We start from the raw sequence: 56,276 nt of genomic DNA on the forward strand, positions 1-56,276 counted from the left end.
TTGAACGACTGCCCGAACGCCTGAGCGGCGTCGTAAAAATTTTTTCAGTTTTTTCTTACTGACTTTCTCCGGCTTGTGCGTCCTTGTTGTTAGTGATTTTCATTACCAACAATAAGTATTTCGGAGTTCGTCGTGAGTCATCGCAGTTCTGCAGTACCTCCTGCTGCGCATCGTCATTCTTCCCTGCTGCTCAGCGGGGTTGCGCTGGGCGTGGCCCTGGCGCTGAGCAGCCATGTCGGCGCCGCCGAAACGGCGGGTACGGCATCGACCGCGCAACGTCAGGTGATGCCATTCAATATCGCCGCCCAGCCACTGGACCGCGCCGCCCTGGCGTTCGCCGAGCAGGCCGGCGTGCAGGTGTTCTTCGACAGTGCGCGTTTGCAGGGTTTCGACAGCATGGCGCTGAACGGACGCTACCCGCTCGACGAAGCGCTGCGCCGGCTGCTGGGCAATGCGCCGGTGGACTTCCGCTTCGACGGAGCGCAACGGGTCACCCTGACCCGGCGCGAGCTGGACGATGAGCAGGCGCTACAACTGCACTCCACCACCGTGCAGGGCCGACAGCTCAGCGAGCGCCAGGAAACCTATCTACAGCCGCGTTCGGTGGCGGTGATCGATCGGGAGCAGATCGACCGCACTCCGCCTCACCACGCCGCTGACATGCTTGAGCAGTCCGCTGGTGTTTACACCGCAGTCAGTCAGCAGGACCCGGGTCTGTCGGTGAACATTCGCGGTCTCCAGGACTACGGCCGGGTCAACATGAACATCGATGGCATGCGTCAGAACTACCAACAGAGCGGCCATCAGCAACGCAACGGCACCATGTACATCGATCCTGAGCTGTTGTCGGGGGTGGTGATCAGCAAGGGGGCCAGTTCCGGGCTGGGCGGCGCAGGGGTTATTGGTGGTGTTGCCGAGTTCCGCACTGTGGAAGCGAGCGACTTTCTGGGAGACGACAAGGAGATGGGTGGTCGGCTTCGTGCAACCAGCGGCCTCGGTGGTCTGGGTAACGGCACTCATTTCATCGGCAGCGGCGTATTCGCCTTCGGCAACGACACCTGGGATGTCCTGCTGGCTGGCAGCGAACGCAACCTGGGCAACTACGAGCCGGGCTCCAATGGACGTATCGGCGAAATCCGTACCCAGGCGGGGACGGCCAATGATGCAACCGAGCGCCTGAAGAACTCCACGGTCGACTATTCCGCCAACGAGATGCGCTCGTTCCTGACCAAGTTCGGCTTGAATCTCGACGAGACGCAGCGTTTGCAGATGAGCTATCTGCGCACGGAGGTCTCCTATGACGATGCCAACCTGATGAGCGTCAGCGGTGATCGGCTCTGGGAGAAGCTCGGCAGCAGCGAAGTGACCTCGCAGAACCTGGCCCTCGACTACAGCTACGATCCGGAAAATCCGCTGATCGATTTCACAGGCAAGCTGTACTTCGTCGACAACCGCAACGAGCAGAACAACCTGGCGCGTGGCACTTCGCCGGCCTATCAGATCGAATACCGTACGCGCACCGTCGGCCTACAGCTGGAGAACACGTCCAGCTTCACGCTCGGTCAGCTCAGCGGCCTGGATTTCAACTACGGTGCAGAGCTGTTTCAGGACAAAGTCAGGCCCAAATCGGATCAGCAGGCCGAGAGTGCGGCCGTTTCCTTTCCCTATGTTGAAGGCATGACGCCGTCTGGCAAGCGCGGTATGGCCAGCGTGTTCGGCGAGCTGCGGTTTCACTATGACGACTGGCTGACGGCTAGCGCCGGATTGCGCTATGACCGCTATCGGCTGGAGGGCGAAACCGGCATGACCATCCGCCGCTTTAGTCCCCCTGCGACTTTTACTCAGGAGGCGCTGACTTTCGACGTGGACCGCGAGGAGGGGCGTTTCTCGCCGACCTTCGGTCTGGCGATCAAGCCGGGGCTCGACTGGCTGCAGTTCTTCGCCAGCTATGGCAAGGGCTGGCGGCCGCCAGCGGTGACGGAAACGCTGATCTACGGGCGGCCGCATGGCGGTGGTGGTGAGTGGATGTATCCCAACCCGTATCTTGAACCTGAGCGTTCCAGCGCCTGGGAGGTCGGCTTCAACGTTTTCCGCCAGGGCTTGCTGCAAGCGGACGACAGCCTGGGTATCAAGGTCGCCTACTTCGATACGCGTGTGGATAACTTCACCTACATGGCCATCAACCGACAGATTCCAGGGTTCGGCACCGGCGCAACCCTGGGTACGGTGGCGCATGTCAACGACCTGACTTCGACACGCTTTCGCGGTGTCGAATACCAGGCCAATTACGACAACGGGCGCTTCTACGCCGACCTCACCTACACCCACATGATCGGCAAGAACGAGTACTGCTCGAAGAATGCCTATCTCGGCGGTGCCGAGCGCTACGGCTTCGTGCCGGGCGTCGGCATCATCTCGATCCCGGACGATGACGCCAACTCGTTGGTCAGTTGCGGCGGCCTGATGGGTAGCTCCGAGTACATGCCGATGGATCGCGGTGCGCTGGTGCTGGGTAGCCGCTGGCTGGATCGTAAGCTGGATCTGGGCGCACGTATCCGTTACAGCGAGGGTTACACCGAGGATTACTCCGAGCGCAATCTCGAGGCCATCTACCCGGCGGACTGGGCGTCCTATGTGGTGTACGACTTCTTCGCCGGCTACCAGGCCACTGCGCAGACTCGTGTGAGTCTGTCGCTGGAGAACGCCTTCGACCGCGCCTACTTGGTGCCGCTGGGCGACGTATATGCCTTCACCCTCAGCCGCGGCAGAACCCTGACCGGCAGTGTCGAGTATCAGTTCTGAGAATTTGCTCATCCCGAGCGAATCGCGGCCCGTTAGCGGGCCGTGAATGACACCGATAGGAGATCAACCCATGAGCCTTTCCATTTCCTACAGCGCCACCTATGCGAGCAGCTCGCTCAGCAGCTATTTCTCGGCCTGGGAGCTGACCTTCGCTGACAACAACCACACCAGTGGCAACGTCAACGAGGGCAGTAACACCGGTGGTTTCTATCCGGGTTACCTGAGCGGCACGCAATACGCCATCTCCGGGTACGAGAGCACCGGTGCGTTTGTTGCCGAAGGTACGCTGAACTATGACATTACCACCCACGTACTGTCCGGTGATCTGGATGGTGTCGATCTGGGTGGTTACCTCTATCGGGATAGCAGCACGGGTTACCACCTGCTCGATGAGCAGGCGAGCTTCGACGGTCTGGGCCTGAGCGGCAGCGACGTGCACGACACCATCTACGCCCTGATGAGCGGTGACACCAGCGAACTGGAAGCACAGCTGAACGACATCCTCGACGACTACGGCGTCTCCACCGACGACACCTTCGACGTGGTCGCCGCTGCCCTGGCAGCCGGCCCGCTGAGCACTGGCTCGGCTGAAACAGTTGGCGTACCGGAGCTGGTCGACGACCTGGCCCTGGCGGCCTGATCGCGCGGTGATGAAAAAGGCGGCGGGGAGATCGCTCTCCCGGCCGCCGGCAACGACCGCCGTGGTGCTGGCCTGAACAACTCGCGCCACGGTGGTCGCACGAATTCTCGACAAGCGTGGCCTGCTGCGTCAATCACGGCAGGCGGCGTTCCTGGGGCTCGAAGGCATGCAACCCTGCAATGAAATCCTCGCCGCGCTGGCGTCCTGCCGGCGTGGCTTCGTCAGCATCGGCGCGTTCAGCGCGGTGATCAACCTACTGATGCTGGCCCCGGCGTTGTACATGCTGCAGGTCTACGACCGCGTGCTGGCCTCGGGCAACCACATGACCCTGGCCATGCTGACGCTGATGGTGCTCGGCCTGTATGCCTTCACGGGCCTGCTGGAGTGGGTGCGTAGCCTGGTGGTGATCCGTCTCGGCGCGCAGGTCGACCAGCAGCTGGGCGGGCGGGTCTACGATGCCACCTTCGATGCCAGCCTGCGGGTCGCACGCGGCAGCAGCGCGCAGCCGCTGAACGATCTGACCAGCCTGCGCCAGTTCGCCACCGGCAATGCGCTGTTCGCCCTGTTCGATGCGCCCTGGTTCCCGCTCTATCTGGCGGTGCTGTTTCTCTTCCATCCCTGGCTTGGCTGGCTGGCGCTGGGCGGTGCCGCGCTGTTGCTGGTGCTGACCTGGGCCAACCAGTGGCTGACCCGCGCGCCCCTGGCCGAGGCCGGACAACTGGCGATCCACTCGACCCAGGCGGCCAGTGCCCAGCTGCGCAACGCCGAAGCCAGCGAAGCCATGGGCATGCTGGCACGCCTGCGCCAGCGCTGGCAGGCCGAGCACGGGCGCTTTCTGCAGTTGCAGAATCGCGCCAGCGAGCTGGGTTCGGTCTTTGCCGCGGCCTCGAAGGGCGTGCGTCTGGCCCTGCAATCGCTGATGCTCGGCCTGGGCGCGTTGCTCGCCGTGGATGGACAGATCACCCCGGGGATGATGATCGCCGGCTCCATCCTCACCGGCCGCGTGCTCGGTCCGCTGGACCAGCTGATCGGCGCCTGGAAGCAGTGGAGCGGTGCGCAGCAGGCCTACCAGCGCTTGCGTGACCTGCTCCAGGCGCAGCCGACGCGAACCAGCGGCATGAGCCTGCCGGCGCCGCGTGGCGAGCTGCGCGTGGAGCAGCTGTCGGCGTGTGCGCCGGGGGCGCGCGCGCCGGTGCTGGCGGGGGTCAGCTTCGCCCTGGAGCCGGGCCAGCGCCTGGTCGTGCTGGGGCCGTCCGGCTGCGGCAAGTCCAGCCTGGCGCGTCTGCTGGTGGCGGCGCAGGTGCCGCTGGCGGGCAAGGTGCGCCTGGACGGCGCCGACCTGCAGCAGTGGGACAAACAGGCGCTTGGCCCGCACCTCGGCTACCTGCCGCAGGACGTGCAGCTGTTCGCCGGCAGCATCGCCGAGAACATTGCCCGCTTCGCCGAGGTGGAGGCGGACAAGGTGATCGCCGCCGCGCAGATGGCCGGCGTGCACGAACTGATCCTGCGCCTGCCGCAGGGTTACGACACGCGCCTGGGCGAAGGTGGCGCCGGACTCTCCGGCGGGCAGAAGCAACGCATCGGTCTGGCCCGGGCGGTCTACGGCCTGCCGGCGCTGATCGTGCTCGACGAGCCCGACGCCAACCTCGACGAAGCCGGCGAGCAGTCGCTGTTGGCCGCGCTCGATCGCCTGCGTGAGCAGGGTCGCACGCTGGTACTGGTCAGCCATCGCCCGACGCTGCTCAAAGGTGCCGATCAATTGCTGGTGCTGCGCGCCGGCCAGATGCAGGCCTTCGGCCCGGCCGCGCGGGTTTTGCAGGATCTGCAGCAGAGCGCCCGTCCCGCAGCGCAAAGCGCGCCGGTGCGGCGTGTCGCGCCGACCCTGAGCATCAGCTATGGCGCCCAGCCGGGAGGCCAGCAATGAGTGCGCCGGCTCCTGTTCACGCACTGCATGCCGTCGATGCCGGGGCGCCGACGCGTCTGGGCTGGTGGTTGCTGTTGGTCGGTTTCGGCGGCTTTCTCGCCTGGGCCGCGCTGGCGCCGCTGGATCGCGGCGTGCCGGTCAGCGGTACGGTGATGGTCAGCGGCAATCGCCAGGCGGTACAGCATCCCGTTGGCGGCACTGTGCGGCGCATCCTGGCTCGCGATGGTGACTCGGTGCAGGCGGGCCAGGCGCTGCTGGAGCTGGACGACCAGACGTTGCGGGCGCAGACCGAGGCATTGCGCGCGCAGTTGATTGGCAGCCGCGCCAGTGCCGACCGCCTGGCCGCCGAGCGTGATGCGGCCGAGCACATCGACTTCGATCCCTGGCTGCTGGCGCGCGCTGATGATGCGCTGGTCAGTGCCAGTCTGGAATTACAGCGACAGCTGTTCGCCAGCCGCCAGCAGGCGCTGCGCTTGGAGCTTGATGGGCTGACGCAGAACCTCGCCGGTAGCGAAGCGCAGCTGGGTGGCCTGCGAGCGCTACGCAGCAGCAAGCAGGCGCAGTTGCAGGTGCTCGACGAGCAACTGGTGGGCCTGCGCGAGCTGGCCGCCGAGCAGTACATCCCGCGCAATCGCCTGCTCGATGTCGAGCGCCAGCGTGCCGAGCTGCTCGGGCTGGTGGCGGACGACAGTGGTCGTATCGGCCAGTTGCAGCGGCAGATCGCCGAGTTGCGCCTGCGCGCCGGGCAGCGCCGAGAGCAATTTCAGGAGCAGGTGCGCAGCCAGTTGGCCGAGGCGCAGATTCGCAGTGAAGAACTGCGTCATCGTCTGGCGGGCCTGGATGTCGAACTGCAGCAGCTGGTGCTGCGTGCGCCAGCGGCGGGCCAGGTGGTGGGCCTCAGCGTGTTCACCGAGGGCGGCGTGGTGGCGCCCGGGCAGGCGCTGATGGAGATCGTCCCTGAGCACCAGCCGCTGTTGGTCGAGGGCCGGCTGAGTCCGGCGCTGGTGGACAAGGTGCACGCCGGCCTGCCGGTAGAACTGCTGTTCAGCGCCTTCGAACAGAGCACCACGCCACGGGTGCCGGGCACGGTGCAACTGGTCTCGGCTGATCGCCTGGAGGACGAGCGCAGCGGCGAAGCCTACTACGCCGTGCGCATCCGCGTGGATGACGCAGGCATGCAGCAGCTCGGCGGCCTGCGCATCCGTCCCGGCATGCCGGTGGAAGCCTTCGTGCGCACCGGAGAGCGCTCGTTGCTCAACTACCTGTTCAAACCGCTGCTCGACCGCACTCACCTGGCCCTGGCGGAAGACTGAGCATGCGTGCGATCTGTTTCCTGCTGCTGTCCTGCCTGGCGCTGCCGGCGCAGGCCCTGGCGCTGCTCGATGCCTACGCCCTGGCGCTGCGCAACGACCCGAGCTTCCAGGCGGCCATCGCCGAGCGTGACGCCGGCCTGGAGGAGCGCGCGGTCGGTCGTGCCGGGCTGCTGCCCAGGTTGTCGTGGAGCTACAGCAACCAGCGCAACGAATCGGAGGTGAGTGCGGGCGGGCAGCGCGTCGACCGCGATTATCGCAGCTACGCCTCGGTGCTCAGTCTGCAGCAGCCGTTGTTCGATTACGCCGCCTGGGCCGACTATCGCCAGGGCGTGGCGCGTGCCCTGCTGGCCGATGAGCGCTTCCGTGCACGCAGCCAGGAGCTGGCGGTGCGCCTGTTCGAAGCCTACAGCCAGGCGCAGCTCAGCGACGAGCGCATCCAGCTGGCGCGCGCCCAGCGTCGGGCGCTGGGTGAACGTCTGCGCCTCAATCGGCGGCTGCTCCAGGCTGGTGAGGGCACCCGCACCGATGAGCTGGAGACCGAAGCGCGCCTGGCCCTGGCCGAGGCCGAACTGATCCAGGCGCGGGATGACCTTGATGTCGCCTTGCGCACGCTGGAGAGCATCGTCGGCGAGCCGCTGGATCGTGCCGATCTGTTGCCATTGGCCGACGATTTCAGCGTGCAACCGCTGCAACCGGCGCGCTTCGAGGCCTGGCGTGATCTGGCCATTGCCGCCAATGCCGAGCTGGCGGCGCAGCAACAAGCCGTCGAGGTGGCCGCGCGGGCGGTAGACAGGCAGCGTGCCGGGCATCTGCCGACCCTGAGCCTGGTGGCCAGCAGCCGCCTGACCAGCTCCGACTCGGAGAGCAGCTACAACCAGAAGTACGACACCGATAGCATCGGCATTCAGCTCAGCGTGCCGCTGTTCGCCGGTGGCGGCGTGTCGGCGGCGACCCGCCAGGCGACGGCGGCCCACGTTCAGGCCGGCTTCGAACTGGATGCGCAGCGCGCCGATGTGCTGACGCGCCTGCGTCAGCAATTCAATCAGTGCAGCAGCGCGCAGGCGCGGTTGCGCGCCTATCGGCTGGCCGTGGCGGCGGCACAGACTCTGGTAGAGGCAACGCGCAAGAGCGTGGCCGGTGGCGAACGGGTCAATCTCGATGTGCTGGACGCCGAGCAGCAGCTGTACGGTGCGCGGCGTGATCTGGCCGAGGCGCGGCATGGTTACCTGCGCGCCTGGTTGCAACTACGACAGCTCGGTGGTGTGCTGAACAGTGCCGACCTGGAGCGTCTGGCCGGTTATTTCGTCGACGCGGATTACTGAATGAAACCGACTGATTCGTCTTTACCTAACCGGACCATTCAGGGGGATTTGTCATGACCGCATCTTCGCAACTTTCGCATCCGCTGCGCTCGCAGCGTCTCAATGCCATCACTCACGAGCCACATAGTCGTCTCGACGAGCGGGTAAAGGGCTTCGAGCCGTTCGCCAGTGCCGAGCGCTTTGCCCGCTTCGTGGCGGCGCAGTACCTGTTTCAGCGCGATCTGCAGCCGCTGTACAACGATCCCGAACTGATCGGGCTGCTTGCTGATCTGCCGCAGCGTTGCCGTGTCGAACAGGCACGGCTGGACCTGGCCGATCTGCAACAGGCGCTACCTGCGAGCGCTGACAGTCTCGACCCTCAGGTCATGGGGCTGGGCGAGAAGCTGGCCTGGCTGTTCGTCTCCGAAGGTTCCAAGCTCGGTGCGGCCTTTCTGCTCAAACGCATGCCGGCGCTTGGCTTGAGCGAGACCTTTGGCGCCCGTCACCTGGCCGAGCCGGAAGGGGGGCGGGCGCAGGGCTGGAAGGCTTTCACTGCAGTGCTCGACAGCGTCGAGCTGGATGCCGAGCAGGAGCGCCTGGCCGAAGTGGCGGCGATTGCGGCTTTCCAGCGCTTCACCGTGCATCTGGAGCGCTGCTTTGCCTGACGCCACATTGGCGCGCTCGGCCTGGCAGCGTTGGCTGTGGTTGTTGTTGGCTTACCTGAGCATCGGTCTGGCCATGCTCGGCGTGGTGCTGCCCGGGCTACCGACCACCGAGTTCGTGTTGTTGGCAGCCTGGGCAGCCTCACGCAGTTCGCCGCGGCTGAGCGCCTGGCTGGAGAATCACCGGGTATTCGGGCCGCTGTTGCGCGACTGGAAAAACGGCGGCCGGATCGCCCGGCGCACCAAGTGGTTGGCCAGTTTGAGCATGCTGGTGGCACTGACGATCATGATCCTGACGGTCGAGCATCGCCCTTCGCTGCTGTTTGCTGCTGTCGGCATGGGCTGCGGGGCGCTGTTCATCTGGACGCGGCCGGAGCGGGCCAAGGACACGCCGGCCTCGTAACCTTCCGTGCTGTGCCATGGCTGGTGAAAGTCGTTCTCTGCTCGACCACCGCTGCATGTCGCTGACCTCAGCGCCAGGCCAGTCGGCCGTTGTTTGCCTTAAGCTGTGCATTCGACAGAGCGGAAGGGATGGCGATGAACAAGGATATCAGCGAGATCAACGGCGCATGCCATTGCGGTGGCGTGCGTTTTCATGTGGCCTTGAGTGATGGACTGCACAGCGCGAGGCGCTGTACATGCTCCTACTGCCGGATGCGGGGAGCGGTGGCGGTATCGGCCGAGCTCGCCGGTTTTCGCATTCTGCAGGGCGAAGCCCTGTTGACGACTTATCGCTTCAACACCAAGCGTGCGGCGCACTTCTTCTGCTCACGCTGCGGCATCTACACCCACCACCAGCGGCGCTCCAATCCCCATCAGTACGGCGTCAACGTCGCCTGCCTGGAGGGCATCAGCCCCTTCGACTTCGCCGAGGTGCCGGTCAGCGATGGTATCGCCCATCCCAATGATGATCCTGCTGGTGCAGGGCCGCGGCAAGCCGGTGTGATTCGCTTCATTGCGTCCTGAGCGCAGAAGTGAAAATGCCGCGCAGCTTTGCAGCGGCGCGGCATCGGGTGCAGCTCAGGGCGTCAGCGGCGATCAGAACGCCGGGACGACGGCGCCTTTGTACTTCTCTTCGATGAACTGCTTGACCTCGGCGCTGTGCAGGGCCTTGACCAGCTTCTGTACGGCTTCGCTGTCCTTGTTATCGGCGCGGGTCACCAGGATGTTGACGTACGGCGAGTCGCTGCCTTCGATGGCCAGGGCGTCCTGGGTCGGGTTCAGCTTGGCTTCCAGGGCGTAGTTGGTGTTGATCAGGGCGAGATCGACCTGGCTCAGCACGCGCGGCAGGGTGGCCGCTTCCAGTTCACGCACCTTGATCGCCTTCGGGTTCTCGACGATGTCCTTCGGGGTGGCGAGGATGCCCGCTTCCGGCTTGAGGGTGATCACGCCGGCTTTCTGCAGCAGCAGCAGGGCGCGGCCGCCGTTGGTGGCATCGTTGGGGATGGCCACGGTGGCGCCTTGCGGCAGCTCGTCGAGGCTCTTGATCTTGCTCGAGTAGGCGCCGAAGGGCTCGACGTGCACGCCGCCAACGCTGACCAGCTCGGTCTTGCGGCTGGCGTTGAACTCGTCCAGGTACGGCTGGTGCTGGAAGAAGTTGACGTCCAGGTTGCCCTGTTGCACTTGCAGGTTGGGCTGCACGTAGTCGGTGAACACACGTACTTTCAGCTCGACGCCTTCTTTGGCCAGCGCCGGTTTGACGAATTCGAGGATCTCCGCGTGCGGCACCGGGGTGGCGGCGACGTTGAGGGTTTCGGCCTGGGCCGAGAAGGCGGCGAAGGCCGCCAGGGCAGTCAGCAGTTTCTTCATTTCAAGGTTCCTTTTGGGAAGGTTGGCGCGGGTCTCGCGGGTGGCGAGTCGCCGCTTTTCATCATTACTTGCGCGAAAAATGGATGACCAGGCGATCACCGACCATCTGCAGCACCTGCACCAGAATCAGCAGCAGGACCACGGTCACGGCCATCACGTCCGGCTGATAACGCTGGTAACCGTAGCGCACGGCCAAGTCGCCCAGACCACCGCCGCCGACCAGGCCGCTCATCGCGGTATAGCCGACCAGAGTAATCGCGGTGACGGTGGTGGCGGCGAGCAGACCGGGCAGGGCCTCGGGCAGCAGCGCGCGGGTGATGATCTGCCAGGTGCTGGCGCCCATGGCCTGGGTCGCCTCGATGATGCCGCGCTCGACTTCACGCAGGGCGGTTTCCACCAGACGGGCGAAGAATGGCGTGGCGCCGACCACCAGTGGCGGGATGGCGCCGGCCACCCCCAGCGAGGTACCGACCACGACTTCGGTGACCGGCAGCATCAGGATCAGCAGGATGACGAAGGGCACCGAGCGCAGGATGTTCACCACCAGCGACAGCACGCCATACAGCGCCTTCTGTTCGAACAGCTGGCGCGGGCCGGTGAGGAACAGCAGCACGCCGAGCGGCAGGCCGAGCAGCACGGTGAATAGCATCGAGCCGAGCAGCATGTTCAGCGTGTCGATACTGGCCTGCCAGATTTCCGGCCAGAACACGTTGGGCAGCAGTTGTTCGAGCATCAGCGCAGTACCTCCAGATGCACGTCGGCGGCTGCGAAGCGCGCCAGCGCGGCATCGATGTCGCCACCGGTCAGGGCCAGGGTGAGCTGGCCGTAGGGGCTGTCCTTGATGCGGTCGATGCGCCCGGCGAGGATGCTGTAATCCACCCCGGTTTCACGGGCGACGGTACCCAGCAGCGGCGCATAAGTGGCCTCGCCCTGGAAGGTCAGGCGCAGAATGCGACCTTCGACATGGGCGAAGTCGTCGCGTTGCTCGCTTTCATCGACGTGTTCGGACTCCTGCACGAAGCGCCGCGTGGTCGCGTGCTGCGGGTGCAGAAACACCTCGGTCACCGGGCCTTCTTCGACGATGACACCGGCATCCATCACCGCCACGCGGTCGCAGACGCGGCGGATCACGTCCATCTCGTGAGTGATCAGCACGATGGTCAGGCCCAGTTCGCGGTTGATCTCGGCCAGCAGGCTGAGCACGGCGGTGGTGGTTTGCGGGTCGAGGGCACTGGTGGCTTCGTCGCACAGCAGAATCTTCGGTCGTGTGCTCAGCGCACGGGCGATGCCGACACGCTGCTTCTGCCCACCGGAGAGCTGCGCCGGGTACTTCTTCGCATGCTCCTGCAGGCCGACGCGGGCCAGCAGCTCGGCGACGCGGGCGTCGATCTCGGCACGGCTCAGCTCGCCGGCCAGGCGCAGCGGCATGGCGATGTTGTCGGCGACGGTCTTCGACGACAGCAGGTTGAAGTGTTGGAAGATCATCCCGACCTGCTGGCGGAAGCGGCGCAGGCCAGTCGCGTCGAGCGCGGTGACATCGACGCCGTCGATCTCGATGCGCCCGCTGGTGGGTTCTTCCAAGCGGTTGATCAAGCGCAGCAGAGTGCTCTTGCCGGCACCGGAGTGGCCGATGATGCCGAACACCTGGCCGCTGCCGACCTGCAGCGTGGTGGGCTGCAACGCCGGAATCTCGCGGCCCGCGACGTGGTAGGCCTTGTGGACGGATTGAAAGTGGATCACGCGAACGACCTTTTGGGTGTGTTCAGGGCCGGCTCAGGGGTTGGCGAGCCGGTCATCGGGCGCGGGGTGGGCGCAAAAGGGCGCTAGTTTACCCGGCGCTGTTTAGGCCGAGAAAATCTTTGTTGGCCTATGGTTATTACAAAACAGCATTACCGATAAGTGGTCGAGTGGCCGCCATCAATTGTGCTGGGGGCTCAACAGCAAACGCGGCACCTGTTGCGGCACGATCTTTTGGCTCAGCTGCGGGCGGAAGCCCGGCTCGAGCTTCTTGATCCGCGCCGAGAGCAACGCCGCGACCCAGGGATAATCCTTGGCCTCGCGCACTTCGATGCGCACCGCACAGCGAAAGGTCACGACATCGGCCGCCACGCTGTCGAGCAAACGACGCAGGTTCTCGTTGTCCTGATTGTCCAGCATAGGCAGGGCCACGCTGCTGGTGGCGAGGTTTGGGTCGATCAGGCGGGCTTTGGGCGCGACTGCGGCCACAGGCTGGGCCGGGCTCTGCTCGGCTGGAGCGACTACCGCCTTGGCCTCGGTCGCCTGGCGCTGCTGGCGCAGTTGTTCCTGACGCTGCGTCTCGAGCCTGGCTGCGGCTTCTCTTGCCTGCTGTTCGGCGGCGTTTTGCCGGGCTTCTCGCGCCCGGTCGATAGCCTGGTTGAGGTCGTGGCTCAGCGACGGTGCCTGTGGCAGCAGGCTACGCGCCTGCCCCAGTGCTTGCGCCGCGCGATCCAGATCACCCTGTTGCAGCGCCTCGCGGCCCTGTTCCATATAGGCATCGGCCAGTTGACGCTGGTACTGCTCCAGGCGCGTGTCGCCACTGGCGCGTTGCTGCAGGGCATCGAGCTGACCACGGGCGTCATCGAGCCGCTCTTCGGCCAGGCTCAGGTCGAGTTGGCGGAAGGCAGTGACCAGTTCATCGACTGGCGGCACGTTGTGCGACGGCGCGCTCTGGCAGCCAGCCAAGAGAACCAGAACGAGGGGAAGACCACGAAAAGCGAACGACTTCATAACTACGCGTCTCGAGTTGTGCAAAAAACGCGCAATCATACAGGTTCATGGCACTGATTTCATCTTGGGCCGCACTGGATAGCCCGGATTGCATCCGGGCTATCCAGTGCACGCCTTCATTAACTGCGCTTGGGCAGGGCGAAGCTGGCGAGGAACAACCCAGCGGCGCTGACCACGATGGATGGCCCGGCCGGGGTGTCCTGGTACCACGACAGGGTCAGGCCGCAGCACACCGCCAGCAGGCCGAGCAGGCTGGCGCCGATGGCCATCTGTTCCGGCGTGCGCGCATGGCGCTGGGCGGCGGCGGCGGGAATGATCAGCAGTGAGGTGATCAGCAGCACGCCGACCACCTTCATCGCCACGGCGATCACCACCGCGATCAGCAGCATCAGCGCCAGGCGAATCGCCGCCACCGGCAGGCCTTCGACCTTCGCCAGCTCTTCGTGCACGGTGATCGCCAGCAATGGCCGCCACAGCCAGGCCAGCAGCGCCAGTACCAGCGCACTGCCGCCGACGATCCAGGCCAGATCGGTGGTGCCGACGGCGAGTAGATCGCCGAACAGGTAGCTCATCAGGTCGATGCGCACGTCATGCATGAAGCTCAGCGCCACCAGGCCCAGGGACAGGGTGCTGTGGGCGAGGATGCCGAGCAGGGTGTCGCTGGCCAGCGGTTGGCGCTGTTGCAGGGTCACCAGCAGCACGGCGAGCAGCACGCAGCCGACGGTCACCGTCAGCGTCGGGCTGACATCGAGCATCAGGCCTAGGGCGACGCCGAGCAGGGCGGCGTGGGACAGGGTGTCGCCGAAGTAGGCCATGCGCCGCCAGACCACGAAGGAGCCGAGCGGGCCAGCCACCAGGGCCAGCGCCAGGCCGGCGAGCAGGGCGTTGAGAAGAAAGTCAGGCATCAGTGTTTACAGTTCGGGCCGTGGACGTGGGCCGGGCCATGAATGGTCAGGCCGGGTTTGACTACGCCGCCATGCAGGTCGTGATCGTGGTCGTGATGGTGGTGGTAGACGGCCAGGCTCTTGGCGTCCTGGCCGAACAGCTCGATGAAGGCTGGGTCGCCGCTGACCTGTTCCGGATGACCGGAGCAGCACACGTGGCGGTTGAGGCAGACCACCTGATCGGTAGCGCTCATCACCAGGTGCAGATCGTGCGAGACCATCAGCACGCCGCAGCCGTAGCGTTCGCGCAGCTGCGAAATCAGCCGGTACAGCTCGGCCTGGCCGGCGACATCGACGCCTTGTACCGGTTCGTCGAGCACCAGCAGCTGCGGTTCGCGCAGCAGGGCACGGGCCAGCAGCACGCGCTGCATCTCGCCGCCGGAAATATTCTGCAGCGGGCTGTCGATCACCTGTGCGGCGCCGACCTCGGTCAGTGCTGCCAGGGCGCGCTTGCGGTCCACGCCCGGTACCAGGCGCAGGAAGCGCAATACCGACAGCGGCAGGGTGGCATCGACATGCAGTTTCTGCGGCATGTAACCGATGCGCAGGCGCGGGGTGCGTCGTACCTGGCCCTGATCCGGCTGCAACAGGCCGAGCACGATACGCACCAGAGTGGTCTTGCCGGCGCCGTTGGGGCCGATCAGCGTGACGATCTCGCCGGGCTTGACGCTGAGCTGGACGTCTTCCAGCACGGCTTGGCCATTGAAGCCGACAGCCACGCCCTGCAGCTGGATCAGCGCGTCGTTCATTGCTTGTCCTTGCAGCCGGCGCACAGGCCAACGACTTCGACGGTCTGGCTTTCCACGGCGAAGCCGACACCCGCGGCGCCGTCGACGATGGCCTGGCTGATGGCCGACTGCTCCAGTTCGGTCGCAGCATGGCACGCCCGGCAAATCAGGAACTGGCCCTGGTGCGCGTGCTCGGGATGGCTGCAGCCGACGAAGGCGTTGAGTGACGCGATGCGATGCACCAGGCCGTTTTCCAGGAGGAAGTCCAGCGCCCGGTAAACGGTGGGTGGCGCGGCGCGGCGGCCGTCTTCATCGCTCAACACGCCAAGGATGTCGTAGGCGCCAAGCGGCTTGTGACTGGCCCAGACCAGCTCCAGCACGCGCTTGCGCAGGGCGGTCAGGCGCAGGCCCTGACGGGCGCAGATGGCTTCGGCTTCAGCCAGGGCATGGCTGACGCAGCGGGAATGATCATGTGGGCGCGAGGCCAAGGGCGTGTCGGTCATGGGCAAGGACGGCGCTGGGAAGAGACGTTATTATGTTACCCGTTCAATCCGTTCCGAGTATGCCCCGTGTCGCGTCTTTTCTGTCTTTTTGCCCTGCTTTTCGTCGCCAACGCCCAGGCTGAGGTGCGTGTTCTGACCAGTATCAAACCGCTGCAGTTGATCGCAGCGGCGGTGCAGGACGGCGTCGGGGAGCCCGAAGTGCTGCTGCCTCCCGGCGCGTCTCCACATCACTATGCGCTGCGGCCGTCCGATGTGCGCCGGGTGAACGATGCCGACCTGCTCTACTGGGTCGGCGCGGATCTGGAAAACTTTCTGCCGCGCGTGCTGAGCAATCGCCAGAAACCGCAGGTGGCGGTGCAGGATCTGCCGGGCATGGCCCTGCGTCATTTCGGCGACAGCCACGCAGAGCATGGCCACGACGATCACGACGATCACGAGCATGAGCACGCTGACGACGCTCTCGGCCACGATCACGACCACCGCCCAGGTAGCCTGGATGCGCACCTGTGGCTATCGCCGGTCAATGCCAAGGTGATCGCCAAGCGCATGGCGGCTGACCTGAGCAAGCTGGACGCGGCCAACGCGGTCCGTTACGCCGCCAACCTGGAGGCCTTCGAGCAGCGCCTGGATGCACTGGACGAGCGTATCCGTGCGCAACTGGCCGCGCTGCAGGGCAAACCGTATTTCGTTTTTCATGAGGCTTTCGATTACTTCGAGGCCGCCTACGAGCTCAAGCATGCTGGCGTCTTCAGCGTGCTGACTGAAGTTCAGCCGGGCGCGCGTCATGTCGCCGCGATGCGTGAGCGTCTGCAACAGGCCGGCCCCAGTTGCGTGTTCAGCGAGCCGCCGCTGCGCCCGCGTCTGGCGGAAACCCTGACCGCCGGCCTGCCGGTCAAGCTGGCCGAGCTGGATGCGCTGGGTGGCACCTTGCCGGTTGATGCCACGGGCTATGAGCAACTGCTGCAGAACCTGGCTGGCGGCCTGAGCGAGTGCCTGAACAGCCTGTAAGGGCTACGCTGGCAGGTCGCGCGATGTACTTGGCTGACTCACAAAGTCGCCGCTAAAGCGCCTCCCACGATGGGCGGGATCGGGTTTGTGGGAGGGGCTTCAGCCGCGACGAGCCCAGCTACGAACTGTAACCACCCTCACGTTGCCGCTCGCAGGCGCAAACCACTAGGCTTGCGCTTTTGCCGCGAGCGCCTGCCATGTCGCCATCCGCCTCTCGCCCCTCCAATGCCACGCTGGTGCTGCTGGCATCGCTGTATTGCGCGCAGGGCCTGCCTTCCGGACTGATTGCGCATGCCCTGCCGGTGCTGTTGCGTCAGCATGGTGTCGACCTGGCGCTGATCGGTCTGTTCAAGCTGCTGGCCTTGCCCTGGCTGCTCAAGGTGCTGTGGGCGCCCTGGGTCGACCGTTTGGCCTCACCCCGCCTCGGCCACCATCGTGGCTGGATCCTGCCGCTGCAGAGTGGTGTCGTGGTCTGTCTGGCGGCGCTGGCGGTGCTCGCCCCGCAGACGCTATTCGGCTCCGCTATCTGGTTGTTGCTCGGCCTGCTGTTGCTGATCAATCTGCTGGCCTCGACCCAGGACATCGCCACCGACGGCCTCACCGTGCGCCTGCTGCCGGAGCGCTGGCGTGGTTTGGGCAACAGCCTGCAGGTAGGCGGCTACAAGGTCGGCATGATCGTCAGCGGCAGCGGCCTGCTGCTGGTGATCGACCCGCTGGGCTGGAACCTGGCACTCGGTCTGCTGGCCGGGCTGGTTCTGCTGATGAGTGTGCCGGTCTGGCTGTTCCCCGAGCGCCGCGTGCTGCCCTTCCGGCCCGCCTTGGCGGAGAACGCCCTCGGCCCGCGTCTGCTGCTTGATCATTATCGCGGTCTGCTGGCACAGCCCGGCATGCTGCTGTGGCTGGCGGTGGTGCTGACCTTCAAGCTGGGCGACTCGCTCGGCTCGCCAATGATCAAACCGATGCTGGTGGATCAGGGCTGGAGCACTGGCGAGCTCGGTCAGCTGACCCTGATCAGCAGCCTGGCCGGCATTGGTGGCGCGTTGTTCGGTGGTCTGCTCTACGCCCGCATCGGCGTGCTGCGGGCATTGATCCTGTTCGGCGCCCTGCAGGCCAGCGGCATCGCCGCGCTGGCTTTGCTGGTCGGGCAGGGCGCCAATACCGGGTTGGTGTACGCCGTGACCCTGTTCGAGCAGGTGGCCGACGGCATGTCTACCGTCGCCCTGTTCGCCGCCATGATGCGCATGTGCCGCCCCGAACACGAAGGCGCCGACTTCACCCTGCAGGCTTCGGCGCAATTACTGCTGTCCGGCTTCGTCGGGGCCAGCAGTGGCGTGTTGGCCAAGACGCTGGGCTATGAGGGCTTGTTCCTCGGAGCGGGCGTGCTCGGCGCCCTGGTGCTGGGATTGGTGCTGCTGCAGAAAGGCCGATAACGACGCTCGAGGCGACGGCACGCTAGTGTCGCAGCACGTATCACATATCGGCATGTGCTCGGGTGCTTTGGGGTAGGGTGCGCTACGCGCACCGCGAAGACTGCAGTACTTGCCTGGTGCGCACGGCACCCCCTACGAAAAGCCGTCAGACCGACAGTTGATCTGTGGCGTAACACTAGTGCTGAGTCCCCGTGCCAGAGCGTTACGCCCAGTGCCGGCCATGGCGCTCCAGCAGGTGCTGCAGCTGTTCCGGGCCGTCGCTGCCGGCCGGGTAGGGGCGCGGGCTCTGGTAGTGCTGGTGCCAGCCCTGCAGGATCGGGTCGACCCACTGCCAGGCGGCTTCGACTTCGTCACGGCGCATGAACAGCGTGGAGTCGCCTTCGATCACGTCCAGCAGCAGGCGCTCGTAGGCTTCCCAGCGGCGTTGCTGGCTGAAGGCGTTGGCCAGGTTGAGGTCAAGCTCCACCGGTTTCAGGCGCATGCCCTTACCCGGGTTCTTGGCCATCAGCTGCAGGCTGATACGTTCTTCCGGTTGCAGGCGGATCAGCAGCTGGTTGGCTTCGCCGTCGTTGAACAGGCGATGTGGCACCGGTTTGAACTGGATGAGAATCTCCGAGGTTTTCTTCGCCAGGCGTTTGCCGGTGCGCAGGTAGAAAGGCACGCCGGCCCAGCGCCAGTTGTCGATCTCCGCCTGCACGGCGACGAAGGTTTCGGTGTCGCTGTCGTTGTCGACGTTCTTCTCGAAGTAATAGGCCTGCACGTCATGGCCGCCGATCTGCCCGGCGGTGTACTGGCCGCGCACGGTCTTGTCCTGTACGTCGAGGCCGCTGATGGGCTTGAGCGCTTCGAGGATCTTCACCTTCTCGTTGCGCACCGCCTCGGCGTCGAAACGCACCGGCGCCTCCATGGCCACCAGGCAGAGCAACTGCAGCAGGTGGTTCTGGATCATGTCGCGCATGGCCCCGGCCTTGTCGTAGTAGGCGCCGCGGTTTTCCACGCCAAGCGTCTCGCAGACGCTGATCTGCACGTGATCGATATGCCCGGCACGCCACACCGGCTCGAACAGCGCATTGGCGAAGCGCAGCGCCATGAGGTTCTGCACGGTCTCCTTACCCAAGTAGTGATCGATGCGAAACACCCGCGCTTCATCGAAAACCGCGCCGATGGCGGCGTTGATCGCGCGGGCCGACTCCAGCGAGTGGCCGATGGGCTTTTCCAGCACGATACGTGCTGCCGGGCCGGCCAGACCGGCGTTGGCCAGGTGCGCGGCGATGTCCTCGAAGAGGCTGGGTGCGGTGGCCAGGTAGTAGACCCGCACACGTGCGTCGTCGCGGCCCAGGCGTTTGGCCAGGCGACCGAAGTCGGCGCTCTGTGCAGCGTCCATGGCGAAGTAGTCGAGGCGCTCGGCGAAGCTGGCCCAGGTGTCGTTGGCGAAGTCCGCACGCGCTACCTGCGCCCGGCAATGCCGCTCGGCCAGCGCCTGGTAGGCCTCGCGGCTATGGTTGCTGCGGGCCAGGGCGAGGATGCGCACATCGGCGTGCAGACGGCCTTCACGATGCAGGTGATAGAGCGCCGGCAGCAGTTTGTGCAGGGCCAGGTCGCCCGTACCACCGAAGACCAGCATGTCGCAGGGGATGCTCAAGGGAAGACTCCGAGTCGATTCTGACAGGCTGCTGCAAACTACCTGTGTTGGTAATACGGCGTCAAAAACAGGCTGTTGGTCGTGCGCCAGTGCGAGCCATGTAGTATAACTACAAGGTCACTACAACCGCGGTTGCTGGTCATCTCCGAGTCATGATCAGCCGAGTCCCCGTGGTAGACCCTTTTCTGCATAGAGCCAAGCCCGTGAATCTGTTGCAACACATCGCCCAGTCGCGCCACCTGCTGCGCAAGTCCGAACTGAAGGTGGCTGACTACGTCCTGCTCGATCCCGCATCGGTGATGCACAGTTCCATGGCCGAACTGGCGCACAGCGTGGGTATCAGCGAGCCGACCATCGTGCGTTTCTGCCGAGCCATCGGCTGCAGCGGCTTTCAGGATCTCAAGCTGAAACTGGCGCAAAGCCTGGCCGCGGGTGCCAGCTTCGGTCAGTTCGCCATTCACGAGGATGACTCGGTCGCGGACTTCAGCCTGAAGATCTTCGACACCACCCTGCACACCCTGATGGAAGTGCGCGAGAAGCTCGATCCGGAGTCATTGCAGCGCGCCATCGCCGCCTGCTCGCAGGCGCAGCGCGTAGAGTTCTACGGCTTCGGCGCATCCGGTGCGGTGGCTGCCGACGCCCAGCACAAGTTCTTCCGCCTGCTGCTCAATGCGGCGGCTTATTCCGACCCGCACATGCAGGCGATGAGCGCCGTGACGCTCAAACCGGGCGACGTGGCCGTGTGCATTTCCCAGTCGGGCCGCTCGAAGGATCTGCTGATCACCGCCAACCTGGTGCGTGAGTCCGGCGCCAGCCTGATCACCCTGTGCCCGAGCCAGACGCCGCTGGCGGAACTGGCCACCGTCAACCTGGCCATCGATGTGCAGGAAGACACCGAAATCTACACGCCGCTGACCTCGCGCATCGCCCACCTGGTGGTGATCGACGTGCTCGCCATGGGCGTAGCCATGGCTCGCGGGCCGAGCCTGGTCAACCACCTCAAGAGCGTCAAACGCAGTTTGCGCAGCCTGCGTCTGTCGCCGAAGTCGCTGCGTAACGCCGAGGATTAGACAGAGGCGTCTTCAAGGATGAAGCTGGTGCTCAGCGTCACCGAGCCTTCATCGAGTCGCCGTCAAAGCGTCATCTGCCCGGAGCAAGCTGAGGCCTCCAGTCCTCATTTCGGGAGTACCGAGATGTCTCGTATCTTCGATGACGCACAACTGCAGGCCCAACCAGACGCCAAGACCCGTCGCAAGCTGCAGGACCAGCGCCGCATGGCTTATCGCCGCGCTATCGAGCACTACGCCGAGCAGTGCCAGCTGCAGCGTGAATTGGCGGACTATCCTGAGCTGGTTCCCGCCGGCTATCTGCAGCTCGTCGAGCGAGCGCCGCGCCAGGCTGCCTGACCTCAAGCCGCCGCTGCGCCTTCAGGCGAGCGGCGGGCTTGCCCGATTCTGCGAACTTGTTGCCCGGTTCTGCGTTTCTCGGCAGCGGGTGGCGACATTGCCTCTGATGCCCACTAGAGTGACTCTCTGGCCCCTCGCGTGCGGGCCTGGCCGTGATCGCCGGCACGACTGGCGAAATTACTCAGAAACCATCAATCCAAGGTGGGCAGACCATGATTACCCTGAATCTCAATGGCAAGGACCATGAGCTCGACGTGGCCGATGATATGCCACTGCTCTGGGCCCTGCGTGACGTCGCCAATCTCACTGGCACCAAGTACGGCTGCGGCATGGCACTGTGTGGCGCCTGCACGGTGAATGTCGAGGGGCAGCCGACGCGTTCCTGCGTCACCCCGGTATCGGCAGTGGTTGGCAAACGTATCAGCACCATCGAAGCGGTCGGTGAAGACACGGTCGGCAAGGTCGTGCAGGACGCCTGGCGTGAGCTGGATGTCGTGCAGTGCGGCTACTGCCAGTCCGGGCAGATCATGGCCGCCACGGCGCTGCTCAGCAGCAACAAGGCACCGAGCGACGCCGACATCGACGCGGCCATGAGCGGCAACATCTGCCGCTGCGCCACCTATGTGCGGATTCGTGCGGCCATTCACCAAGCTGCCGAACAGCTCGCCTGAGGAGGTGCATCACCATGGGCAAGATCGAAACCCCCGATAGCGCCGCTCGCGGCATTCTCAACGTCAGTCGCCGCTCGCTGCTCAAGGGCGCCGGAGGCCTGGCGCTGGGCATCTTCTTCGCGCCGATGATGCGCGGCATGGATGCGCTGGCCGCAGGCGGCCCGCTGGAGCCGAACGCCTTCGTGCGTATCGACCTGGACGGCAGCGTGACCGTGCTGGCCAAGCATCTGGAAATGGGTCAGGGCAGTTACACCGGCCTGGCAACTTTGCTGGCCGAAGAGCTGGACGCCGACTGGGACAAGGTGCGCGTCGAAGGCGCGCCGGCTGATGTGAAGCGCTACAACAACCTCGCCTTCGGCCCGATGCAGGGCACCGGCGGCAGCACCGCCATGGCCAACTCCTGGGAGCAGATGCGCAACGCCGGGGCCACGGCCAAGGCCATGCTGGTGGCGGCTGCCGCGCAGCGTTGGGGCGTACCGGCGAGTGAAATCAGCGTCGACAAGGGCGTGGTCAGTCATGCCGGTTCTGGTCGTAGCGCCGGCTTCGGCGAGCTGGTCGAAGCGGCTGCAGCGCTGCCAGTGCCCGAGCAGGTGCAGCTCAAGCAACCCAAGGACTTCAAGCTGATCGGCAAGGTCGAGCTGCGCCGTAAGGACAGCCCGGGCAAGACTGACGGCAGCGCTATCTTCACCCAGGACTTCAAGTTGCCGGGCATGCTGGTGGCGGTGGTGGCCTATCCGCCGCGTTTTGGTGGCGTGATGCGTTCGGTCGACAGCAGCAAGGCCAAGGCCGTGCGTGATGTCGTCGATGTGGTGGAATTCCGTGATCTGCCTCATGGCCGTGCCGGTGTCGCGGTGCTGGCGAAGAACACCTGGGCTGCACGTCAGGGACGTGATGCGCTGGTGATCGACTGGGATGAAAGCCAGGCGTTCACCCTGGGCAGCGAGGAAATTCTCGCGCAATACCGCGAGAGCGCCGGCACGCCTGGCCTGCCGGCAGCCAGCAAGGGTGATGCCGATGCCGCATTGGCCGCGGCAGCGAAAACCGTCGAGGCGGAGTACGAGTTCCCGTACCTGGCGCATGCCGCCATGGAGCCGATGAACTGCCTGGTGAAGCTCTCCGCTGATCGTTGCGAGATCTGGAACGGCGAGCAGTTCCAGACCGTCGACCAGGCGATCATCAGCAATTACCTGGGCTTCCAGCCTGAGCAGGTTGCGCTGACTCAGCTGTATGCCGGTGGCAGCTTTGGCCGCCGCGCCAGTTCGCTGTCGGACTATCTGCTGGAGGCCGTGGCGATCGCCAAGGCTGCGCGTGACAAGGGTGTGGATGCGCCGGTGAAGATGGTCTGGACGCGGGAGGACGATACCCGTGGCGGGTTCTTCCGGCCGATGTACGTGCACCGTGCGCGTATTGGTCTGGATGAGGCCGGCAAACTGCAGGCCTGGCACAATCGTATCGTCGGTCAGTCGATTATGGCGGGGACTTCGATGGAGTCGTTCATGGTCAAGGAAGGCGTCGACCATACCTCGGTCGAAGGCGTTTCCAACCTGTCCTATGCGGTACCCAACCTGAAGGTCGAGCTGAGCACGCCGAAAAACATCCAGGTGCCGGTGCTGTGGTGGCGTTCGGTTGGCCATACCCACACCGGCTATGTCGCCGAGACCATGATCGACGAGGCGGCGGTGGCGGCCGGGCAGGACCCCTACGCGTTCCGCCATGCGCTGCTGGAGAGTCATCCGCGTCACCGTGGCGCGCTGGAACTGGCCGCCAAGCAGGCGGGCTGGGACAAGCCGCTGGCTGCCGGTGCCGATGGTGAGAAGCGTGGCCGTGGCATCGCCGTGCACGAGTCGTTCGGCTCGTTCGTCGCCCAGGTCGCCGAAGTCACGGTGAAGGCCGATGGCAGCTATCGTCTGGATCGCGTGGTATGCGCCGTGGACTGCGGCATCGCCATCAACCCGGACGTGATCAAGGCGCAGATGGAAGGCGGTATCGGCTTCGCCCTGGCCGCTGCCCGGCACAGTGCAATCACCTTGAAGGAAGGGCGGGTCGAGCAATCGAACTTCCATGACTTCCAGGTGCTGCGCATGAACGAGATGCCCAAGGTAGAAGTGCATATCGTGCCCTCTGCGGAGAATCCGACAGGGGTCGGTGAGCCAGGCGTGCCGCCGCTGGCACCGGCGCTGGCCAATGCTCTGTTCGCGGCGACTGGTGTGCGTTTGCGCAAGCTGCCGTTCCCGGCGCAGATCACGGCCTGAGGTCGCTCGCTGTAAACACCACGCCCGGGCCATTGCCCGGGCGTTTTTGTTTGGGACGGGTCGCGGCTAAAGCCCCTCCCACAGGATCATGCGAGGCCGGATGCAGTTCGCGGGATCGTTCTGTGTAGAAGGCGCTTTCGGCTCTGGCATTCTGCATTCCATGCAGTCGTAGCGGCGGGCTTTTCGAGTATGGATCGCGGCTAAAGCCGCTCCTACGGTAAGAGCCGGGTCGGGCGGTAGATCGGAGGCGGCTCGCGGGATCGCGCTGCGTGGGAGGCGCTTTAGCGGCGAGCTTTACGATCGCTCGCGGCTGAAGCCGCTGCTACAAGGGCGTGGTGCAGCCCGGATGCAATCCGGGGCTCGGTCAATCAAGAGGCTGTGCGCGGTGCTTTCGCCGCAAGATCGCTGCAATCCAGCGGTGTTTGCGTGTGGATGGACGCCTGGCGATGCCTGAGCATGCCGCCGTTACGCTCGTTCAGTGCGGCGGTCATCTCGGCAAGAATGGAGGTGGCCACACTTTCCGGCGTATCGCCGCCGATATCCAGACCGATGGGATAGTGCAGGCGGTCCAGAGCCGGTAGCTGTGGAGTTTGCTGGCGAATCTCATCCAGCAGGCGCTCGGTGCGATCGCGCGGCCCCAGCTGGCCGATGTACACGGGCGTGCCCTGCAGCACGCCGCCGAGCCAGTGGCGGTCCTGGCTGTAACTGTGGCTCATGATCGCTACCAGGGCGCCATCGGTCAGGTGGGCAATGTCGTATGGCGGTCTGGCATCGACCTGCAGCACGGCATCGGCATCGGGAAAGCGTTCGGCGCGGGCGAAGTGAGTGCGCCCGTCGACGATGGTGACATGCCAGTCCAGCAGCTTCGCCATGTGGCTCAGGGGTTGTGCGTCATGGCCGGCGCCGAAGATGACCAGGCGGCGTTGCGGTGCCAGGTATTCGCAGAACACCTCGATTTCGCCGCGGGCGTCACGGTAGGTGTGCAGCGACGAGCGGCCTTGCAGCAGAGTCTTGTTCAGGTCAGCGCGAATTTCTGCATCGAGTGCGGGGTCGGCGAGCGGGGCGCTGCCGTTCAGTGACGGATGCAGTGCGAGGCGATCACCCACGCATACGCGGGCATTGCGATAGCTGGCGATGACCGTAGCGACTGCGCCGGGCTGGCCGCTTTCACGTACCTGGCGCAGCAGTTCGAATACGCCCAGCGGCTTCTCGGCACTATGGCGTTCGAGCAGCACGTGCACGGTACCGTTGCAGCCGAGGCCGAAGGTCAGTGCGGCATCCTGATCGTCATCGTCGTCCTGGGTAGCGGTGCTGTAGCGGCGGATCACCGCTTCGCCGCCGTCGGTCAGCCACCAGGCTTTTTTTGCCACCTCCGACTCCAGGCAGCCGCCGCTGATGGTGCCCACGGTGCCACCGTAGAGCGGAATCAGCATGCGTGCGCCGGGGCGGCGATAGGCCGAGCCCTCTACCTTGACCACGGTGGCGAGCACGGCCTGGCCTTTATCGCGTTCGATGGCGTGGATGGCGCTCAGCAGGGCGCTGGTTCCCGACAGCATTGGGTTCTCCCGGCAGGTTGGGGCGCGCGACATGCAGCGATTCCCAGACTGCCCATGTTGCGTATCACAGTTAAGAAGGGTTAGGCCGATCCTGCGAGATTCTTGCCTGATCCTGCGTTGCCGCCCTCGAAGCGCTCGGCCAGTTTGACGATATGCGCGCGTTCGGTGCGGATGAAGTCGACGAAGGCCTGCGCTACAGGTGACAGGCGACGACCCCGGATGTTCACCACGCACCAACTGCGCTGTAGCGGCAGTTCGACCACCGGCAGCTCACGCAGCAGGCCCAGCTGCAGTTCCAGGCGTACGGTATGGCGCGGCAGCAAGGCGACGCCAAGACCAGCCAGTACGGCTTCGCGTTGCGACTCCAATGAGCCGATCTCCAGGGTGTTGGGGAAGTGCGCGCGTTTCTGGTGACAGTACTCCTCGCAAGCACGGCGTGTGCCCGAGCCGCTCTCGCGGGTCAGCAGGGGGTAGGGCGCGAGGTCCTGCAGTTGCAGGCTGTCGGCTTCGCATAATGGATGGTCCGGTGGTACCACGGCGATTATCGGGTTGTTGAGGAAGGGCATGAAGTCCAGTGCCATGTCCTGTGGCACCTGGCTCATGATCATCAGGTCGTCGCGGCTCAGGGTCAGGCGACGCACCACCAGGGCGTGGTTGACCACGGTCAGGTTGAGGCTTACTTCCGGGTAATGGCGGCGAAATTCGGCGAACAGGTGAGGAATGAAATATTTTGCGCTGGACTCGACGCACAGGTTGAGCTGCCCCTGCAGCGAGCCCTGCAGATCCGACAGCTGCATGTCCAGGCTTTCCAGGCGACCGAATATGTCGCTGCTGGCGCGGCGCAGAGCCTCGGCTGCTTCGGTCAGGTAGAGCTTCTTGCCGAGGTATTCGAACAGCGGCTGACCGACCAGCTCTTCGAGCTGGCGAATCTGCAGGCTCACGGCGGGCTGGGTCAGCGCCATTTCGTCGGCAGCGCGGCTATAGGAGCCGTGCTCGCACACGGCGCGGAACACCTGGAGCTGACGCAAGGTCATGCGCAGCAGGGTCTTACGCACGGTTCACACCTCTTGGGTTGCGTTCATAAGTAATAGCTTATGCCTGATCAAATAATTATTCATTTTGGTTAATTCGTATAGCCGGATAGGGTTTGTCCAACTTTGCAACGAACTGTTGCAGCGGCCCTTGCAGCTCCAGGCTGAGGATTGGATCGTGATAAGAAAAATACTCATCGCCAACCGTGGCGAGATCGCCGTCCGCATCGTGCGGGCCTGTGCCGAAATGGGCATTCGCTCGGTGGCTATCTATTCCGACGCGGACCGCCATGCGCTGCACGTCAAGCGTGCCGACGAAGCGCACAGCATTGGCGACGACCCGCTGGCCGGTTATCTGAACCCGCGCAAGCTGGTCAATCTGGCGGTGGAGACCGGTTGCGATGCACTACATCCCGGTTACGGTTTCCTCTCCGAGAACGCTGAGCTGGCCGAGATCTGCGCCGAGCGTGGCATCAAGTTCATCGGCCCGAGCGCCGAAGTCATTCGCCGCATGGGCGACAAGACCGAAGCCCGTCGCAGCATGATCGCCGCCGGTGTGCCTTGCACCCCTGGTACCGAAGGCAACGTCGCTGACCTGGCCGAGGCCCTGCGTGAGGCTGAGCGGATCGGTTATCCGGTAATGCTCAAGGCCACTTCCGGTGGTGGCGGTCGCGGCATTCGTCGCTGCAACAGTCGCGAAGACCTCGAGCAGGCCTATCCGCGGGTGATTTCCGAGGCGACCAAGGCTTTCGGCAGTGCCGAAGTCTTCCTGGAAAAATGCATCGTCAATCCGAAGCACATCGAGGCGCAGATTCTCGCCGATAGCTTTGGCAACACCGTGCATCTGTACGAGCGTGACTGCTCGATCCAGCGCCGCAACCAGAAGCTCATCGAGATCGCCCCCAGCCCGCAGCTCACCCCCGAGCAGCGTGCCTACATCGGCGACCTGGCCGTGCGCGCCGCGCAGGCCGTGGGCTACGAGAACGCCGGTACCGTGGAGTTCCTGCTCGCCGAGGGCGAGGTGTACTTCATGGAGATGAACACCCGGGTGCAGGTGGAGCACACCATCACCGAGGAAATCACCGGCATCGACATCGTTCGCGAGCAAATCCGCATCGCCTCGGGCCTGGCCCTGTCGGTCAAGCAGGAAGACATCATCCACCGTGGTTATGCCCTGCAGTTCCGCATCAACGCCGAGGACCCGAAGAACAACTTTCTGCCCTCGTTCGGCAAGATCACCCGTTACTACGCACCTGGCGGTCCCGGCGTGCGTACCGATACGGCGATCTACACCGGCTATACGATTCCGCCGTATTACGACTCGATGTGCCTGAAGCTGATCGTCTGGGCGCTGACCTGGGAAGAAGCGATGGATCGTGGTCTGCGTGCGCTGGATGACATGCGCGTGCAGGGTGTGCGCACCACCGCGCCCTATTACCAGGAAATCCTGCGTAACCCGGAATTCCGTAGCGGCCAGTTCAACACCAGCTTCGTCGAAAGCCATCCAGAACTGACCCAGTACTCGATCAAGCGCAATCCGTCGCACCTGGCCATCGCCATCGCCACCGCCATCGCTGCCCACGCGGGCCTGTAGGGGACATCATGAGCAAGAAGATCACCGTTACCGATACCGTCCTGCGCGATGCCCACCAGTCGCTGCTGGCCACGCGCATGCGCACCGAAGACATGCTGCCGATCTGCGACAAGCTCGACCGCGTCGGCTACTGGTCGCTGGAAGTCTGGGGCGGCGCGACGTTCGACTCGTGCGTGCGCTTCCTCAAGGAAGACCCGTGGGAGCGCCTGCGTCAGCTCAAGGCCGCGCTGCCCAACACCCGTCTGCAGATGTTGCTGCGCGGGCAGAACCTGCTCGGCTACCGCCACTACAGCGATGACGTGGTCAAGGCCTTCGTCGCCAAGGCTGCGGTCAACGGCATCGACGTGTTCCGCATCTTCGATGCAATGAACGACGTGCGTAACCTGCGTGTAGCCATCGAGGCCGTGAAGGCCGCTGGCAAGCATGCCCAGGGCACCATCGCCTACACCACCAGCCCGGTGCACACCACCGACGCCTTCGTCGCCCAGGCCAAGGCCATGCAGGCGATGGGCATCGACTCCATCGCGATCAAGGACATGGCCGGTCTGCTGACCCCCTACGCCACCTTCGAGCTGGTCAAGGCGCTGAAGAGCGAAGTCGATCTGCCGGTGTTCATCCACAGCCATGACACCGCCGGTCTTGGCGCGATGTGCCAGCTCAAGGCCATCGAAGCCGGCGCCGACCACATCGACACCGCCATCTCCAGCCTGGCCTGGGGCACCAGCCACCCGGGTACCGAGTCGATGGTCGCCGCGCTCAAGGGCAGCGAGTTCGACACCGGCCTGGACCTGGAGCTGATTCAGGAAATCGGCATGTACTTCCACGCCGTGCGCAAGAAGTACCACCAGTTCGAGAGCGAGTTCACCGGCGTGGATACCCGCGTGCAGGTCAACCAGGTGCCGGGCGGGATGATTTCCAACCTGGCCAACCAGCTTAAGGAACAGGGTGCGCTGAACCGCATGAACGAAGTGCTGGAAGAGATTCCGCGTGTGCGTGCCGACCTCGGCTTCCCGCCCCTGGTGACCCCGACTTCGCAGATCGTCGGCACCCAGGCGTTCTTCAACGTGCTGGCCGGCGAGCGCTACAAGACCATCACCAACGAGGTGAAGCTGTATCTGCAAGGCCGTTATGGCAAGGCGCCGGGCAAGGTCGACGAGCAGCTGCGCAAGCAGGCCATCGGCAGCGAAGAAGTGATCGATGTGCGTCCGGCCGACCTGCTCAAGCCCGAGCTGGCGCGTCTGCGTGAAGAGATCGGCAGCCTGGCATCGTGCGAAGAGGACGTACTGACCTTCGCCATGTTCCCCGATATCGGGCGCAAGTTCCTTGAGGAGCGCGCAGCCGGCACCCTCAAGGCCGAAGAGCTGCTGCCCATGCCCAGTGGCCAGGGTGCAGCGCCGGTCGGTGGCGAAGGCGTGCCGACCGAGTTCGTGGTCGACGTGCATGGCGAAAGCTACCGCGTGGACATCACCGGCGTGGGCGTCAAGGGCGACGGCAAGCGTCACTTCTACCTGTCCATCGACGGCATGCCGGAAGAGGTTGTGTTCGAGCCGCTCAACGAATTCGTCGCCGGCAGTGGCGGCAAGCGCAAACAGGCCGCTGCACCGGGCGACGTGTCCACCACCATGCCGGGCAACATCGTCGATGTACTGGTCAAGGAAGGTGACACGGTCAAGGCCGGTCAGGCGGTACTGATCACCGAAGCAATGAAGATGGAAACCGAAGTGCAGGCGCCGATTGCCGGCAAGGTCAAGGCCGTTCACGTGGCCAAGGGCGACCGCGTCAATCCGGGCGAAGTACTGGTGGAAATCGAAGGTTAACCTCTATGGAGCCCGGCCTGTTGGATGGGCAAGTTTGACGGGGCGTAACCCGGGCTCCTTTTTTATTCGTTGGCGCCTCGCATGAGGCGCCCAGGGTTTGAGACCCGGGAGCCGCAAGGCTCCTTTTTTTACTGCAGTTCTCTGGTCATGCCCCAGGTGCGCAAGCACAGCGCGGGCGATCAGCACCGCTTGCGCGGGGCATGGCCTTTTCCCTTCAACTGGCCGGAGCGGTTCGCTCCGGCCGGTTTTTTCAGGCCTGTGGAAAACGGGCGCGCGGCGTGGCCATCGGCACCTTGTCACCGTCGAGCGGCAGGAAGCTGCCCAGCTCGGCGTCGTAGGCCTTGATCTGGCTGGTTTCGATGTCATACACCCAGCCGTGAATGAATAGCTGGCCGCGCGCCAGCTTGGCCGCCACCGAGGGGTGGGTGCACAGGTGGTTGAGCTGCGCCACCACGTTCTCTTCGGTGAGCACTTCCAGGGCTTCCTGGTTGTTGCTGCAGTTGCAGTTCTCCGCCACCACGCTGCGGGCGACCTCGGCATGGCGCAGCCAGGCTTTTACCGTGGGCATGCTTTCCAGCGATGCCGGGTTGAGTACTGCCTTCATCGCGCCGCAGTCGGAGTGGCCGCAGACGATGATGTGCTGCACACCCAGAGCCATCACCGCGTATTCGATGGCGGTGGAAACGCCGCCCATCATCTGCCCGTAGGCCGGCACCACGTTACCGACGTTGCGGTTGACGAACAGGTCGCCGGGCGAGCTTTGGGTGATCAGTTCCGGCACCACGCGCGAGTCGGCGCAGGTGATGAACATGGCGCGTGGGTTCTGGGCGGTGGCGAGCTTCTTGAACAGCTCTTCCTGCTGCGGGAACACCTCGTTGCGAAAGCGCTTGAAGCCACTGACGATGCTTTGCAGCGCCTGGTCGGCCGTCTCGTTGCCCTCGTGGGCCTGAAGCGGAATCACCTGATGTTTGTAAGGCATGCCCTGAACCTCTTTGTTATCTGAAAATACGCTGCTAGAACGACAGCCGCTGCGCTGTGCGAGTCACACGTCAAGTTTCGCTTGCGGCAGGCGACGCGACAACCGGTAGGTCTTGGCAATCGATGGCCAGTGTCGGCAATGGGCACGCAGCGGTTCGCATTCGCCGGGGCTTGCGTCTAGCGGGCGGTGAGGTGATGACGGTCCAGCTCGTGCAGATAGGGCAGGTCGGGGCCGACCCGCGAGCAGGTCAGCGCGGCGGCCTCGATGGCCAGGCGCAGCATGTCGTTGATCGCTTCGCGGCTGAGCATTCCCAGTGCCTTGGGTGTGTCCAGATCGTGGCGTGCCAGGTAGCTGAGCAGGGCCGCCTGGAAGGTGTCTCCGGCGCCGACGGTATCGCGCGTGTGCACCTCGACCGCCGGTGCCGACCAGTGGCCGTGACGGCTGTGCACGCTGGCGCCCTTGCTACCGTGGGTGAGGAACACCAGCTGGCAGCGCTCGTTGAGCCAGCCGGCGGCAACCTGCTGCGGGTCGCGCTCGGGGTAGAGCAGTTGCAGATCCTCTTCGCTGACCTTGATCAGGTGTGCATGGCTGGCAAAGGTTTCCACCCGCTCGCGCCAGCGTGCGATATCCGGCGCCGGGCCGAGGCGCACGTTGGGGTCGAGGCTGATCAGGCGTTGTTCGCGTTCGCGCTCTACCAGCGCCAGCAGCGTACTGGCCACCGGCTCCACCACCAGCGAGAAGGAGCCAAGGTGCAGGCCACGCACCCGCGCATCCAGCTCTGGCAGATGCTCCAGGCGCAACTGGCGGTCGGCGCAGCCCTCGCCACGGAAGGAGTATTGCGGCGAGCCGTCGGCGTCCAGGCCGACCATCGCCAGGGTGGTCGGTGCATCGCTGGCGACCAGGTAGGCATCGCTGACGCCCTCGTCGCTCAGCACCTGGCGCAGGCGCTGGCCGAGGCTGTCCGAGGACATGCCGGTGAACAGCGCGGCCTCGGTGCCCATACGGCGCAAACCGAGCGCCACATTGAACGGCGAGCCGCCGGCGATGGCCTTGAAGGCCAGCTCGTTACTGCGCGCGCCGTCGTTCTGGATGAACACATCGAACAGCGCTTCGCCACAGACCAGGTACATAGGTATCTCCGTATCGATTCAAGGGCACATCTAAACACCACCTGCCGCATTCAAGTCCCGCTGCACCGAGCTGTAGGAGCGGCGCCCCGCCGCGAACCTGGGCGACGCGCACTGGAAAAGCTTCGCCCCGGAGCGGGGCTCCTACGAAAAGCCGTTTTGCAAAGCGGCGTTCATCGTCAGCGCGGCTTTCACTGCGGATTACCGTCGGCAAGCCGGCTGACCTGCTCACGATAGCGTTGATAGACCGCCTCGTACTGCGCCGTGCGCGCGGCATCCGGCTGGGTATGGGTGCTGGTGTCGAGCTGCACGCAGCGCTCGCACAGTGCGGCCAGCTGCGCCTGGCGATCGTCGCCAGGTGTCAGGCACCAGGCCGCCTGGATCGCTGCGCCCAGGGCGGCGGCCTCGGTGTGCTGCGGACAGACCAGCGGCGTGCCCATGATGTCGGCGATCACCTGGCGCCACATCGGGCTCTTCGCCGCGCCGCCGATCAGGCGGATGGTTTCGCTCTGCAGGCCGCTGGCCCGGAGCAGGTCGAGACCATAGCGCAGGCCGAAGCTGGTGCCCTCGACCACGGCCCGGCAGAGGTTGGCGCGGGTCAGGTTGCCGCTGTCCATGCCCAGCAGACTGGCGCGTGCGGTTGGCAGCGCCGGCACCCGTTCGCCATTGAAGAACGGCAGCAGCAACAATCCTTCGGCGCCAATCGGCGCCTGCTCGACCAGCGTGGCGAAGCTGTGCATATCCAGCTCCAGCAACTGTTGGATCAGCCCGCTGGAGCTGGTCAGATTCATGGTGCAGATCAGCGGCAGCCAGCCGCCGCTCGACGAGCAGAAGGTCGCCACCTGCGCATGCGGGCTGATGGTCGGTTGCTCGCTGTAGGCGTAAAGCGTGCCGGAGGTGCCCAGGCTCATGGTGATCGCGCCGGGGCGGATATTGCCGGTACCGATGGCGCCCATCATGTTGTCGCCGCCGCCGCTGGCGACCAGGGCCTGCGGGTTTAGCCCCAGTTGCCGGGCGAGCTGCGGGCGGATGCGCCCCACGGGTTGATCCGCCTCGATCAATTCCGGCAGCGCGCGCTGCAGGCGCCCGCTGGGGTCAATGAAGTCCAGCAATGCATGGTCCCAACTGCGTGTGCGCACATCGAAATAGCCCGTGCCGGAGGCATCGCCATACTCGCTGCAAGCGCGCCCGGTGAGCCAGTAGTTGAGGTAGTCGTGCGGCAGCAGGATGTGCGCGATGCGGGCGAATACATCAGGGTGCTGCTCTTTGGTCCAGAGCAGCTTGGATACCGTGTAGCCGGGCGCGATGGCCACGCCCAGGCGCTGCAGCGAGCCGGCCTCGCCACCGAGATGGTCGAGCAGGCGCTGGTTCTCGGGAGTCGATTCGGTGTCGCACCAGAGCTTGGCCGGGCGCAGCACTTGGCCCTGTTCGTCGAGCAACACCAGGCCATGCTGTTGGCCGGAAACGCCGATGCCGAGAATCTGCTCGCCACTGATACCGGCGGCCTGCAGCGCCTGGCGGGTGGCCTGCTCGAAAGCGTCCAGCCACTGCTGCGGTTGCTGCTCGCGGCGGCCATTGGCGGCGCTTTGCAGGCTATGGCTGGCGCTGCCGGCGCCGAGCACCTGGCCGCTGCCTGTGTCCAGCACCAGGGCCTTGGTGCCCTGGGTGCCGCAATCGATGCCGAGGTACATGGCTCAGTCACCCAGCAGGGTCTGCAGGGTACGGGTCACGCCGAGCTTGCGCAGGCTGTCGTAACAGAGCTCGAAGGCGGCGACGAAGGCTGCCGATTGTGGAATGGCAGTGCCGAATATCGCCTCGACGCCCAGTACCCGCTCGCGCACCTTGTCGTCATCGGCCACCAGCGCCTGGCAGAACTCGGCGCGTGGATCGGGAATGCGGTAGCGCGCGCCGTTTTCGTCGACGCCCTTGAGGTACAACGCCCAGGCCGCAACCACCAGTGCCGCGCGCTCCAGCGGCCGGCCATCCTCGATCAGGCGGTTGAGGGTGGGCACGATGAACTTGGGAAACTTCGACGAACCATCCGAGCAGACGCGCTCCAGCTGGTCGGCGATGGCCTGGTTGGAGAAGCGTTCGATCAGCGTGTCCTTGTAGGTGCTCAGGTCGATGCCCGGCACCGGGGCCAGTTGCGGGGTGACGTCGAGGTCCATGAAGGTGCGCACGTACTGACGCAGCTGCGGGTCGTTCATGGTCTCGTGGACGAAGCGATAGCCCTTGAGAAAGCCCAGGTAGGTCAGCGCCAGGTGGCTGCCGTTGAGCAGCTTGATTTTCATTTCCTCGTAGGGCGTGACGTCGTCGGTGAACTGCACGCCGACTTCTTCCCAGGCCGGGCGGCCGCTGACGAACTTGTCTTCCAGCACCCACTGCACGAATGGCTCGCAGACCACCGGCCAAGCGTCGTCGACGCCATGCTGCTCGGCCAGTTGCTGGCGGTGGGCGGCGCTGGTCATCGGTGTGATGCGGTCGACCATGGCGTTGGGGAACGACACGTGGCTGTCGATCCAGGCCGCCAACTCATGGTCGGCCAGGTGGGCGTAGGCCAGCAGCGCCTTGCGTGTGACCGCGCCGTTGTGCGGCAGGTTATCGCAGGACATCAGGGTGAAGGCCGGAATGCCGGCCGCGCGGCGCTTGCTCAGGGCGGCGCAGAGCAGGCCGAAGACACTGCGCGGCGCCTCGGGGTGGCGCAGATCATGCTGGATGGCCGGCAGCTCGGCGAGAAATTCACCGCTGCTGTCGTCGATGCAGTAGCCGCCTTCGGTGATGGTCAGCGAGACGATGCGAATCGCCGGGTCGGCCAGCTTGTCGATCAGCGCCTGCGGCGAGTCCTCGACCAGCAGCATGTCGGTGATGGCGCCGATCACCCGCACCGGCAGTTTAGGCTCGTCGCCCAGTTCGACCAGGGTATAGAGATAGTCCTGGCCCGCCAGGGCGTCACGCATGGCGCGGTCTTCAGCGCGTACGCCAACCCCGCAGATGCCCCAGTCCAGCGCCAGGCCCTGGTTCATCAGGGCGTCGGTGTAGACCGCCTGGTGGGCACGGTGAAAGCCGCCGACGCCGATATGGACGATGCCACTGCGGAGCATGTCCGGGGTGTAGCTGGGCAGCGCGACGGCGCCGCCAAGCTGGGAGAGCTGCTGGCGATTGAGTTTCATCTGGTAAATCCCGTGTTGGAGCCTGGGTCAGGCGGCCTGCTGCATGGGTTTGGCGACGGCGTGGCCATCGGCGTCGAAGAGGTGACAGTGCGCCGGGTCGAAATCCAGGGTCAGGGCGTCGCCATAGTGCGGCGCGAAGTCGCCGCGCACGCGCACCGTGAGCATCTCGCCCGAGCTGCAGCGCACGTGGCAGAAGGTGTCGCTGCCCAGGCGTTCGCTGACATCGGCCTTCACCTGCAGGCGTCCTGTCGCGTCCGTGCCGTTGACCACGTTGAGGTGCTCGGGGCGCACGCCGAGGGTCACGCTGCTGCCGACGGCAAGACCGCCTGCCGACAGCGGCATGTTCAGGCGTGTGCCGCATTCGAGCTGCACCTCGCAGCTGTCGGCACCGGCCTGTTGCAGCGTGCCGCGCAGAAAGCCCATCTTCGGTGTGCCGAGGAAGCCGGCGACGAACAGGTTGGCCGGGTGGTGATACAGCTCCAGCGGCGAACCGACCTGCTCGACACGGCCGCCATTGAGCACCACCACCTTGTCGGCCAGGGTCATGGCTTCGACCTGATCGTGGGTGACATAGATCATGGTCGCCTGCAGGTCCTGGTGCAGGCGCGCCAGCTCCAGACGGGTCTGTACGCGCAGGGCGGCGTCGAGGTTGGACAGCGGCTCGTCGAACAGGAAGATCTTCGGGTTGCGCACGATGGCGCGGCCGATGGCCACGCGCTGACGCTGGCCGCCGGAGAGCTGCTTGGGCTTGCGCTCGAGCAGCGCCTCCAGTTGCAGGATGCGCGCGGCATTGGCCACCTTCTCCTCGACTTCCTGCTTGCCCACGCGGGCCAGGTCGAGGGCGAAGGAGAGGTTCTTGCGCACGGTCATGTGCGGATACAGGGCGTAGGTCTGGAACACCATGGCCAGGTCGCGGCGCGCCGGGGCGACATCGGTGATGTCCTTGCCGTCGAGTTCGATGTGGCCGCTGGACACTTCCTCGAGCCCAGCGATCAGGCGCAGCAGGGTGGACTTGCCACAGCCGGAGGGGCCGACGAACACCACGAACTCGCGGTCGCGGATGTCCAGGTCGATGCCCTTGATGATCGCCGTGCCATCGAAGCCTTTTTTCAGGTTGCGGATCTTCAGATCAGCCATGACATAAACCTCTTATTTGACGGCGCCGAAGGACAGGCCGCGTACCAGTTGTTTTTGGCTGATCCAGCCGAAGATCAGGATGGGCGCGCAGGCCAGGGTCGAGACGGCGGACAGCTTGGCCCAGAACAGGCCCTCGGGGCTGGAGTAGGAGGCCACCAGGGCGGTCAACGGGGCGGCGGCGGAGCTGGTCAGGTTGAGCGACCAGAACGCCTCGTTCCAACACAGGATCAGCGACAGCAGCATGGTCGAGGCGAGGCCGCCGCGGGCGATCGGCAGCAGCACGCGGACGATCTCCTGCCAGGTGGTGGCGCCGTCCAGGCGCGCGGCTTCGAGGATGTCCACGGGGATGTCCTTGAAGTAGGTGTACACCATCCATACCAGGATCGGCAGGTTGATCAGGGTGTAGATGATGATCAGCGCCAGGCGCGAGTCGAGCAGGCCGAACTGCTTGGCCAGCAGGTAGATCGGCACCAGCACGCCAACCGGCGGCAGCATCTTGGTCGACAGCATCCACAGCAGCGTGGCCTTGGTGCGCTTGGTCTCGAAGAAGGCCATGGAGTAAGCCGCTGGCACTGCCAGGAGCATGCACAGCAGGGTGGCGGAGACGGAGATCAGCACCGAGTTCCAGGCGAAGGCGAAGTAGTCGCTGCGTTCGTTGATGTGCAGGTAGTTCTCCAGCGTCGGCATGAAGAGGAACTGCGGCGGCGTGGCGAAGGCGTCGATCTCGGTCTTCAGGCTGGTCATCACCATCCACAGGATGGGGAAGAAGATCACCGCGGCGATCAGCCAGGACAGGGTGCCGATCAGTACGCTGTGCAGGCGGCGCGATTGCTTGAGAGTCAGCATGTCCGGGGCCTCACTGCTTGTCGGTCAGGTTCTTGCCGATCATGCGGATCAGCACGATGGCGGCGATATTGGCGATGACCACCGCGATCAGCCCGCCGGCCGAGGCCATGCCTACGTCGAACTGCAGCAGCGCCTGGTTGTAGATCAGGTAGGCGAGGTTGGTCGACTCGTAGCCGGGGCCGCCGCTGGTGGTGGTGTAGATCTCGGCGAACACCGAGAGCAGGAAGATGGTTTCGATCATCACCACCACGGCAATCGGCCGCGCCAGATGCGGCAGGGTCAGGTGCCAGAAGATGGCGATGGGCCCGGCGCCGTCGAGGCGCGCGGCTTCCTTCTGCTCCTGGTCCAGCGACTGCATGGCGGTCATCAGGATGAGGATGGCGAACGGCAGCCACTGCCAGGAGACGATCATGATGATCGACAGCAGCGGATAGTGCGCCAGCCAGTCCACCGGCTGGGCGCCGAAGAACTGCCAGATGGCGGCGAGAATCCCCGATACCGGATGAAAAATCAGGTTTTTCCACAGCAGCGCGCTGACCGTGGGCATGATGAAGAACGGCGAGATCAGCAGCACCCGCACGATGCCGCGGCCGAAGAACTCGCTGGCCTCCAGCAGGGCGGAGATCAGCACGCCAAGCACCACGCTGATCAACAGCACGCTGCCGACCAGCAGCACGGTATTGCCGGCGCCGGAGAGGAAGGCGGCGTCGGTGACGAAGTATTCGAAGTTTTCCAGACCGACGAAATCGTTTTCGCCGGGGTACAGCAGGTTGTAGCGGATCAGCGAGAAATAGAGGGTCATGCCCAGCGGCACGAGCATCCAGATCAGCAGCAGAAGCACCGACGGGCTGACCAGGAACCAGCCGGGCGCCAGACGCCGGGGCTTGCGCCCGCCATGCGTGCTGATCTGTGCAGCAGGGGTGTCGACTGTGTTCATTGTGTCTCCGAAAGACGGTTCTGCGGCGGACTACGTTGGCTGATCGTTCCCACGTCGAGGCGTCGGCGTAGAAGTGCACCCTGGGGCGCTCCGCGCCCCGTGGCACCGAGCCAGTGGACGCGGAGCGTCCTCACATACGCTCCCACGCAAAGCGTGGGAGCGATCCCGGAGGCGTTACTTCGGGTAGCCGGCGCGCTTCATTTCCCGCGCCGTGCTCTGCTGCGCCGCCTGCAGCGCCTGTTCCGGTTGCATCTGGCCGGTCAGCGCGGCGGCGAACAGTTTGCCGACACTGGTGCCGATGGCCTGGAACTCGGGAATGGTCACCAACTGGATGCCCACGTAAGGCACCGGCTTGGCGCTGGGGTTGGCCGGGTCGGCCTTCTTCAGCGAGTCGAGGGTGACCTTGGCGAACGGCGCCGCCTGCATGTAGGCATCGCTGTAGGTCGAGGCGCGAGTGCCCGGCGGCACGTTGGCCACGCCGTCGGTGTCGGCTACCAGCTTGGCGTAAGCCTGCGAGGTGGCCCAGGCGCTGAAGGTCTTGGCGGCGTCCTTGGACTTGGAGCTGGTAGGAATGGCCAGCGCCCAGGAATACAGCCAGGAGGCGCCCTTGTCAGTGACCTGAGTCGGCGCGAAGGTGAAGCCGACCGAATTGGCGACCTTGCTCTGCGATTCATCGGTGACGAACGAGCCGGCCACGCTGGCGTCGACCCATTGCGCGCACTTGCCGCTGTTGAACAGTGCCAGGTTCTCGTTGAAACCGTTGCTGGAGGCGCCCGGCGGGCCGTACTTCTTCATGTTGTCGACATAGAAGTTCAGCGCGTTCTTCCACTCGCTGCCGGTAAATTCCGGCTGCCATTGCTCATCGAACCAGCGCGCACCGAAGGCGTTGGCCAGGGTGGTGATCAGCGCCATGTTCTCGCCCCAGCCGGCCTTGCCGCGCAGGCACAGGCCATAGACGCCTTTGTCCGGCTGATGCAGCTTGCCGGCGAATTCGGCGATCTGCTCCCAGGTCGGCTGCTCGGGCATTTCCAGGCCTGCCTGCTCGAACAGGTCCTTGCGGTAGTAGGTGATCGAGGCTTCGGCGTAGAACGGCAGGGCATACAGCGTGCCCTTGGCCGACAAGCCTTCGCGTACCGAGGGGAATACGTCATCGAGGTTGTAGTCGGCCGGCAACTCGGTCATTGGCTCCAGCCAGCCCTTTTCGCCCCACAATGCGGCTTCGTACATGCCGATGGTGAGCACGTCGAACTGGCCGCCCTGGGTGGCGATGTCGGTGGTCAGGCGCTGGCGCAGCACATTCTCTTCGAGCACCACCCACTTGAGCTGGATGTCCGGGTTCTGTTCTTCGAAGGTTTTCGCCAGCCGCTGCATGCGGATCATGTCGCTGTTATTGACCGTGGCGATGGTCAGGGTTTCAGCGCCCTGGGCGACCAGGGAGAGGGAAAGGCAAGAGACGGCCGCAATGGCCTTGATCGAGTTGTTCATGTCTGTGAACTCCTCTTCCACGCCATTACAGCGATGGAAGAACGTTATTGTTTTTGTTTCGCTCGGGCCGGATTACACCTTCGCAAGCGGGCTCGGACAAATCCTTGAGCGCACAGCGATCGATACTTTTTTGCACTGAAAGTGTGAAGGCAAATGGCCGTGTCTGCGCAGAGAGCGCTCTGGAAAAGGCTTTCTGGCATGGGTGGGGCAGGCAGCTTGTGGCCGATTCAGTACAGGTTTTGCTCGGTCAGGCGCTGCACTGCCAGCTTGCGATAGCCCGATGGCGTCATGCCCTTGAGCTGCTGGAAGCGGCGGTTGAAGTTGGAGATGTTGCTGAAGCCGGATTCGAAGCACACCTCGGTGACCGGCTTGTCGCTGTGGCTCAGCAGTTCGCAGGACTTGCTCACCCGCAGGCGATTGACGAACTCGACGAAGCCACGCCCGGTGGCCTGCTTGAAGAAACGCGAGAAATAGGTCGTGGTCATGCCCAGGTAGTCGGCGACCTCGTCCTGGCTGATGCCCTGCGCGTAGTGCTGGAAGATGTAGTCCACCGCGCGGTTGATGCGCTCGACATGCTGCTCGTCGCCCAGCGCCGAGGCGGTCACGGCGGAGAGCAACTGGTAATCCTCGCTGCCGGCCAGCAGCTCCATGAGGATAAAGAAGTGCCCCAGGCGGGTGATGCCCTGGCTGTCCGCGATCTTGCGCAGCAACACAGCGGCCTCGCGTATCACCTGCGGGTCACGGAATTCGATGCCGAACTGCGCGCGCGCGAGCAGCGGCTGCAGGGTCTTGAGCTCGGCGAATACCGCGGTGCCGCTTTCCAGCACCTCGTCGGTGAAGTTGACCAGCATGTCGCGGGTTTCCACCACCTCGCCGTCGGCCACCTGGCTGATCCAGTTGTGCGGCAGGCCCGGGCCGGTGAGAAACAGGGTGTTGGCGGAGAAGTTGCCGATGTAGTCGCCGATGAACACCTTACCCGAGCTGGCGACGATCAGGTGCAGCTCGTATTCCTTGTGGAAATGCCAGCGCACCAGCGGTGAAGGAAAGCCGTGCTGACGGTAGATCAGCGAATGGCCTTCATGGTCGTCCATCAGTTCGTAGGACGGGTCGGCTACGCGGGATGTACGGGTCATGGGCTGCGCCAGTCGATGCTTCGGGTCGCACCCGTTTTAACATATCGCCCCGTGTTGCCAAGTCAGAGCAGGCTCAATTGCGCACCGGGCGGGCAAAACTGCGAACAGTCCAGCACCACGCGTTCGCGCTGGTCCAGGCCGAACCTGCGCCGCGCCAGGCGAAAGCGCTGGGCCAGCAGCTCGGCGAACTGCCCTTCGCCGCGCATGCGGCTGCCGAAGCGGCTGTCATAGGTTTTGCCGCCGCGGCTCTGGCGGATCAGGCTCATCACATGCGCGGCGCGCTCGGGGAAGTGCACCTGCAACCATTCCTCGAACAGATCGGCGATCTCCAGCGGCAGGCGCAGCAGCACATAGCCGGCCGAGCGCGCGCCGGCATCGGCTGCGGCCTCGAGCAGCGCTTCCAGCTCCATGTCGTTGATCATCGGAATCATCGGCGCGCACATCACGCTCACCGGCACCCCGGCTTCATGCAGCGTGCGCATGGCGCGCAGGCGTGCGGCCGGCGCGGCGGTACGCGGTTCCATGATGCGCTTGAGCTCGTCGTCCAGGGTGGTCAGGCTGAAGGCCACGCTGACCAGATTGTGGCTGGCCAGCTCGCTGAGCAGGTCGAGGTCACGCAGGATCAGCGAGCCCTTGGTGATGATGCTCAGCGGATGCTTGTAGCGCAGCAGAATTTCCAGCGCCTGGCGCGTCAGACGCTGCTCGCGCTCGATGGGCTGGTAGGCGTCGGTGTTGATGCCCAGGGCGATGGGTTGCGGCTCGTAGCCAGGCTTCTGCAACTGTTCTTCCAGGCGCTCGGCCAGATTGGTCTTGGCGATCAGGCGGGTTTCGAAGTCGATGCCCGGCGACATGTCCCAGTAGGCATGGCTGGGCCGCGCGAAGCAGTAGATACAGCCGTGCTCGCAGCCACGATAGGGATTCACCGAACGGTCGAAGCCGACATCCGGCGAGTTGTTGCGGGTGATCGCCGTCTTTGCCAGCTCCTTGCGCACCTCGGTGGCGCGGCTGTGCGGCGTGGCGTCCTGATACCAGCCGTCGTCCTGCTGCTCCGAGCGGGTCGGCGCATAACGGTTGTGCGGATTGCTGGCGGTGCCACGACCACGTGGCGGCAGGTTGAGGGACATGCTCGGGCTCCAAAATGTACTGTATAAAAATACAGTTATCTGGCGCCCGAGCAAGTGCCTTCTATCGTCAGACCGCTGCGGCTTGCGGGCTGTCCTCACGCTTGGCGTAACGCTGCGCCAGCATCGCGCAGACCATCAGCTGGATCTGATGGAACAGCATCAGCGGCAGGATCAGCACGCCGATGGCACTGCCGGCGAACAGCACCTGGGCCATGGGCACGCCGGTGGCCAGGCTCTTCTTCGAACCGCAGAAGAGGATGGTGATGCGATCTTCCAGACTGAAGCCCAGCCATTTACCGAGCAGATGGGTGAGCAGCAGGGCCAGGGCCAGCAGTACGCAGCAGGCGAAGATCACCGCCAGCAGGGTGGTCAGCGGCACTTGCTGCCACAGACCGCCGATCACTGCGGCGCTGAAGGCGGTGTAGACCACCAGCAGGATCGAGCTCTGGTCGACGTACTTCAGCCAGTTCTTGTTCTGCGTGACCCAGCCGCCGATCCAGCGCTGGGCGATCTGGCCGAGCACGAATGGCAGCAGAAGCTGCAGGCTGATCTTGCCGATGGCGTCGAGGGTCGAGCCGTGTTCGCCCTGCACGCCCATCAGCATGGCCACCAGGATCGGCGTGACGAAGATACCCAGCAGGCTGGATGCCGCCGCGCTGCAAATCGCGGCCGGGATGTTGCCGCGTGCCAGCGAGGTGAAAGCGATGGCCGACTGTACGGTAGCCGGCAAGGCGCAGAGGTAGAGCATGCCCATGAACAGCTCGGTGCCCAGCAGTGGCTCCAGTGCGGGGCGCAGTGCCAGGCCGAGCAGCGGGAAGAGAATGAAGGTGCAGGAAAATACCAGCAGGTGCAGGCGCCAGTGCCCGGCACCGGCGACGATCGCCTGGCGCGACAGTTTGGCGCCGTGCATGAAGAACAGCAGGCCGATGGCCAGGTTGGTGATCCACTCGAAGATCGTGGCGACCTGCCCGCTGGCAGGCAGCAGGGTGGCCGTGAGCACCACGGCGAGCAGGGTCAGGGTGAAGTTGTCGGGCAGCAGGCGTGAGCGGGCCATGATCGATATCCGGTTATTGTCAGACTAGCCCGCGCACTCTAGCCTGAGTCGCATCGACCGACTAACGCCATCAGGCCAGATAATGTCGTCTAACGGACAAAACACGCTTCCCGAACGCGCGGTGCCGCGCCTGCCCAGCCTGCCGCGACCGCTCTATGCCCGTACCGAGTCGCTGGCGCGGGCGGTCAGCACGCCACGCCACAGCCATCCCTGGGTGCAGCTGTCCTATGCCTTGCAGGGCGTGCTGCATGTGCACAGCGCAGCAGGCAGCTTCGTCGCGCCGCCGCAGCGGGCGATCTGGATTCCGGCGGATCTGGAACATGAAGTGGTCAGCTCGCCCGGTACCGAGATGCGCAGCCTGTACATCGACTGCACCGTCAGCACCTGGGCTCCTGCGCGCTGCCGCGTGTTGGCCATCGACAACCTCAGTCGTGAGCTGATCAGACGTTTCTGCGAACTGCCGGTGGAGTACGACCAGCAAGGCGCCGATGGTCGCCTGGCCCAGGTGCTGCTGGATCAACTGCGCGCGGCGCAGGAGGTAGGATTGTCCTTGCCGCTGCCGCAGGATGCGCGACTTTTGCGCCTGTGCCGGGCCCTGCAGGGCCAGCCTGACGATAGCCGCAATCTGACTCAATGGAGTCAGGCGCTGGGCGCTTCGGAAAAGACTCTCAGCCGCCTGTTTCTACGTGAAACCGGCCTGACCTTCCGTGCCTGGCGTCAGCGCCTGCGCCTGCTGCACGCGCTGGAGCCGCTGCAGCGTGGCGTGCGGGTTACCGATGTGGCGCTGGCCTGTGGTTACGACTCGACCTCGGCCTTTATCGCTGCCTTTCGTCAGCAGTTCGGTGCGACGCCGGGGGAGTTTTTCCGCGAGTAGTGGCGCGTCATCGGCAGGTCAGCGGCGCTGTACCTGCAGGCCTCGATAACCATGTTCGCCGGGCTCGCCGCTGAGGCGTAACTGACCGGCGGCGGCCAGTTCGCGGGCGCGCCAGAAGACCAGGAAATCGGTGGCGAAGAAGCCATCGCTGCGCGCCATGACCTCGGCCATCAGCCGTGCCAGTGGCTGCGCTTGCGCACCGGCCTGCTCCAGCAGGATGCGGTCGAGCGCCTGATAGTCCTCGCTGCTGAACACGCCGGCTTGCCAACGTCGCAGCGGCTGCGGATCGGCCAACAGCGCCTGCCACTGCGCGGCCAGAGCCGCCTGGCGCTGGGCATCGAGCCGGCGCGGCGTGGCGACCTGCGCCAGCGCCTCGGGCCTGTGCATGGCCACCGCCATACGGCTCTGCACCCGGCTGTCGCCACTGCCGCAGGGCACTTCCCACAGCTCGACCGCACTGCCGTGCAGGGCATGCGCCACGCGCGCCAGCAGCAGTTGTTCGCTGCAGCTGTCGCCATGCCAGACCGTGACGGGGCGACTTTGCTGCGCCAACCCGGCGAGCCAGCGTGCATCCTCGGCCAGGCCCGTGGCGAAGTCCGGCACGGGCGTTACCGCCTGTGGCCAGACCGCGCTCCAGAACGCCGCGCGGGCGCTGCACGGCGGCGTTGCCACATCAGCCAGCGGGCCGACCGCGAGATCGTCGCGCAGTACGCGCAACCCCGTCGCCGCCTCTGCGCCAATGACCTGGCTGACGCCGGCGACGGCGTTGTCACCGCAGACCAGATGCCACACTGGGGTCAGTCCTTGTCTTTTTTCAGCTTCGGATTGGGGAAGAACTGCACCGCCTGCACACCCGCGTCGGCCTTGGGTTTCAGGCCGCTGATGTTGACCCGGGTCGGCAGTTCCTTGGGCACCGAGTTGCCGCGGGCGTCGAGGGTGTCGGCGTAGCCGCACTTGACGCATTCGCGGTGCGGCACGTCGTCCTCGTTCCACATCTTGATGCTGTCGGGCTCGCTGCACGCCGGGCACACGGCGCCGGCGATAAAGCGCTTCGGGGTGATGTTGCTCATGCCGCCTCCTGGCTCAGGCCGAGGTGACGCAGCAGGGCATCGATGCTCGGCTCACGGCCGCGGAAGTCGACGAACAGCACCATCGGCGCCTGCGAGCCGCCACGGGCGAGAATGGCTTCGCGGAAGGCGCGGCCGGTGTCGGCGTTGAGCACGCCGTCTTCCTCGAACTTGGAGAAGGCGTCGGCGCTGAGCACCTCGGCCCATTTGTAGCTGTAGTAACCGGCCGCGTAGCCGCCGGCGAAGATGTGCGCGAAGCCGTTGGCGAAGCGGTTGTAGGCCGGCGGACGCAGCACTGAGACCTCGCTGCGGATCGCCTCGATCACCTGCTGCACATCGCGGCCGTCGCCATGAGTGGCGTGCAGCTCGAAGTCGAACAGGGAGAACTCCAGCTGGCGCACCATCATCAGCCCGGACTGGAAGTTCTTCGCCGCCAGCATCTTGTCGAGCATGGCCTGCGGCAGCGCCTCGCCGCTTTCATAGTGGCCGGAGATCAGCGCCAGGCCTTCCGGCTCCCAGCACCAGTTTTCCATGAACTGGCTCGGCAGCTCGACCGCATCCCAGGCCACGCCGTTGATGCCCGAGGCGCCGGCGTGTTCGACGCGGGTCAGCAGGTGGTGCAGGCCGTGGCCGAATTCGTGGAACAGGGTGGTGACTTCATCGTGGGTCAGCAGCGCCGGTTTGCCCGGTGCGGCCGGGGTGAAGTTGCACACCAGGTTGGCTACCGGGGCGATCAGCTTGCCGTGGGCATCGCGGCGCTTGTCGCGGGCACCGTCCATCCAGGCGCCGCCGCGCTTGTTGGCGCGGGCGTAGAGGTCGAAGAAGAAGCGCCCGACGTGCTCGCCGTTTTCGCTGATCTCGAACAGGCGCACGTCCGGGTGCCAGCTGTCGAAGCCGCTGAGTTCCTTGATCTGGATGCCGTAGAGCTTCTCGACGATGGCGAACAGGCCGCTGAGCACCTTGTCCACCGGGAACCAGGCGCGTACTTCTTCCTGCGACAGGCTGTAGCGCTGCTGGCGCAGCTTCTCGCTGTAGTAGCCGACGTCCCAGCTGTGCAGGCCGTCCAGGCCCTGCTCGGCGGTGAAGGCCTTGAGTTCGGCCAGGTCCTGCTCGGCGAAGGGTTTGCTGCGCACGGCCAGATCACGTAGGAAACTCAGCACCTGCTCGGTGCTGTCGGCCATCTTGCTGGCCAGGCTCAGCTCGCTGTAGTTGGCGAAGCCGAGCAGGGCGGCCAGCTCCTGACGCAGGTCGAGAATCTCGGCCATCAGCGGGCCGTTGTCGTTGTGTCCGGCATTCGGCCCCTGATCGGAGGCGCGGGTGCAGTAGGCGGCGTACACCTCTTCGCGCAGGGCGCGGTCGTCGGCGTAGGTCATCACCGCGTAGTAGCTGGGGAATTCCAGGGTGATCAGCCAGCCGTCGAGGCCCTTGGCCTGCGCTGTCTGCTGCATCTGTGCCTTGGCTGAATCGGTCAGGCCGCTCAGTACCTTTTCGTCGGTGACGTGTTTGGTCCAGGCCTGGGTGGCATCGAGCAGCTGGTTGGAGAACTTGCTGGTCAGCTCGGACAGGCGCATCTGGATTTCGCCGTAGCGCTTCTGCTGCTCGGCCGGCAGGTCGATGCCGGACAGGCGGAAATCGCGCAGGGCGTGTTCGAGGATGGTCTTCTGCGCCACGTCGAAACCGGCGGCCTCGGGGCTTTGCGCCAGCGCTTCATAGGCCTGGAACAGCGGCTTGTTCTGGCCCATTTCGGTCCAGTATTCCGACAGCTTGGGTAGGCAGGCTTCATAGGCGGCACGCAGCTCGGGGCTGTTGCACACCGCGTTGAGGTGGCTCACCGGGCTCCACGCCTGGCCCAGGCGCGCGCCCAGTTCGTCCAGTGCCAGCACCAGGCCGTCCCAGCTCGGGTTGGCCTGCTGCGCTTCGAGCAGCTGGGCGATGGCGGCGCGGCTGTCGGCCAGAATCTGCTCAATGGCCGGCTCGACATGCTCGGGTTTGATCTGCGAGTAGGGCGGCAGGTCGAAGTCTTGCAGCAGGGGATTGGTCGCGGTCACGGCGAGGCACCTGTAACGAGTGGAGATTGGGTGGGACGCAGGGTCGCGGAAATAATCCGCACGTCATAACCACCGACATGGGGTTCATCTTAATTACAATCAAGCTTTCCCGCAGCTTTGGAGATTTCTATCGTGGCGATTCGCAGCTACCAGCAATTCACCCCGCAACTCGGTGAACGGGTATTTGTCGATGCCAGTGCCGTGGTGCTGGGCGACGTTGAAATCGGTGATGACAGCTCGGTCTGGCCGCTGACCGTAATCCGTGGCGACATGCACCAGATCCGCATCGGCGCGCGCAGCAGCGTGCAGGACGGTAGCGTGCTGCACATCACCCACGCCGGCCCGTTCAACCCGGATGGCTATCCGCTGATCATCGGAGATGAAGTCACCGTCGGGCACAAGGTCACCCTGCACGGTTGCACCCTGGGCAACCGCATTCTGGTCGGCATGGGCAGCATCGTCATGGACGGTGCGGTGGTCGAAGACGAAGTGATCATCGGCGCCGGCTCCCTGGTGCCGCCGGGCAAGCGCCTGGAGAGTGGCTTCCTCTACGTCGGCAGCCCGGTGAAACAGGCGCGCCCGCTGACCGACAAGGAGCGCAGCTTCTTCAGCTACACGGCGGGCAACTACGTGAAACTCAAGGATCTGCACCTGGTCGAGGGTTACCACCTGTGAGCACCACCGAGCTGACTATCCGTCCCATCGAGGCCGCCGATTTCGACCAGGTCTGGCCGATCATCCGTGACGTGGTGCAGGCGCAGGAAACTTACGCCTACGACCCGGCCATGGATCGCGAGATGGCCTGGAAAACCTGGGTCGAGCTACCGCGCGCTACCTTCGTCGCCGAGCAAGGCGGGCAGATTCTCGGCACTTACTACATCAAGGCCAACGCCGCCGGCCCCGGCGACCACGTGTGCAACTGCGGTTACATGACCGCCCCGGCGGCACGCGGCAAGGGCGTGGCCAGCGCCCTGTGCCGCCACTCGCTGCAGATCGGCCGCGAGCTTGGCTTCAGCGCCATGCAGTTCAATAGCGTGGTGGCGAGCAACGAGGTGGCCGTGGCGCTGTGGCAGAAGCACGGTTTTGCCATCGTCGGTACCCTGCCCAAGGCCTACCGCCATGCGCGGCTGGGGCTGGTGGATTGCTATGTGATGTTCCGCTCGCTGAACCTTGCCTGAGCGCTGTTTCAACGCCAGTGGCGCAGTGGATGGGTATCCTTGCCGGTTCCATGATTGACCGTAAAGGATTGCCCCCATGCTTGCAGCCAGCCCGCTGGCGACACCTGAATGTGCCGCCCCGGACTCCCCGGAGACATTGCCGCGCGCCATGATGAACGTCGCCCTGTTGGTGGCCGGGGGGGTGCTGCTGTGCGGTTTGCTTGAGGAGGCGCTGTTCAGCCAGGCAGGATTTTCCACCGCGCTCTACTACCTGCCGGAGACCCTGGGCTGGTGGGCCGGGCATCTGCTGGCGGTAGCCCTGTGCACGTTCTGTCTGGCCCAGTCATATCTGCAGCGCCATGGCCTGGGGGATGGCCTGAACCGGCGCAGGCTGCTGCTGGCTTACGGCCTTGGCAGCCTGCTGATGTACATCGCGATGGCGCTGGTCTACCGCTTTGGTTTCTTCTGGCTATTCGAAAACGTCGACATCTGGGGTGAAGGCCAGCTGGCTGGCCCGCTGCTTCTGGTGCTGTTCGGCCTGCTGCAGTTTGTCGTGGAGATCGTTCTGCCGCTGTACCTGAGCCTGCATCTGCTGGCGCCGAAAGCGAGCGGGGCGGTGCCGGTCCGTCGGGTAAGTGGCAGCACCCTGGCGCTGTGCTTTGCCGGCGTGTTGCTGGTGGTGAATGTGAAGCTGACGGGTCAGGTGTTGCAGCTGCTCGATATGTTCGGCGTGGACTACGGCGGTGGCGTGTGGAATCAGCCGATCGTGCTGGCCAATGCCGGGTTATTGGCACTGGTCTGCTATGGCGCGGCGCGGCGTGCCCTGCCTGAGCGGGTCAGGGGCTTCAACCTCGGGCGTCTGCTGCTGGCCGTTGCGCTGACCCTGCTGCTCTATGGCTTCTACGCCGTGCTGGTCATTGCGCTGATGCAACAGCTGATCCTGGCCGGAGCGGTGTTCTGGCTGCTGATCGCACTGGTGGTTTTCGGCCTGTTGCAACTGGGGCTGTTCTGGCCGCTGACCCTGCTCGGCCTGCGCTGGGGTTATCGGCCGCAGGCCGCCTGAGGCGTTCGGGCGAAGGGGAGCGCTATTCGCTGGAGCAGGGAGTAGCGCTTTTGGGCGGTCTAATTTGGTAGCTCAGAAATATTTCTTTGCGCCTTTGTGTTCCTTCGACTGCTGAGCAAGCAGCCTCATGTAAAGAAATCGCCGTTTTCTTTATGCGTTGGGCGTTACGTGTAAAGAAAACGGCGTTTCTTTTACACGTTGTCTATTGCAGCCGAGCTGTCTGCTCCGCCACCAGCGCCCGAATCGCCCGCAAGCAACGCATTTCCCCTGCATGGGTGGCGCGCAGTTCCGGGCGTTGGGCTGCTAGCTCGGCGTTTTCCTGCTCTGTTTGTGCCAGCAATTCATCGGCGTGCGCGACGATGCGTGCCTGCATGCGCTGCAACTGTGCGTTGGCCGGGGAACGTTTAAGGCCCAGCGCTTCGGCGGCATCGAGCAGAAGCTGGCGGTCGATACGTGCCAGGTGCGATTCGCCAAGGATCGGCCAGGCCAGGGTGGTTGCCTGTGGCCAACGATCCTGGTCGAAGGCACGGGTTTCATAGACGGCGGTGCTCAGCAGGTCATAGAAGGGCGACAACTGCTGGCCGCGCGGGCCGACCAGAAAACTGATGTTCTTCAAGTGGGCATCGGTATTGCCGATCAGTACATTGAACAGCAGCCAGTTGAACAGGCGTGTGCGGGTAACGGCGGGAGCTGTGCTCAGCGTTAGTAGCTGAACGAGGCGTTCGATGCTGCCAGCCTGGTATTTGAAGTGGCGATCCAGGCCGAGCATCTGGCAGGCGTCGATGCTGTGCAGGCGTTGCCAGGTGTCGCCCTGTGCCTGGCGGTCGAAGCGCTCGATCAGGTAGATCGGCTGGGGCACGTAATGACGGCGGACGCTGGGTACGGCAAGGCCGACGCGCGCGGCGAGGCGCATGCAGAACCACTCGTTGATCACCGAATGGGCGAAGGCGGGCTCGGGGTGATCCGGTTTGAGGATATGTGTCGAGGGTGCGGCGCCGACGGGTTCATACAGCTCGCCGCCTTTGAGCACCACGGCCAGCTTGTGCTGGGCGCCGGCCAGTGACATTCGCTTGTGGGCTTCGTGGGTCAGTGGCAGGCGCGGCATGGCGATGATGCGTCTGGCCAATGCCTCATCCGTCAAGGCTCGCAGTTCGCCTGTCGGCAGTGTTTCGCCCGCTGGCAGAAGGGTCAATGAGCCGGCCGATTCGGCGCCGTAGTATGTCAGCAGGGCGAAGGCGTCGTTGGCCTCCAGGCGCGCATCGGCGGCCAGCAACTGGCGCTGGCCTTCCTCGGGCAGCAGGTTGTCAAAGTACCACTGCACTGGGCGTTGGCTGCTGTTGTCGACGATGCTGCCCTGTGCCCGTGGCAGGTTTGGGCAAAGGTCAAAGGCGGCCCAGTCGTCGGCATAGCGGAAGCTCCATACGCCATTGTCGTCGTACAGATGCCCCACCAGGCGATCACCGATCCAGGCCAGCAGCTCGCGATTCATGCGTCAGGCTCGCCGGAAAGACTTTCCACCTCATCCGGCAGATCGACGATCAAGCGCAGGCCGAGGCCGTCGAGCACCTGAAACAGCTTGCCCCACTGCACGCTTTCGCTACCGCGCTCGACCTTACCGAGAAAATTCTCGCTGACGCCAATGCTGCCGGCGGCGTCATCCTGGCGGATGTTTTGCGCCTTGCGCGTTCGGCGGACCAACTCGCCCAATTCGGCAGCGCTCTTGAGTGTGGTTTGCATATTAAATCCTCACGTTCGTAAGGAATCTGGCACGTAATACCTAGGTAGGCAAGATAATCCTCACGCTTGTGAGGATTTCTGCGTTCGCCAGTGTGTACTATCAATCAATCCTTACAATCGTGAGGATTGCTGCGCGCTGATTAAACCCAGAGCCTCGTAGTCGAGGTGGCTACAGCCATGGATGCGTGGGCCGTAGTTCAACGGCAGGGCTCCGAGCAGATTATCGGGTTGGCGCCAGATGCCGGCTTCCTCATCGCGGTGCAGGGCATCTTCACTGCCAAATAGCCCGCTCCCGAAATCACTACCTGGCTAGGGCTTTCCGGCTGGCTCTGCTTCTGTCGCCTGCCAGCCGCCACCCAGTGCCCGTGCCAGGGCCACGCCGCTCTGCAGGCGGGCCAGGTGCAGCTGGGCGCTCTGGTCTTCGGCGGCGTACAGCGTGCGCTGCGCATCGAGCAGGTTGAGCAGGTCGTCGGCGCCGGCCTGGTAGCGTTCCTCGGCCAGCTGCAGGGCGCGCCGGGCTTGCGCCTGCACCTGTTGCTGGGCCTGCCACTGGGCTTCGGCGCCGCTGCCGGCGTTGAGCGCCACCTGCACATCGGCAAAGGCTTCGACGACGCGCTGGCGGTAGCTGGCCAGCAGCTCTTCGCGGCGTGCGGCGCTGCGTTCGCGCTCGGCGGCCAGGGCGCCGCCGTCGAAGATCGGCGCGGTCAGGGCGGCGCCCAGCGAGTAGAGCGGATCGGCCAGCACCCGACTCAGGCTGGCCGCGTTGCCGCCGGCGCCGGCACTCAGATCGAGACGTGGCAACAGCGCCGCGCGGGCTGCGCGCAGGTCGGCCTCGGCAGCATTCAGCTGGGCTTCGGCGCTGGCCAGATCGGGCCGGCGCAGCAGCAGCGCGCTGGGCAGCCCGGGCGCCAGTTGCGGCGCCAGCAGGGCGCTGAGTGCGCTGGCCGTCGGCGCCGCCGGCTGGGCCTCGCCGAGCAATACGGCGAGGCTGCTGCGCAGGTCATCGGCCTGCTGGCGCAGGGCGGCGCGATTACGCTGCTGTTCGGCCAGCAGGCCGCGCTGCTGGGCCAGCTCCAGCGGCGTGGCGGCGCCGGCGGCGTAGCGCGCCTCGACGGTGCTGAGCAGGCGCCGGGCATTGTTCAGGTTGAGGTCGGCCAGGCGCAGGCGTTCGGCCAGCGCCACCTGCTGTAGCCAGGTGTCCACCAGGGTGGCGGTCAGGCTCAGGCGCAGGGCGTCGCGGTCGAAGCGGCTGGCTTGCAGGGTGGCCTGTGCGGCATCGCGTCCGGCGCCCAGGCGGCCCCACAGATCCACCTCGTAACTGGCCAGCAGGCCGGCGGTGTAGGCATTGCCGGCGCCGTCGCCATGGCCGCCGAGGCGCCCCTCGCGGCTGGCGCCGAGGTTGCCGTCCAGGCGCGGCAGCAGCGGTGCGCCGGCCGCGCGGGCGCTGGCTTCGGCCTGGCGCAGGCGTGCGGCGGCGCCCGCCAGGTCGTGGTTGGCGGCCAGCGCCCGGCTCACCAGGGCATCCAGTTCGCTGCTGGCAAAGGCGCGCCACCAGTCGTTGGCGGGCGCGCTGGCGTCCGTCTGCGCATGGCGCCAGGCGTCGGGAGGGGCGGGCAGATCGACGGGGGCGGCGTTATGCGTGGCGCAGCCGGCGAGCAGGGCGCTGGCGAGCAGCAGGGGCAGAGAGCGGAGCATGGGCAGTCCTGTCATTGCGCGGCGAGGGCCACGACCGGGTCGAGACGGGCGGCGGTGCGTGCCGGCAGGTAGCCGAACAGCAGGCCGGTGCCGACCGCGCAGGCGAAGGCCAGCAGCATGGCCGAGAGGGAGAACACCAGCGGCACGTCCCACCACAGCAGCAGGGCGCCGAAGCCGAGGCCGCCGGCCACGCCGGCGCTGCCGCCGAGCAGGGTGACCAGCACCGACTCGGTGAGGAACTGACGGAGGATGTCGCGCTGACGCGCACCGGTGGCCATGCGGATGCCGATCTCGCGGGTGCGTTCGCGCACGCTCATCAGCATCACGTTCATCACCCCGATGCCGCCGACCAGCAGCGACACGGCGGCGATCAGGCCGAGCATCAGGGTCATGCTCTGCCGCGTCTCGGCCTCGGCCTGCAGCTTGGCCGCCGAGTTGTACACGCGGAAATCCTCGCGCCCGTGGCGCTGGCGCATCAGCTCTTCCAGCGCCGTCTGCGCCTGGCCGACCAGCGCGCTGTTGCGCACCTCGATGGCGCCGTAGCTCTCGTCGCGCAGCTTGGGGAACACCCGCACCACGCCGGTGCTGTGCGGCACCAGCACCTGCTCGTCGGGGTAATTGCCGCCGGCCTCGCTGCCTTTTTCGCTCATCACCCCGATCACCTCGAAGGGCGCGCTGTTGATCAGGATGATCTGCCGCAGCGGATCGCCGCCCTCGGGGAACAGGTTCTGGTAGACCTCATGGCCGAGCACCGCCACCGGGGCGATCTCGTCATTCTCCGCGGCGCTGAAGAAGCGCCCGCGCGCCACCGGCCAGTGGTGAATCGCCGGCAGCTGTTCGCCGACGCCGAGCACCTCGGTCTGCAGCGCCTGCTGGCCGTGACGGATCAGTGCCGGGTCGCGCAGGATCGGCATCATCCGCGCCACCTCGCGCAGCTGGCCGATGGCGGCGAAGTCATCCATGGTGAGCACGCCGATCGGCCCGCCCGTGCGGGGCACGCTGCTGCCGATGTACATCATGTTGGCGCCCATCACGCCCATTTCGGCCACCACCTTCTGCCGCGCGCCTTCGCCGACGGCGAGCATGACGATCACCGAGGCCACGCCGATGATGATCCCGAGCAGGGTCAGCGCGGTGCGGAAACGGTGGATCAGCAGCACCCGCCAGGCGCTGCGCAGCATCTCGCCGAGCTCGGCGGTGAAGGTCGCGCCGTGGTCGCGGCCGGCATGCTGCAGGTCCGGCGGCGGCAGCGCATGCTGCGGCTGGGCGCCGCCGCTGTCGGCGATCACCTCGCCGTCGCGGACCTCGATGACCCGCCGCGCCTGAGCGGCGACCTCGCGGTCGTGGGTGATCAGGATGATGGTGTGGCCGGCGTCGGCCAGCTCGTGCAGCAGCGCCATCACCTCCTTGCCGCTGTGGCTGTCCAGCGCGCCGGTCGGCTCGTCGGCGAGGATGATGCGCCCGCCGTTCATCAGCGCGCGGGCAATCGACACCCGTTGCTGCTGGCCGCCGGACAGCTGCCCGGGGCGATGCTCCTGGCGCGCCTCCAGGCCCAGGCGCTGCAGCAGCTCGGCGGCGCGGGCATGGCGCGCGGCGGCCGGGGTGCCGGCGTAGATGGCCGGCACCTCGACGTTCTCCCGCGCCGACTCGGTGGCGATCAGGTGGTAGCCCTGGAACACGAAGCCGAACGCCTCGCGGCGCAGCCAGGCCAGCTGGTCGGCATCGAAGGCGGCCACATCCTGGCCGGCGAAGCGATAAGTGCCGGCGCTGGGGCGGTCGAGGCAGCCGAGGATATTCATCAGGGTCGACTTGCCGGAACCGGAGCTGCCGACGATGGCGACGAACTCGCCGGCGCGGATGCTCAGGTCGATTCCGCGCAGCACATCCACCGCCGGTGCGCCGTCCGTACCGCCATAGGTACGGCGGATGCCCTGCAGTTCGATCAGCGCAGTCACCACTGGAACCTCGGCAGGCCCTCGTCGGCCGCCAGCTCGCCGGTGATCAGGCGCTCGCCTTCCGCAAGGCCGGCGGTGATTTCCGCCACCTGGCGATCACGCGCGCCAACCTCGACCGCACGCGCCTCGGCCTGGCCGTCGGCGCCGAGCACGCGCACCTGCCAGGCGCCGGGGTGACCCTGCAGGGCGTCCAGCGGCGCGGTGAGCACGTCATCGGCGGTGGCGGTGACGAACACCACCTGCGCGGTCATCTGCGGCATCAGCTCGCCGTCGGCGTTGTCCACCTCGAACAGCACGGTGTACTGCACCACCTTCTCGGTTTCACTGCTGCTGGTGCTCGCTTCGCCCTGGCTGCCGGCCGGCACCGGCGGTGCCGGCAACACCTGACGCACCTCGCTGTGCCAGCGCCGCTGATCGCCGCCGAGGGTGGTGAAATACAGCGGCAGGCCGCTTTTCAGGCGGCGGATATCGGCCTCGGAGACGCGTGTCCAGCCGGTCATGCTGGAGAGGTCGGCAATGCGCATCACCGTCGGCGTCTGGTAGGTGGCGTTGAGGGTCTGGCCCTGCTTCACGTCCACGCCCAGCACCGACCCGGCGATCGGCGCATAGATGCGCGTGTAGCTCAGTTGCGCCTCGTTGCCGCGCAACCGCGCCCGCGCCTCGGCCACCTGGGCGCGCAGTTGCTGCAGGCGGGCCTCGGCCGAACGCAGCTCGGCCACGGCAATCTGCACATCCTCCTCGCGGGTCGCCTCGGCCCGCAGCAGGCGCTGCTGGCGACGGTGCTGCTGGCGCGCCAGATCAAGCTGCGCCTGCTGCTCGGCCTGCTGCGCGCGCAGCCCGTCGAGCGCGGCGCGGTCGGCCTCCACCGTGGCCTCGTGCAGGCTGGCATCGATCTCGGCGAGCAACTGGCCCTTCTCGACGTGGTCTCCCGGCTCCACCAGCAGACGCATGATCTGCCCGGACACCTGCGCGCCGACCTCCACCGAATGCCGCGGCTGCAAGGTCGCCATGGCTACCACGGTGGCCTCGACATTCCCGCGCGCTACCGGCTCGCTGGCATAACGCACCGCCGGCGCCCGGCTGAACCAGCCCGCCAGACTCAGCAGGAGCACCACGATTGCCGCCAGCCAGACCAGGCGGCGCGGAGAAAAGCGGGAAAACATCATGGACAAGCTCGACCTGAATGATCATCCGTGAGCCTGCGCAGCAGGTGCGCGGCGCAGGAAGTGAGATGCGGATCCTGAGGGGCCACCTGTAGGGGGTGGTGCGACAAGGGCGTCGGCAGTGACGCTCCACCTACAAAGACGGATGAGTCGCGCCGACCTGCTGTCCGTTTGTTCAGCTGAATGAAACAAAATATTTCATGAACGAAGCTGTTGTACGGCCCAACCCGCATTGGGCGCTGCTGACAATTGCCTTATCCTTGCGACCTCCCTGAGCTGCCGAAGCCTGACGTCCCATGCATCACTCCATCATCCTCTTCGATCTCGACGGCACCCTGACCGACCCGCGTGAGGGCATCACCCGCTCGGTGCAGTACGCGCTGGCCAAGCTGGGGATCGATGAGCCGGACCTGACGGCGCTGGAACATTTCATCGGCCCGCCGCTGTTGCAGTGCTTCATGAGCAGCTATGAACTGGACGAGGCTACCGGCTGGCAGGCGGTGAACCACTACCGCGAGCGCTTCAAGGTCACCGGGTTGTACGAGAATCAGCTGTTCGACGGGGTGCCTGCGCTGCTCGAGTCGCTGCAGGCGCAGGGTCGCACGCTGTATATCGCCACCAGCAAGCCGACGGTGTTTGCCGAGGAGATTGCCCGCCATTTCGGTTTTGCCCGTTACTTCAAGCGTATCTATGGCAGCGAGCTGGACGGCACGCGCACCAACAAGGTGGAGCTACTGGCGCACC

Annotated in this window: 51 protein-coding genes (2 of these 51 running past the window's edge); 22 read left to right on the forward strand and 29 right to left on the reverse strand. The window is 65.2% G+C overall.

What is annotated here, in order from left to right:
- The 9 genes from ACJRW5_RS18235 to ACJRW5_RS18275 form a co-directional block, all read left to right on the forward strand.
- Positions 1–4 carry the 3' portion of a FecR family protein gene (locus ACJRW5_RS18235; RefSeq protein WP_484571981.1) on the forward strand. 959 nt of this gene lie to the left of the window's left edge, so the window shows 4 of its 963 coding nt (coding positions 960–963); its start codon lies off the left edge, out of view; its stop codon occupies positions 2–4.
- A gap of 128 nt (positions 5–132) precedes the next feature.
- Complete coding sequence (locus ACJRW5_RS18240) at positions 133–2,802, forward strand: TonB-dependent receptor (protein WP_484571907.1); 2,670 nt, start codon at positions 133–135, stop codon at positions 2,800–2,802.
- Positions 2,803–2,872: 70 nt separating this feature from the next.
- The gene (locus ACJRW5_RS18245) at positions 2,873–3,442 is read left to right on the forward strand and encodes a heme acquisition protein HasA (RefSeq protein ID WP_484571908.1); all 570 of its coding nucleotides are present in this window, start codon (positions 2,873–2,875) and stop codon (positions 3,440–3,442) included.
- 166 nt (positions 3,443–3,608) lie between these two features.
- Positions 3,609–5,366, forward strand: a complete 1,758-nt coding sequence (locus ACJRW5_RS18250; RefSeq protein WP_484571982.1) for a type I secretion system permease/ATPase — start codon at positions 3,609–3,611, stop codon at positions 5,364–5,366.
- The gene (locus ACJRW5_RS18255) at positions 5,363–6,679 is read left to right on the forward strand and encodes an HlyD family type I secretion periplasmic adaptor subunit (RefSeq protein ID WP_484571909.1); all 1,317 of its coding nucleotides are present in this window, start codon (positions 5,363–5,365) and stop codon (positions 6,677–6,679) included. The genes ACJRW5_RS18250 and ACJRW5_RS18255 overlap by 4 nt, the downstream gene beginning before the upstream one ends.
- A gap of 2 nt (positions 6,680–6,681) precedes the next feature.
- A complete protein-coding gene (locus ACJRW5_RS18260; RefSeq protein WP_484571910.1) occupies positions 6,682–8,001 on the forward strand; it encodes a TolC family outer membrane protein in 1,320 nt (439 codons plus the stop codon).
- 53 nt (positions 8,002–8,054) lie between these two features.
- Positions 8,055–8,645, forward strand: a complete 591-nt coding sequence (locus ACJRW5_RS18265) for a biliverdin-producing heme oxygenase (protein WP_484571911.1) — start codon at positions 8,055–8,057, stop codon at positions 8,643–8,645.
- Positions 8,638–9,045 (forward strand): YbaN family protein, encoded by a 408-nt coding sequence (locus ACJRW5_RS18270; RefSeq protein ID WP_484571912.1) that lies wholly within the window; start codon positions 8,638–8,640, stop codon positions 9,043–9,045. The genes ACJRW5_RS18265 and ACJRW5_RS18270 overlap by 8 nt, the downstream gene beginning before the upstream one ends.
- A 134-nt stretch (positions 9,046–9,179) precedes the next feature.
- Positions 9,180–9,608: a GFA family protein gene (locus ACJRW5_RS18275; protein ID WP_484571913.1), complete on the forward strand. Its 429-nt coding sequence runs from the start codon at positions 9,180–9,182 to the stop codon at positions 9,606–9,608.
- A 72-nt stretch (positions 9,609–9,680) separates the two neighbouring features.
- Here ACJRW5_RS18275 and ACJRW5_RS18280 read toward each other — a convergent pair whose 3' ends face one another.
- From ACJRW5_RS18280 to zur, 7 genes are all read right to left on the reverse strand, one after another.
- Positions 9,681–10,451 carry a MetQ/NlpA family ABC transporter substrate-binding protein gene (locus tag ACJRW5_RS18280; protein ID WP_484571914.1) on the reverse strand — a complete coding sequence of 257 codons (771 nt, stop codon included), beginning with the start codon at positions 10,449–10,451 and terminating at the stop codon, positions 9,681–9,683.
- 64 nt (positions 10,452–10,515) lie between these two features.
- Entirely contained in the window at positions 10,516–11,184 is a 669-nt protein-coding gene (locus tag ACJRW5_RS18285; RefSeq protein ID WP_484571915.1) for a methionine ABC transporter permease, read from the reverse strand.
- Complete coding sequence (locus tag ACJRW5_RS18290) at positions 11,184–12,191, reverse strand: methionine ABC transporter ATP-binding protein (RefSeq protein ID WP_484571916.1); 1,008 nt, start codon at positions 12,189–12,191, stop codon at positions 11,184–11,186. Before ACJRW5_RS18290 ends, ACJRW5_RS18285 begins: the two co-directional genes overlap by 1 nt.
- A gap of 177 nt (positions 12,192–12,368) precedes the next feature.
- Complete coding sequence (locus tag ACJRW5_RS18295; protein ID WP_484571917.1) at positions 12,369–13,199, reverse strand: PA5502 family lipoprotein; 831 nt, start codon at positions 13,197–13,199, stop codon at positions 12,369–12,371.
- Between the two features lie 119 nt (positions 13,200–13,318).
- Positions 13,319–14,104, reverse strand: coding sequence for a zinc ABC transporter permease subunit ZnuB (znuB, locus tag ACJRW5_RS18300; RefSeq protein ID WP_484571918.1), 786 nt, complete (start codon positions 14,102–14,104; stop codon positions 13,319–13,321).
- Positions 14,104–14,892, reverse strand: a complete 789-nt coding sequence (gene znuC / locus ACJRW5_RS18305; protein WP_484571919.1) for a zinc ABC transporter ATP-binding protein ZnuC — start codon at positions 14,890–14,892, stop codon at positions 14,104–14,106. Before znuC ends, znuB begins: the two co-directional genes overlap by 1 nt.
- Positions 14,889–15,374 (reverse strand): zinc uptake transcriptional repressor Zur, encoded by a 486-nt coding sequence (gene zur / locus ACJRW5_RS18310; protein ID WP_484571920.1) that lies wholly within the window; start codon positions 15,372–15,374, stop codon positions 14,889–14,891. The genes znuC and zur overlap by 4 nt, the downstream gene beginning before the upstream one ends.
- 66 nt (positions 15,375–15,440) lie before the next feature.
- On the opposite strand from zur, the gene znuA reads away from it, so the two are divergent.
- Positions 15,441–16,382: a zinc ABC transporter substrate-binding protein ZnuA gene (gene znuA / locus ACJRW5_RS18315; protein ID WP_484571921.1), complete on the forward strand. Its 942-nt coding sequence runs from the start codon at positions 15,441–15,443 to the stop codon at positions 16,380–16,382.
- Positions 16,383–16,579: 197 nt separating this feature from the next.
- Positions 16,580–17,812, forward strand: a complete 1,233-nt coding sequence (locus ACJRW5_RS18320; protein WP_484571922.1) for an MFS transporter — start codon at positions 16,580–16,582, stop codon at positions 17,810–17,812.
- A 202-nt stretch (positions 17,813–18,014) separates the two neighbouring features.
- Here the strand turns inward: ACJRW5_RS18320 and zwf are convergent, their stop codons facing one another.
- Positions 18,015–19,436 carry a glucose-6-phosphate dehydrogenase gene (zwf, locus tag ACJRW5_RS18325; RefSeq protein WP_484571983.1) on the reverse strand — a complete coding sequence of 474 codons (1,422 nt, stop codon included), beginning with the start codon at positions 19,434–19,436 and terminating at the stop codon, positions 18,015–18,017.
- Positions 19,437–19,657: 221 nt separating this feature from the next.
- Between zwf and hexR the strand changes: the two genes are divergently transcribed.
- The 4 genes from hexR (at position 19,658) to ACJRW5_RS18345 (ending at position 23,783) form a co-directional block, all read left to right on the forward strand.
- Positions 19,658–20,524 (forward strand): transcriptional regulator HexR, encoded by an 867-nt coding sequence (gene hexR / locus ACJRW5_RS18330; RefSeq protein WP_484571923.1) that lies wholly within the window; start codon positions 19,658–19,660, stop codon positions 20,522–20,524.
- A 123-nt stretch (positions 20,525–20,647) separates the two neighbouring features.
- Positions 20,648–20,860 carry a PA3496 family putative envelope integrity protein gene (locus ACJRW5_RS18335; protein ID WP_484571924.1) on the forward strand — a complete coding sequence of 71 codons (213 nt, stop codon included), beginning with the start codon at positions 20,648–20,650 and terminating at the stop codon, positions 20,858–20,860.
- A gap of 212 nt (positions 20,861–21,072) precedes the next feature.
- Complete coding sequence (locus ACJRW5_RS18340) at positions 21,073–21,531, forward strand: (2Fe-2S)-binding protein (RefSeq protein ID WP_484571925.1); 459 nt, start codon at positions 21,073–21,075, stop codon at positions 21,529–21,531.
- A gap of 14 nt (positions 21,532–21,545) precedes the next feature.
- Entirely contained in the window at positions 21,546–23,783 is a 2,238-nt protein-coding gene (locus ACJRW5_RS18345) for a xanthine dehydrogenase family protein molybdopterin-binding subunit (protein ID WP_484571926.1), read from the forward strand.
- A 368-nt stretch (positions 23,784–24,151) separates the two neighbouring features.
- On the opposite strand, the gene ACJRW5_RS18350 is transcribed toward ACJRW5_RS18345, so the two are convergent.
- Positions 24,152–25,339, reverse strand: a complete 1,188-nt coding sequence (locus tag ACJRW5_RS18350) for an XdhC family protein (protein WP_484571927.1) — start codon at positions 25,337–25,339, stop codon at positions 24,152–24,154.
- An 80-nt stretch (positions 25,340–25,419) separates the two neighbouring features.
- Positions 25,420–26,394, reverse strand: coding sequence for a LysR family transcriptional regulator (locus ACJRW5_RS18355; protein WP_484571928.1), 975 nt, complete (start codon positions 26,392–26,394; stop codon positions 25,420–25,422).
- Positions 26,395–26,548: 154 nt separating this feature from the next.
- Here ACJRW5_RS18355 and ACJRW5_RS18360 point away from each other — a divergent pair, with 154 nt between their 5' ends.
- Both ACJRW5_RS18360 and oadA read left to right on the forward strand, forming a co-directional pair.
- A complete protein-coding gene (locus ACJRW5_RS18360; RefSeq protein WP_484571929.1) occupies positions 26,549–27,964 on the forward strand; it encodes an acetyl-CoA carboxylase biotin carboxylase subunit in 1,416 nt (471 codons plus the stop codon).
- Between the two features lie 8 nt (positions 27,965–27,972).
- Positions 27,973–29,781, forward strand: a complete 1,809-nt coding sequence (gene oadA, locus ACJRW5_RS18365) for a sodium-extruding oxaloacetate decarboxylase subunit alpha (RefSeq protein WP_484571930.1) — start codon at positions 27,973–27,975, stop codon at positions 29,779–29,781.
- Between the two features lie 250 nt (positions 29,782–30,031).
- Here oadA and ACJRW5_RS18370 read toward each other — a convergent pair whose 3' ends face one another.
- The 11 genes from ACJRW5_RS18370 to ACJRW5_RS18420 form a co-directional block, all read right to left on the reverse strand.
- Entirely contained in the window at positions 30,032–30,760 is a 729-nt protein-coding gene (locus tag ACJRW5_RS18370) for a carbonic anhydrase (protein ID WP_484571931.1), read from the reverse strand.
- Between the two features lie 176 nt (positions 30,761–30,936).
- Positions 30,937–31,890: a carbohydrate kinase family protein gene (locus ACJRW5_RS18375; protein WP_484571932.1), complete on the reverse strand. Its 954-nt coding sequence runs from the start codon at positions 31,888–31,890 to the stop codon at positions 30,937–30,939.
- Positions 31,891–32,078: 188 nt separating this feature from the next.
- Positions 32,079–33,578, reverse strand: coding sequence for a xylulokinase (xylB, locus tag ACJRW5_RS18380; protein WP_484571933.1), 1,500 nt, complete (start codon positions 33,576–33,578; stop codon positions 32,079–32,081).
- A 3-nt stretch (positions 33,579–33,581) separates the two neighbouring features.
- The gene (locus ACJRW5_RS18385; RefSeq protein WP_484571934.1) at positions 33,582–35,057 is read right to left on the reverse strand and encodes a mannitol dehydrogenase family protein; all 1,476 of its coding nucleotides are present in this window, start codon (positions 35,055–35,057) and stop codon (positions 33,582–33,584) included.
- Between the two features lie 27 nt (positions 35,058–35,084).
- The gene (locus ACJRW5_RS18390; protein ID WP_484571935.1) at positions 35,085–36,194 is read right to left on the reverse strand and encodes an ABC transporter ATP-binding protein; all 1,110 of its coding nucleotides are present in this window, start codon (positions 36,192–36,194) and stop codon (positions 35,085–35,087) included.
- 12 nt (positions 36,195–36,206) lie between these two features.
- Positions 36,207–37,040, reverse strand: coding sequence for a carbohydrate ABC transporter permease (locus tag ACJRW5_RS18395; protein WP_484571936.1), 834 nt, complete (start codon positions 37,038–37,040; stop codon positions 36,207–36,209).
- A 10-nt stretch (positions 37,041–37,050) separates the two neighbouring features.
- On the reverse strand, positions 37,051–37,977 hold the full coding sequence (locus tag ACJRW5_RS18400) for a carbohydrate ABC transporter permease (RefSeq protein WP_484571937.1): 927 nt from the start codon (positions 37,975–37,977) through the stop codon (positions 37,051–37,053).
- A 174-nt stretch (positions 37,978–38,151) separates the two neighbouring features.
- Positions 38,152–39,462, reverse strand: coding sequence for an ABC transporter substrate-binding protein (locus tag ACJRW5_RS18405; protein ID WP_484571938.1), 1,311 nt, complete (start codon positions 39,460–39,462; stop codon positions 38,152–38,154).
- Positions 39,463–39,689: 227 nt separating this feature from the next.
- Positions 39,690–40,595, reverse strand: a complete 906-nt coding sequence (locus ACJRW5_RS18410) for an AraC family transcriptional regulator (protein WP_484571939.1) — start codon at positions 40,593–40,595, stop codon at positions 39,690–39,692.
- Positions 40,596–40,657: 62 nt separating this feature from the next.
- On the reverse strand, positions 40,658–41,719 hold the full coding sequence (locus ACJRW5_RS18415; RefSeq protein WP_484571940.1) for a PA0069 family radical SAM protein: 1,062 nt from the start codon (positions 41,717–41,719) through the stop codon (positions 40,658–40,660).
- Between the two features lie 67 nt (positions 41,720–41,786).
- Positions 41,787–42,773 carry a bile acid:sodium symporter family protein gene (locus ACJRW5_RS18420; RefSeq protein WP_484571941.1) on the reverse strand — a complete coding sequence of 329 codons (987 nt, stop codon included), beginning with the start codon at positions 42,771–42,773 and terminating at the stop codon, positions 41,787–41,789.
- A gap of 82 nt (positions 42,774–42,855) precedes the next feature.
- On the opposite strand from ACJRW5_RS18420, the gene ACJRW5_RS18425 reads away from it, so the two are divergent.
- Complete coding sequence (locus ACJRW5_RS18425) at positions 42,856–43,647, forward strand: AraC family transcriptional regulator (RefSeq protein WP_484571942.1); 792 nt, start codon at positions 42,856–42,858, stop codon at positions 43,645–43,647.
- Positions 43,648–43,665: 18 nt separating this feature from the next.
- Here the strand turns inward: ACJRW5_RS18425 and ACJRW5_RS18430 are convergent, their stop codons facing one another.
- Genes ACJRW5_RS18430 through prlC form a run of 3 tightly spaced genes read right to left on the reverse strand, consistent with a single transcriptional unit; the run spans position 43,666 to position 46,762 of the window.
- Entirely contained in the window at positions 43,666–44,439 is a 774-nt protein-coding gene (locus ACJRW5_RS18430) for a DUF1835 domain-containing protein (protein WP_484571943.1), read from the reverse strand.
- Positions 44,440–44,444: 5 nt separating this feature from the next.
- Complete coding sequence (locus ACJRW5_RS18435) at positions 44,445–44,717, reverse strand: YheV family putative zinc ribbon protein (protein ID WP_484571944.1); 273 nt, start codon at positions 44,715–44,717, stop codon at positions 44,445–44,447.
- The gene (gene prlC, locus ACJRW5_RS18440) at positions 44,714–46,762 is read right to left on the reverse strand and encodes an oligopeptidase A (protein WP_484571945.1); all 2,049 of its coding nucleotides are present in this window, start codon (positions 46,760–46,762) and stop codon (positions 44,714–44,716) included. The genes ACJRW5_RS18435 and prlC overlap by 4 nt, the downstream gene beginning before the upstream one ends.
- Before the next feature lie 132 nt (positions 46,763–46,894).
- Between prlC and ACJRW5_RS18445 the strand changes: the two genes are divergently transcribed.
- The 3 genes from ACJRW5_RS18445 to ACJRW5_RS18455 all read left to right on the forward strand — a co-directional run bounded on the left by ACJRW5_RS18445 (position 46,895) and on the right by ACJRW5_RS18455 (position 48,982).
- Positions 46,895–47,437 (forward strand): gamma carbonic anhydrase family protein, encoded by a 543-nt coding sequence (locus ACJRW5_RS18445; RefSeq protein ID WP_484571946.1) that lies wholly within the window; start codon positions 46,895–46,897, stop codon positions 47,435–47,437.
- Between the two features lie 11 nt (positions 47,438–47,448).
- A complete protein-coding gene (locus ACJRW5_RS18450; protein WP_484571984.1) occupies positions 47,449–47,940 on the forward strand; it encodes an N-acetyltransferase family protein in 492 nt (163 codons plus the stop codon).
- A 76-nt stretch (positions 47,941–48,016) separates the two neighbouring features.
- Complete coding sequence (locus ACJRW5_RS18455; protein WP_484571947.1) at positions 48,017–48,982, forward strand: hypothetical protein; 966 nt, start codon at positions 48,017–48,019, stop codon at positions 48,980–48,982.
- Between the two features lie 202 nt (positions 48,983–49,184).
- Here the strand turns inward: ACJRW5_RS18455 and ACJRW5_RS18460 are convergent, their stop codons facing one another.
- From ACJRW5_RS18460 to ACJRW5_RS18480, 5 genes are all read right to left on the reverse strand, one after another.
- On the reverse strand, positions 49,185–50,471 hold the full coding sequence (locus tag ACJRW5_RS18460) for a HipA domain-containing protein (protein WP_484571948.1): 1,287 nt from the start codon (positions 50,469–50,471) through the stop codon (positions 49,185–49,187).
- The gene (locus tag ACJRW5_RS18465) at positions 50,468–50,719 is read right to left on the reverse strand and encodes a helix-turn-helix domain-containing protein (protein WP_484571949.1); all 252 of its coding nucleotides are present in this window, start codon (positions 50,717–50,719) and stop codon (positions 50,468–50,470) included. The genes ACJRW5_RS18460 and ACJRW5_RS18465 overlap by 4 nt, the downstream gene beginning before the upstream one ends.
- A 309-nt stretch (positions 50,720–51,028) precedes the next feature.
- Entirely contained in the window at positions 51,029–52,414 is a 1,386-nt protein-coding gene (locus ACJRW5_RS18470) for an efflux transporter outer membrane subunit (RefSeq protein ID WP_484571950.1), read from the reverse strand.
- A gap of 11 nt (positions 52,415–52,425) precedes the next feature.
- Complete coding sequence (locus tag ACJRW5_RS18475) at positions 52,426–54,372, reverse strand: MacB family efflux pump subunit (protein WP_484571951.1); 1,947 nt, start codon at positions 54,370–54,372, stop codon at positions 52,426–52,428.
- The gene (locus tag ACJRW5_RS18480) at positions 54,366–55,535 is read right to left on the reverse strand and encodes an efflux RND transporter periplasmic adaptor subunit (RefSeq protein WP_484571952.1); all 1,170 of its coding nucleotides are present in this window, start codon (positions 55,533–55,535) and stop codon (positions 54,366–54,368) included. Before ACJRW5_RS18480 ends, ACJRW5_RS18475 begins: the two co-directional genes overlap by 7 nt.
- 293 nt (positions 55,536–55,828) lie before the next feature.
- On the opposite strand from ACJRW5_RS18480, the gene ACJRW5_RS18485 reads away from it, so the two are divergent.
- Positions 55,829–56,276 carry the 5' portion of an HAD family hydrolase gene (locus tag ACJRW5_RS18485; RefSeq protein ID WP_484571953.1) on the forward strand. It continues 200 nt past the right edge of the window, so the window shows 448 of its 648 coding nt (coding positions 1–448); its start codon is at positions 55,829–55,831; the stop codon falls past the right edge of the window.

It is taken from the genome of Pseudomonas pichavaramensis (assembly GCF_050473265.1).
Taxonomy (GTDB): domain Bacteria; phylum Pseudomonadota; class Gammaproteobacteria; order Pseudomonadales; family Pseudomonadaceae; genus Aquipseudomonas.

Coding starts and splice junctions, on each gene's coding strand:
- ACJRW5_RS18245 (WP_484571908.1), top strand. CDS start 2,873: ATGAGCCTTTCCATTTCCTACAGCGCCACCTATGCGAGCAGCTCGCTC.
- ACJRW5_RS18250 (WP_484571982.1), top strand. CDS start 3,609: ATGCAACCCTGCAATGAAATCCTCGCCGCGCTGGCGTCCTGCCGGCGT.
- ACJRW5_RS18255 (WP_484571909.1), top strand. CDS start 5,363: ATGAGTGCGCCGGCTCCTGTTCACGCACTGCATGCCGTCGATGCCGGG.
- ACJRW5_RS18260 (WP_484571910.1), top strand. CDS start 6,682: ATGCGTGCGATCTGTTTCCTGCTGCTGTCCTGCCTGGCGCTGCCGGCG.
- ACJRW5_RS18265 (WP_484571911.1), top strand. CDS start 8,055: ATGACCGCATCTTCGCAACTTTCGCATCCGCTGCGCTCGCAGCGTCTC.
- ACJRW5_RS18275 (WP_484571913.1), top strand. CDS start 9,180: ATGAACAAGGATATCAGCGAGATCAACGGCGCATGCCATTGCGGTGGC.
- ACJRW5_RS18280 (WP_484571914.1), bottom strand. CDS start 10,451: ATGAAGAAACTGCTGACTGCCCTGGCGGCCTTCGCCGCCTTCTCGGCC.
- ACJRW5_RS18285 (WP_484571915.1), bottom strand. CDS start 11,184: ATGCTCGAACAACTGCTGCCCAACGTGTTCTGGCCGGAAATCTGGCAG.
- ACJRW5_RS18295 (WP_484571917.1), bottom strand. CDS start 13,199: ATGAAGTCGTTCGCTTTTCGTGGTCTTCCCCTCGTTCTGGTTCTCTTG.
- znuB (WP_484571918.1), bottom strand. CDS start 14,104: ATGCCTGACTTTCTTCTCAACGCCCTGCTCGCCGGCCTGGCGCTGGCC.
- znuC (WP_484571919.1), bottom strand. CDS start 14,892: ATGAACGACGCGCTGATCCAGCTGCAGGGCGTGGCTGTCGGCTTCAAT.
- zur (WP_484571920.1), bottom strand. CDS start 15,374: ATGACCGACACGCCCTTGGCCTCGCGCCCACATGATCATTCCCGCTGC.
- ACJRW5_RS18320 (WP_484571922.1), top strand. CDS start 16,580: ATGTCGCCATCCGCCTCTCGCCCCTCCAATGCCACGCTGGTGCTGCTG.
- zwf (WP_484571983.1), bottom strand. CDS start 19,436: ATGCTGGTCTTCGGTGGTACGGGCGACCTGGCCCTGCACAAACTGCTG.
- ACJRW5_RS18335 (WP_484571924.1), top strand. CDS start 20,648: ATGTCTCGTATCTTCGATGACGCACAACTGCAGGCCCAACCAGACGCC.
- ACJRW5_RS18340 (WP_484571925.1), top strand. CDS start 21,073: ATGATTACCCTGAATCTCAATGGCAAGGACCATGAGCTCGACGTGGCC.
- ACJRW5_RS18345 (WP_484571926.1), top strand. CDS start 21,546: ATGGGCAAGATCGAAACCCCCGATAGCGCCGCTCGCGGCATTCTCAAC.
- ACJRW5_RS18350 (WP_484571927.1), bottom strand. CDS start 25,339: ATGCTGTCGGGAACCAGCGCCCTGCTGAGCGCCATCCACGCCATCGAA.
- oadA (WP_484571930.1), top strand. CDS start 27,973: ATGAGCAAGAAGATCACCGTTACCGATACCGTCCTGCGCGATGCCCAC.
- ACJRW5_RS18370 (WP_484571931.1), bottom strand. CDS start 30,760: ATGCCTTACAAACATCAGGTGATTCCGCTTCAGGCCCACGAGGGCAAC.
- ACJRW5_RS18375 (WP_484571932.1), bottom strand. CDS start 31,890: ATGTACCTGGTCTGTGGCGAAGCGCTGTTCGATGTGTTCATCCAGAAC.
- xylB (WP_484571933.1), bottom strand. CDS start 33,578: ATGTACCTCGGCATCGATTGCGGCACCCAGGGCACCAAGGCCCTGGTG.
- ACJRW5_RS18385 (WP_484571934.1), bottom strand. CDS start 35,057: ATGAAACTCAATCGCCAGCAGCTCTCCCAGCTTGGCGGCGCCGTCGCG.
- ACJRW5_RS18390 (WP_484571935.1), bottom strand. CDS start 36,194: ATGGCTGATCTGAAGATCCGCAACCTGAAAAAAGGCTTCGATGGCACG.
- ACJRW5_RS18395 (WP_484571936.1), bottom strand. CDS start 37,040: ATGCTGACTCTCAAGCAATCGCGCCGCCTGCACAGCGTACTGATCGGC.
- ACJRW5_RS18400 (WP_484571937.1), bottom strand. CDS start 37,977: ATGAACACAGTCGACACCCCTGCTGCACAGATCAGCACGCATGGCGGG.
- ACJRW5_RS18405 (WP_484571938.1), bottom strand. CDS start 39,462: ATGAACAACTCGATCAAGGCCATTGCGGCCGTCTCTTGCCTTTCCCTC.
- ACJRW5_RS18410 (WP_484571939.1), bottom strand. CDS start 40,595: ATGACCCGTACATCCCGCGTAGCCGACCCGTCCTACGAACTGATGGAC.
- ACJRW5_RS18415 (WP_484571940.1), bottom strand. CDS start 41,719: ATGTCCCTCAACCTGCCGCCACGTGGTCGTGGCACCGCCAGCAATCCG.
- ACJRW5_RS18420 (WP_484571941.1), bottom strand. CDS start 42,773: ATGGCCCGCTCACGCCTGCTGCCCGACAACTTCACCCTGACCCTGCTC.
- ACJRW5_RS18425 (WP_484571942.1), top strand. CDS start 42,856: ATGTCGTCTAACGGACAAAACACGCTTCCCGAACGCGCGGTGCCGCGC.
- ACJRW5_RS18435 (WP_484571944.1), bottom strand. CDS start 44,717: ATGAGCAACATCACCCCGAAGCGCTTTATCGCCGGCGCCGTGTGCCCG.
- ACJRW5_RS18455 (WP_484571947.1), top strand. CDS start 48,017: ATGCTTGCAGCCAGCCCGCTGGCGACACCTGAATGTGCCGCCCCGGAC.
- ACJRW5_RS18460 (WP_484571948.1), bottom strand. CDS start 50,471: ATGAATCGCGAGCTGCTGGCCTGGATCGGTGATCGCCTGGTGGGGCAT.
- ACJRW5_RS18465 (WP_484571949.1), bottom strand. CDS start 50,719: ATGCAAACCACACTCAAGAGCGCTGCCGAATTGGGCGAGTTGGTCCGC.
- ACJRW5_RS18470 (WP_484571950.1), bottom strand. CDS start 52,414: ATGCTCCGCTCTCTGCCCCTGCTGCTCGCCAGCGCCCTGCTCGCCGGC.
- ACJRW5_RS18480 (WP_484571952.1), bottom strand. CDS start 55,535: ATGATGTTTTCCCGCTTTTCTCCGCGCCGCCTGGTCTGGCTGGCGGCA.